This is a genomic window from Microbacterium sp. NPDC060132 (assembly GCF_042729675.1).
Taxonomy (GTDB): domain Bacteria; phylum Actinomycetota; class Actinomycetes; order Actinomycetales; family Microbacteriaceae; genus Microbacterium; species Microbacterium sufflavum.
Window position 1 is genome coordinate 168422 of sequence record NZ_JBHWXU010000001.1, and the last position, 56172, is coordinate 224593.

The 56172-nt window shown below is 70.8% G+C and carries 54 protein-coding genes and 1 tRNA gene (1 of these 55 running past the window's edge); 12 read left to right on the top strand and 43 right to left on the bottom strand.

The features are described 5' to 3' along the window. Both rplK and ACFWCH_RS00860 read right to left on the bottom strand, forming a co-directional pair. Positions 1-317, bottom strand: partial view of a 50S ribosomal protein L11 gene (rplK, locus tag ACFWCH_RS00855; RefSeq protein WP_025102337.1) — the 5' portion only. It extends 115 nt beyond the left edge of the window; only the first 317 of its 432 coding nucleotides appear in the window; its start codon is at positions 315-317; its stop codon lies beyond the left edge, outside the window. A 145-nt stretch (positions 318-462) separates the two neighbouring features. Then, positions 463-1440 carry a helix-turn-helix transcriptional regulator gene (locus tag ACFWCH_RS00860; protein WP_378803832.1) on the bottom strand — a complete coding sequence of 326 codons (978 nt, stop codon included), beginning with the start codon at positions 1438-1440 and terminating at the stop codon, positions 463-465. Positions 1441-1502: 62 nt separating this feature from the next. On the opposite strand from ACFWCH_RS00860, the gene ACFWCH_RS00865 reads away from it, so the two are divergent. Then, a complete protein-coding gene (locus ACFWCH_RS00865; RefSeq protein ID WP_378802700.1) occupies positions 1503-1901 on the top strand; it encodes a VOC family protein in 399 nt (132 codons plus the stop codon). A gap of 81 nt (positions 1902-1982) precedes the next feature. Here the strand turns inward: ACFWCH_RS00865 and nusG are convergent, their stop codons facing one another. The 3 genes from nusG to ACFWCH_RS00880 all read right to left on the bottom strand — a co-directional run bounded on the left by nusG (position 1983) and on the right by ACFWCH_RS00880 (position 3445). Then, positions 1983-3017, bottom strand: coding sequence for a transcription termination/antitermination protein NusG (gene nusG / locus ACFWCH_RS00870; RefSeq protein WP_136037470.1), 1035 nt, complete (start codon positions 3015-3017; stop codon positions 1983-1985). 42 nt (positions 3018-3059) lie between these two features. Beyond that, positions 3060-3332: a preprotein translocase subunit SecE gene (gene secE, locus ACFWCH_RS00875; RefSeq protein WP_136034407.1), complete on the bottom strand. Its 273-nt coding sequence runs from the start codon at positions 3330-3332 to the stop codon at positions 3060-3062. A gap of 40 nt (positions 3333-3372) precedes the next feature. After that, positions 3373-3445 (bottom strand) — tRNA-Trp (locus ACFWCH_RS00880). Positions 3446-3638: 193 nt separating this feature from the next. Between ACFWCH_RS00880 and ACFWCH_RS00885 the strand changes: the two genes are divergently transcribed. Beyond that, a complete protein-coding gene (locus ACFWCH_RS00885) occupies positions 3639-5462 on the top strand; it encodes an HSP90 family protein (protein WP_378802701.1) in 1824 nt (607 codons plus the stop codon). 20 nt (positions 5463-5482) lie between these two features. Further along, positions 5483-8281, top strand: a complete 2799-nt coding sequence (locus ACFWCH_RS00890) for a hypothetical protein (RefSeq protein ID WP_378802702.1) — start codon at positions 5483-5485, stop codon at positions 8279-8281. A 27-nt stretch (positions 8282-8308) separates the two neighbouring features. On the opposite strand, the gene poxB is transcribed toward ACFWCH_RS00890, so the two are convergent. From poxB to gabT, 8 genes are all read right to left on the bottom strand, one after another. Then, entirely contained in the window at positions 8309-10033 is a 1725-nt protein-coding gene (poxB, locus tag ACFWCH_RS00895; RefSeq protein WP_378802703.1) for a ubiquinone-dependent pyruvate dehydrogenase, read from the bottom strand. A gap of 54 nt (positions 10034-10087) precedes the next feature. Further along, positions 10088-10525, bottom strand: a complete 438-nt coding sequence (locus tag ACFWCH_RS00900) for a pyridoxamine 5'-phosphate oxidase family protein (RefSeq protein WP_378802704.1) — start codon at positions 10523-10525, stop codon at positions 10088-10090. A gap of 117 nt (positions 10526-10642) precedes the next feature. Next, the gene (locus tag ACFWCH_RS00905; RefSeq protein WP_136034418.1) at positions 10643-12007 is read right to left on the bottom strand and encodes an NAD-dependent succinate-semialdehyde dehydrogenase; all 1365 of its coding nucleotides are present in this window, start codon (positions 12005-12007) and stop codon (positions 10643-10645) included. 22 nt (positions 12008-12029) lie between these two features. Next, positions 12030-13496, bottom strand: coding sequence for an NAD-dependent succinate-semialdehyde dehydrogenase (locus ACFWCH_RS00910; RefSeq protein WP_378802705.1), 1467 nt, complete (start codon positions 13494-13496; stop codon positions 12030-12032). 24 nt (positions 13497-13520) lie between these two features. Continuing rightward, positions 13521-15068, bottom strand: a complete 1548-nt coding sequence (locus ACFWCH_RS00915; RefSeq protein ID WP_136046030.1) for an APC family permease — start codon at positions 15066-15068, stop codon at positions 13521-13523. Then, positions 15068-15952 (bottom strand): universal stress protein, encoded by an 885-nt coding sequence (locus tag ACFWCH_RS00920; protein ID WP_136036501.1) that lies wholly within the window; start codon positions 15950-15952, stop codon positions 15068-15070. The genes ACFWCH_RS00915 and ACFWCH_RS00920 overlap by 1 nt, the downstream gene beginning before the upstream one ends. Continuing rightward, positions 15952-17334 (bottom strand): NAD(P)/FAD-dependent oxidoreductase, encoded by a 1383-nt coding sequence (locus tag ACFWCH_RS00925; RefSeq protein WP_136029586.1) that lies wholly within the window; start codon positions 17332-17334, stop codon positions 15952-15954. The genes ACFWCH_RS00920 and ACFWCH_RS00925 overlap by 1 nt, the downstream gene beginning before the upstream one ends. Before the next feature lie 92 nt (positions 17335-17426). Continuing rightward, the gene (gene gabT / locus ACFWCH_RS00930) at positions 17427-18788 is read right to left on the bottom strand and encodes a 4-aminobutyrate--2-oxoglutarate transaminase (RefSeq protein ID WP_205814365.1); all 1362 of its coding nucleotides are present in this window, start codon (positions 18786-18788) and stop codon (positions 17427-17429) included. Between the two features lie 93 nt (positions 18789-18881). On the opposite strand from gabT, the gene ACFWCH_RS00935 reads away from it, so the two are divergent. Beyond that, a complete protein-coding gene (locus tag ACFWCH_RS00935; RefSeq protein ID WP_378802706.1) occupies positions 18882-20390 on the top strand; it encodes a PucR family transcriptional regulator in 1509 nt (502 codons plus the stop codon). A gap of 102 nt (positions 20391-20492) precedes the next feature. Here the strand turns inward: ACFWCH_RS00935 and ACFWCH_RS00940 are convergent, their stop codons facing one another. Continuing rightward, the gene (locus ACFWCH_RS00940; RefSeq protein ID WP_378802707.1) at positions 20493-20936 is read right to left on the bottom strand and encodes a riboflavin kinase; all 444 of its coding nucleotides are present in this window, start codon (positions 20934-20936) and stop codon (positions 20493-20495) included. Next, positions 20933-21442, bottom strand: a complete 510-nt coding sequence (locus tag ACFWCH_RS00945) for a flavin reductase family protein (RefSeq protein WP_136036597.1) — start codon at positions 21440-21442, stop codon at positions 20933-20935. Before ACFWCH_RS00945 ends, ACFWCH_RS00940 begins: the two co-directional genes overlap by 4 nt. A gap of 101 nt (positions 21443-21543) precedes the next feature. On the opposite strand from ACFWCH_RS00945, the gene ACFWCH_RS00950 reads away from it, so the two are divergent. Beyond that, on the top strand, positions 21544-22245 hold the full coding sequence (locus ACFWCH_RS00950; protein WP_378802708.1) for a PadR family transcriptional regulator: 702 nt from the start codon (positions 21544-21546) through the stop codon (positions 22243-22245). Between the two features lie 31 nt (positions 22246-22276). Here the strand turns inward: ACFWCH_RS00950 and ACFWCH_RS00955 are convergent, their stop codons facing one another. From ACFWCH_RS00955 to ACFWCH_RS00985, 7 genes are all read right to left on the bottom strand, one after another. Continuing rightward, complete coding sequence (locus tag ACFWCH_RS00955) at positions 22277-23161, bottom strand: ribokinase (protein WP_378802709.1); 885 nt, start codon at positions 23159-23161, stop codon at positions 22277-22279. Then, complete coding sequence (locus ACFWCH_RS00960) at positions 23154-24530, bottom strand: NtaA/DmoA family FMN-dependent monooxygenase (protein ID WP_378802710.1); 1377 nt, start codon at positions 24528-24530, stop codon at positions 23154-23156. The genes ACFWCH_RS00955 and ACFWCH_RS00960 overlap by 8 nt, the downstream gene beginning before the upstream one ends. A 104-nt stretch (positions 24531-24634) precedes the next feature. Continuing rightward, the gene (locus ACFWCH_RS00965; RefSeq protein WP_378802711.1) at positions 24635-25480 is read right to left on the bottom strand and encodes an ABC transporter permease; all 846 of its coding nucleotides are present in this window, start codon (positions 25478-25480) and stop codon (positions 24635-24637) included. Next, positions 25473-26270 carry an ABC transporter ATP-binding protein gene (locus tag ACFWCH_RS00970; protein WP_136029602.1) on the bottom strand — a complete coding sequence of 266 codons (798 nt, stop codon included), beginning with the start codon at positions 26268-26270 and terminating at the stop codon, positions 25473-25475. Before ACFWCH_RS00970 ends, ACFWCH_RS00965 begins: the two co-directional genes overlap by 8 nt. Next, entirely contained in the window at positions 26270-27373 is a 1104-nt protein-coding gene (locus ACFWCH_RS00975; protein WP_378802712.1) for an ABC transporter substrate-binding protein, read from the bottom strand. Before ACFWCH_RS00975 ends, ACFWCH_RS00970 begins: the two co-directional genes overlap by 1 nt. Positions 27374-27565: 192 nt before the next feature. Next, positions 27566-28693, bottom strand: coding sequence for a DUF6226 family protein (locus ACFWCH_RS00980; RefSeq protein WP_378802713.1), 1128 nt, complete (start codon positions 28691-28693; stop codon positions 27566-27568). A gap of 22 nt (positions 28694-28715) precedes the next feature. Then, positions 28716-30167, bottom strand: coding sequence for an XRE family transcriptional regulator (locus ACFWCH_RS00985; RefSeq protein ID WP_206252879.1), 1452 nt, complete (start codon positions 30165-30167; stop codon positions 28716-28718). Positions 30168-30299: 132 nt separating this feature from the next. Between ACFWCH_RS00985 and aceA the strand changes: the two genes are divergently transcribed. The 3 genes from aceA (at position 30300) to ACFWCH_RS01000 (ending at position 33835) form a co-directional block, all read left to right on the top strand. Beyond that, positions 30300-31625, top strand: coding sequence for an isocitrate lyase (aceA, locus tag ACFWCH_RS00990; protein ID WP_136029610.1), 1326 nt, complete (start codon positions 30300-30302; stop codon positions 31623-31625). A 27-nt stretch (positions 31626-31652) separates the two neighbouring features. Next, positions 31653-33308 (top strand): malate synthase A, encoded by a 1656-nt coding sequence (gene aceB / locus ACFWCH_RS00995; RefSeq protein WP_378802714.1) that lies wholly within the window; start codon positions 31653-31655, stop codon positions 33306-33308. Between the two features lie 92 nt (positions 33309-33400). Continuing rightward, positions 33401-33835 (top strand): hypothetical protein, encoded by a 435-nt coding sequence (locus tag ACFWCH_RS01000; protein ID WP_136029614.1) that lies wholly within the window; start codon positions 33401-33403, stop codon positions 33833-33835. Between the two features lie 67 nt (positions 33836-33902). Here the strand turns inward: ACFWCH_RS01000 and ACFWCH_RS01005 are convergent, their stop codons facing one another. Further along, positions 33903-34898 (bottom strand): aldo/keto reductase, encoded by a 996-nt coding sequence (locus tag ACFWCH_RS01005; RefSeq protein ID WP_378802715.1) that lies wholly within the window; start codon positions 34896-34898, stop codon positions 33903-33905. Positions 34899-34966: 68 nt separating this feature from the next. On the opposite strand from ACFWCH_RS01005, the gene ACFWCH_RS01010 reads away from it, so the two are divergent. After that, the gene (locus ACFWCH_RS01010) at positions 34967-36460 is read left to right on the top strand and encodes a PLP-dependent aminotransferase family protein (protein WP_378802716.1); all 1494 of its coding nucleotides are present in this window, start codon (positions 34967-34969) and stop codon (positions 36458-36460) included. A 7-nt stretch (positions 36461-36467) separates the two neighbouring features. Here the strand turns inward: ACFWCH_RS01010 and ACFWCH_RS01015 are convergent, their stop codons facing one another. Then, positions 36468-36986: an Lrp/AsnC family transcriptional regulator gene (locus ACFWCH_RS01015; protein ID WP_136028946.1), complete on the bottom strand. Its 519-nt coding sequence runs from the start codon at positions 36984-36986 to the stop codon at positions 36468-36470. Positions 36987-37093: 107 nt separating this feature from the next. On the opposite strand from ACFWCH_RS01015, the gene ald reads away from it, so the two are divergent. Both ald and ACFWCH_RS01025 read left to right on the top strand, forming a co-directional pair. Continuing rightward, a complete protein-coding gene (gene ald / locus ACFWCH_RS01020) occupies positions 37094-38185 on the top strand; it encodes an alanine dehydrogenase (RefSeq protein WP_378802717.1) in 1092 nt (363 codons plus the stop codon). A gap of 81 nt (positions 38186-38266) precedes the next feature. After that, positions 38267-39466, top strand: coding sequence for a pyridoxal phosphate-dependent aminotransferase (locus ACFWCH_RS01025; RefSeq protein ID WP_136035984.1), 1200 nt, complete (start codon positions 38267-38269; stop codon positions 39464-39466). Between the two features lie 73 nt (positions 39467-39539). On the opposite strand, the gene ACFWCH_RS01030 is transcribed toward ACFWCH_RS01025, so the two are convergent. From ACFWCH_RS01030 to ACFWCH_RS01095, 14 genes are all read right to left on the bottom strand, one after another. Then, entirely contained in the window at positions 39540-39944 is a 405-nt protein-coding gene (locus tag ACFWCH_RS01030; RefSeq protein ID WP_136028939.1) for a VOC family protein, read from the bottom strand. A 30-nt stretch (positions 39945-39974) separates the two neighbouring features. Beyond that, complete coding sequence (locus ACFWCH_RS01035) at positions 39975-41105, bottom strand: UDP-N-acetylmuramate dehydrogenase (RefSeq protein WP_378802718.1); 1131 nt, start codon at positions 41103-41105, stop codon at positions 39975-39977. After that, entirely contained in the window at positions 41102-41503 is a 402-nt protein-coding gene (locus ACFWCH_RS01040; RefSeq protein WP_136045895.1) for a MaoC/PaaZ C-terminal domain-containing protein, read from the bottom strand. Before ACFWCH_RS01040 ends, ACFWCH_RS01035 begins: the two co-directional genes overlap by 4 nt. Continuing rightward, positions 41503-41961 carry a MaoC family dehydratase N-terminal domain-containing protein gene (locus ACFWCH_RS01045; RefSeq protein WP_136028932.1) on the bottom strand — a complete coding sequence of 153 codons (459 nt, stop codon included), beginning with the start codon at positions 41959-41961 and terminating at the stop codon, positions 41503-41505. The genes ACFWCH_RS01040 and ACFWCH_RS01045 overlap by 1 nt, the downstream gene beginning before the upstream one ends. 46 nt (positions 41962-42007) lie before the next feature. Further along, the gene (locus ACFWCH_RS01050) at positions 42008-42745 is read right to left on the bottom strand and encodes a GntR family transcriptional regulator (RefSeq protein ID WP_136028931.1); all 738 of its coding nucleotides are present in this window, start codon (positions 42743-42745) and stop codon (positions 42008-42010) included. Then, the gene (locus ACFWCH_RS01055) at positions 42742-43674 is read right to left on the bottom strand and encodes a PfkB family carbohydrate kinase (protein WP_247637658.1); all 933 of its coding nucleotides are present in this window, start codon (positions 43672-43674) and stop codon (positions 42742-42744) included. The genes ACFWCH_RS01050 and ACFWCH_RS01055 overlap by 4 nt, the downstream gene beginning before the upstream one ends. Then, positions 43671-44513: a carbohydrate ABC transporter permease gene (locus ACFWCH_RS01060; RefSeq protein ID WP_378802719.1), complete on the bottom strand. Its 843-nt coding sequence runs from the start codon at positions 44511-44513 to the stop codon at positions 43671-43673. Before ACFWCH_RS01060 ends, ACFWCH_RS01055 begins: the two co-directional genes overlap by 4 nt. Position 44514: 1 nt before the next feature. After that, positions 44515-45396 (bottom strand): carbohydrate ABC transporter permease, encoded by an 882-nt coding sequence (locus ACFWCH_RS01065; RefSeq protein WP_136028925.1) that lies wholly within the window; start codon positions 45394-45396, stop codon positions 44515-44517. 63 nt (positions 45397-45459) lie between these two features. Continuing rightward, positions 45460-46746, bottom strand: coding sequence for an ABC transporter substrate-binding protein (locus ACFWCH_RS01070; RefSeq protein WP_378802720.1), 1287 nt, complete (start codon positions 46744-46746; stop codon positions 45460-45462). A gap of 16 nt (positions 46747-46762) precedes the next feature. Beyond that, entirely contained in the window at positions 46763-47767 is a 1005-nt protein-coding gene (locus ACFWCH_RS01075) for an SIS domain-containing protein (RefSeq protein WP_136028921.1), read from the bottom strand. Positions 47768-47953: 186 nt separating this feature from the next. Next, complete coding sequence (locus ACFWCH_RS01080; protein ID WP_136028919.1) at positions 47954-48751, bottom strand: sulfite exporter TauE/SafE family protein; 798 nt, start codon at positions 48749-48751, stop codon at positions 47954-47956. Between the two features lie 46 nt (positions 48752-48797). Next, the gene (locus ACFWCH_RS01085; protein WP_247637661.1) at positions 48798-50345 is read right to left on the bottom strand and encodes a tripartite tricarboxylate transporter permease; all 1548 of its coding nucleotides are present in this window, start codon (positions 50343-50345) and stop codon (positions 48798-48800) included. Continuing rightward, positions 50345-50848: a tripartite tricarboxylate transporter TctB family protein gene (locus ACFWCH_RS01090; RefSeq protein WP_240745325.1), complete on the bottom strand. Its 504-nt coding sequence runs from the start codon at positions 50846-50848 to the stop codon at positions 50345-50347. The genes ACFWCH_RS01085 and ACFWCH_RS01090 overlap by 1 nt, the downstream gene beginning before the upstream one ends. A 55-nt stretch (positions 50849-50903) precedes the next feature. Further along, the gene (locus tag ACFWCH_RS01095; protein WP_206252867.1) at positions 50904-51923 is read right to left on the bottom strand and encodes a tripartite tricarboxylate transporter substrate-binding protein; all 1020 of its coding nucleotides are present in this window, start codon (positions 51921-51923) and stop codon (positions 50904-50906) included. Positions 51924-52083: 160 nt separating this feature from the next. On the opposite strand from ACFWCH_RS01095, the gene ACFWCH_RS01100 reads away from it, so the two are divergent. Continuing rightward, positions 52084-53304, top strand: a complete 1221-nt coding sequence (locus tag ACFWCH_RS01100; protein WP_378802721.1) for a PAS domain-containing protein — start codon at positions 52084-52086, stop codon at positions 53302-53304. A 64-nt stretch (positions 53305-53368) separates the two neighbouring features. On the opposite strand, the gene rplQ is transcribed toward ACFWCH_RS01100, so the two are convergent. The 5 genes from rplQ to rpmJ form a co-directional block, all read right to left on the bottom strand. Continuing rightward, entirely contained in the window at positions 53369-53944 is a 576-nt protein-coding gene (gene rplQ, locus ACFWCH_RS01105) for a 50S ribosomal protein L17 (RefSeq protein WP_136045901.1), read from the bottom strand. A gap of 34 nt (positions 53945-53978) precedes the next feature. Beyond that, positions 53979-54968, bottom strand: coding sequence for a DNA-directed RNA polymerase subunit alpha (locus ACFWCH_RS01110; protein ID WP_136028906.1), 990 nt, complete (start codon positions 54966-54968; stop codon positions 53979-53981). Positions 54969-55099: 131 nt separating this feature from the next. Continuing rightward, positions 55100-55498, bottom strand: a complete 399-nt coding sequence (gene rpsK / locus ACFWCH_RS01115; RefSeq protein ID WP_045249905.1) for a 30S ribosomal protein S11 — start codon at positions 55496-55498, stop codon at positions 55100-55102. Positions 55499-55528: 30 nt separating this feature from the next. After that, entirely contained in the window at positions 55529-55903 is a 375-nt protein-coding gene (rpsM, locus tag ACFWCH_RS01120) for a 30S ribosomal protein S13 (protein ID WP_062632862.1), read from the bottom strand. A 149-nt stretch (positions 55904-56052) separates the two neighbouring features. Then, positions 56053-56169: a 50S ribosomal protein L36 gene (gene rpmJ / locus ACFWCH_RS01125; protein ID WP_005050492.1), complete on the bottom strand. Its 117-nt coding sequence runs from the start codon at positions 56167-56169 to the stop codon at positions 56053-56055. Between the last annotated feature and the right edge of the window lie 3 nt (positions 56170-56172).

A 56172-nucleotide genomic window follows, 5' to 3' on the forward strand; every position in this document is an offset into this window, starting at 1 on the left:
TGGTCCTTGGTGATCTTGCCGACCTTAACGGTGTGCGGGGTGGCCGAGGCCTTCTGCACGCCGGCGGCCTTCTTGATGAGCTCCGCCGCGGGCGGGGTCTTCAGGACGAAGGTGAAGCTGCGGTCCTCGTAGACGGTGATCTCGACGGGGATGACGTTGCCGCGCTGCGACTCGGTCGCGGCGTTGTACGCCTTGCAGAACTCCATGATGTTGACGCCATGCTGACCGAGCGCGGGGCCGATCGGCGGCGCCGGGTTGGCGGCACCGGCGTTGATCTGAAGCTTGATCAGGCCGGTCACCTTCTTCTTCGGTGCCATTCTCTTTCCTTTCCTCGAGGCGGATGCGGACACCCGCTTCTCCCACGGACCCGGCATCTCCGGGTCGTGGTCGTCAGCGCGCACGCCGAAGCGGCGCACAAACCATAAGAGTCTACCGCATCCCGCACCCCACTTCCGCGCGGGGTCAGGGGTCGCGGTACTGCTCCGCGATCCGCTGCCCGAGCTCGCGCAGGGCTGCGCGCACCTCGACGGGTTCGAGCACTTCCACGGCGCCCGTCCACCCGGCGAGCTGCTCGGCCAGAGCGTCCGCACGGTGGGCCCGCACCTCGATCAGTCCCTCGTCGGCATCCATCACCGCGGCCTGGCGCCCGAAGCGGTCGAGCACCGCGCGCACGGCCCAGGCCTCCGCGCGGATCACGGCGCGCGCCTCGCCCCGCAGCCCCTCGACCGTCTCGACCATCCGCTCCCACGCGGCAGGCGCGTCGAAGCCATCCGGCCCTTCCCCCCGCTCGTCGGTGAGGGCGAGATCCGCGATCCGGTCGACCCGGTACGTGCGCAGCCGGTCCACGTCGGCCCCGCCGTTCCGCCCCGGCGCCGCGAGCAGATACCACCGCGGACCGCGGCTGCCGACCACGAGCGGCACCACCTCGACCGGCCGCCCGGCGTCGCCGTAGCCGAAGCGCACCCGGCGGCGCGCAGCGATCGCCCGCTGCAGCTCCGACACCGCCGGCCGCTCCGGCGCATCATCGGGTTCACCCCAGGGCGCATCCCGCACGGTCGACTCCGCCACCCGCTGCGCGCCCTCGCGGAACGGTTCCGGCACGGCACGCATGAGCTTGCGCACCGCGGCCGTGTGCTCCGGCGCGGCGGCGCGGCTCTGGCTGAGCGCGACCAGCAACGACGTCACCTCGCTCTCGGTCAGTCCCGTGAGATCGGTCCGGGCCCCTCCGATCAGGCGCCACCCGCCGCCGCGCCCCCGAGACGGATAGAGGGGCACACCCGCCATGGCGAGCGCCTCCAGGTCGCGGCGCGCGGTGGGCACCGAGACCTCCAGCTCGGCGGCCAGTTCCGCGGCGGTGATCCGGGGGCGGCCCTGCAGGAGCAGCAGAGCCTGGATCAGGCGATCGGCACGGATCGGGAACCTCTTTTCCGAAGTGATCAGAAGGTGATCACTTCACGGTCGAGCATAGAAGAGAAGCCGTTCCCACCGAAGGAGAAGATCCCATGTTCCGTGGTCTCGCCAACCTCAACCTCGTCGCCGAGGACATGCCCGCCGCGATCGACTGGTACGCGCGCGTGTTCGACGCCGCGCCGTACTTCACCCGCCCTGAACAGGGGACCCCGCAGTACGCCGAATGGCGCTTCGGCGACGACGACGACGAGTTCGCGCTGATGGACGCCCGCTTCCGCCCCGCCCTGCCGCAGCCGGGAGGCGCACTCGTGAGCCTGCACGTCGACGACATCCGCGCCGAGATGGACCGCCTCGCAGCCCTCGGCGCCACCCCGTTCGACCCCGTTACCCAGCGCGGCGAGGGGTGGTGGTCGGCGTCGGTCAGCGACCCGTTCGGCAATCTCCTCGGCCTGATCCAGAGCCCGCACTGGGCCGCACAGCACGCGGGCTGACCGACGGGTGCGGGGAGCCCCGCGGCCGCACGCAGAACGCCCCGCCGGATGAGCCGGCGGGGCGTTCTGATGACAGCAGTGTCAGATCATCTTGGTGACCTGGTCGAACGACAGCTCGACCGGCGTCTCGCGCTCGAAGAGCGAGACGAGGACCGTGAGCTTGCCGCTCTCCGGCTTGATCTCGCTGATCGAACCGGGAAGACCCGCGAACGAGCCCTCCTTGATCGTGATGGTCTCGCCCACCTCGAAGTCGACCTCGGCCGGCAGCGGACGGGCCACGGCGACGCCGCCCTTCGCCGCGATGTTCTTGGCGGTCGGGACGTCCTTCACCTCGACGAGCGACTTCAGCATGTTGAAGGCCTCTTCGAAGCGCAGCGGCGTCGGGTTGTGGGCGTTGCCCACGAAGCCGGTGACGCCGGGGGTGTGGCGCACGACCGACCAGGTGTCCTCCGTGAGCTCCATGCGCACCAGCACGTAGCCGGGGATGCGCACGCGGGTGACCATCTTGCGCTGGCCGTTCTTGATCTCGACCACGTCTTCCATCGGGACCTCGACCTGGTAGATCTCGTCCTCGACCTCGAGCGTCGACTTGCGCTGCTCGATGTTGGCCTTCACCTTGCGCTCGAAGCCCGCGTACGAGTGGATGACGTACCACTTGCCGGGGAGCATGCGCAGGTCCATGCGGAAGGCCTCGTAGGGGTCCTCCTCGGACTCGGCGTCGTCCTCCTCGGACTCGGCTGCGGGACGGTCGTCCTCGCCGTTCACGTCGGGACCGTCGTACGGGGTGACCTCGTCGGCCGCCTCGGCCTCCTGCTCGGCGGCCTCCTCGGCCACGGAATCGTTGAGGACCTCGGCGGCGGCCTCGGACTCCGCCGCTTCGTCCAGGTTGAGAGCGTCGTTCACGATCGCGTCCGCCTCCGGGTCGTCGATGTCGATGTCGATGTCGTCCGTGTCGTCCTCGCCGTCCTCGTCTTCGACGTGGACCGCGACGTGCTCGGCAGAGGTGACCGAGAACTCCTCAGCGGCGAGCACGTTGCCCTCCTGGGCCTCGTCCTCCTCGCTGGACTGCTCTGCGGCGGTCGCCCAGTCGGCGTCGTCGGAATATCGTTCAGACACGTTGCTTCTTCTCCATAGCTGCGGCTGCCGCCGCGGGGGTCATCAGCCAGGGATACCGAACACGTAGTGGGTCAGGAGCCCGAAGACGTAGTCGAGACCGTAGACGATGCCCATCACGATCACGACGAAGACGAGCACCACACCCGTGAACTTGAACAGCTCCTTGCGGGTCGGGGTGACGACCTTGCGCAGTTCGGCGATGACCTGGCGGATGAACAGGGCGATGCCCCCGAAGAACCGGGAGAAGGGGTTGCCCTTCTTCTGGCGCGTGGCGCCGGCCGCGACGACCTCGCCGCGCGGTTCGTCCTGATCCATCCTGAATGTACCTTTCGTGTGCCAGCGTTGCACTGACGCGCAGGGCGGACAGGAATCGAACCTGCAACCTGCGGTTTTGGAGACCGCTGCTCTGCCAATTGAGCTACCGCCCTAGAGACCCGGAGGCCTCGGGGTGCCCTCCCATCCCCGCGCTGCGCCGAGATCCGAAGACCCGAGGCACGGCGAAAGAATGCAGAGAACAACTGCTCCACAAGCATACGGCATCCGCCCGACGGTGCCGAACCGGGCTCGATATACGGGTTGTTGCTAGGCTCGGCGAGCGGATGCCGGCGAGAAGGGGCGCGTGTGGGTGGGGATGTGCAGCAGTTCCAGGTGGACCTGCGCGGAGTCGTCGATCTGCTGAGCAGGCACATCTACTCGAGCCCCCGCGTCTACCTGCGCGAGCTGCTGCAGAACGCCCGCGACGCGATCACCGCCCGTCACGAGGTCGACGGCGGCGGCGGGCGCATCCGCATCACGCCGCTCACCGCGCAGACCGGCGAGTTCGTGCTCCGCGACGACGGCGTCGGCCTGACCGCCGCCGAGGTCGCCGACCTGCTCGCCACGGTCGGCCGCAGCTCGAAGCGCGACATCTTCGACCTCCCCCGCAGCGACTACCTCGGGCAGTTCGGCATCGGACTCCTCAGCTGCTTCATGGTCGCCGACACCATCGTCATCCGCTCGCGCAGCGCCCGAGGCGGCGCGGCCGTGGAGTGGACGGGCAGCGCCGACGGCACGTTCCAGGTGGTCCAGCTCGACGACGACCTCCCGGTCGGCACCAGCGTGCACCTCGTACCGCGGTTCGACGCCGACGAGCTGCTCCGGCCCGCCGCCGTGCACGAGCTCGCCACCACGTTCGGCGAGTTCCTCCCCGTGCGGGTCACGATCGACACCGGCGCCGGAGACGTCGACATCACGCGCGAGCCGCCGTTCCTCTCCCCCGCCAACGACCCCGAGGCGGCCGTCGCCTACGGGCGGGACCTGCTCGGCGCGAACCCCCTCGACGTGATCGAGCTCGGCGAACCGGGGACCGGCACGCGCGGTCTCGCCTACGTGCTCCCCTACGCACCCCCGCCCGGCGCGCGCCAGGCCACCCGCATGTACCTCGGCCGCATGCTGCTGTCCGAGCGCGTGGACGACGTGCTGCCCGACTGGGCGTTCTTCGTGCGGGCGGTCGTCGACTCCACCGGCCTCGCCCCCACCGCGAGCCGGGAGTCCCTCGTGGAGGACACGGCCCTGGAGCACGTGCGCGAGCAGCTCGGCGCGGGGATCCGCCGCTGGGTGCTCGAGCTCGGACTGCGCGAGCCGCACCGCCTCGCACAGTTCGTGGCGGTGCACGAGGTCGGCCTCAAGTCGCTCGTGCGCCACGACGAGGAGCTGGCGCGGTTCATCACCCGGTGGCTCACCGTCGAGACCACGCACGGCACGCTGCGCATCGGCGACCTGGTCGAGCGCTACCCGCACATCCGCTACGCGCAGACCGTCGACGAGTTCCGCCAGGTCGCCGGGATCTCGCCCGGCGATGAGGTGCTGGTCAACGGCGGCTACCTGTACGACGCGGACCTCGTGCGCCTGCTGCCCGAGCTGTACCCCGCCGTCACCGTGGAGAAGGTGGACGTCGCCGGCGAGCTCGACCGTCTCGATCCCCCGCCCCTGGACGACCGCGACGCCGCCGTGGCGCTCGAGACCCGCGCGGGGGCCGTGCTCGCCGCCTCCGACTGCGCCGTCGTCGTGCGCTCGATCGACCAGCCCGCACTCACCGGGCTGTACGTCGCCGACCCCGAGGTGCTGCGCGCGATCGACCGCGGCCGCACCAGAGGGGTCGCCGGGGCACTGTGGGGCGGCGTGCTCGACCGCATCGACCAGACGCTGTCCGCCGCCCGCGACGACGACCTCACCGCACGGCTGTGCCTGAACTGGTCCAACCGCGTGGTGCGCGCCCTGGTGCGCGTCGAGGACGACGCCGTGTTCGCCCGCACCGTGCAGCTGCTCTACATCCAGGCGCTCCTCGCCGGCCACCATCCGCTCCGTGACGCCGACCGGGCGCTCATGACCAGCGCGCTGGCCGACCTCGTCTCGCTCTCCGCCGGCATCGAGGGGGACTCCCTCCCCTTCGGCGACGCCCGCTGACACTCCACCGAAAGGCTCCCATGGCACGTCCGAAGAAGCGCTTCCAGCAGCTCATCGAGGAGATCGACCGCACCCCGTGGGGTCCGGAGGAGCAGGCCCTCGTCGCGGAGGCCGTGGCCCTCGCCGTCGAGCTCGGCGACGAGCGCCTGGAGTACGAGGCCCGCATGCGGCAGACCGCCTCGGCCAACATGGTCGGCGCCACCGACGTGATGCTCAACTCCTTCGCGTGGTGCCTCGCCCACCACGACGCCGACCCGCAGCGCTTCCCCGCCGACCTCGACAACGGCGGTGCCGACCTCATGTGGCAGTTCAAGTGGATGGCCTCGTCGCTGCGGTCGTCCCCCGCGTTCTCGCAGGAGCAGATCGCCGCCGTGCTCGACGACATGGAGGCCCACTACCGCGCCGCGGGCCTCGGCCTCAGCGGCGTGCTCACCGCCCGGTTCGAGGACGCGTGGGACGCCGGCCGGATGGACGACGCCGAGGCGCTGCGCGTGCAGCTGGAGGCCACACCCCGCGACGACCACAGCCACTGCGACGCCTGCGGCCGCAGCCAGTTCGCGGGCTTCTTCGCGGACACCGACCGCGACGCCGACGCCATCCGCCTGGTCGAGGAGATGATCGAGGGCGGCTTCTCGTGCGGCGAGGAGCCCGAGCACGCGCTCTCCCGCGTCCTCCTCCCCTACCTCCGCGCCGGACGCCTGGAGGACGCGAAGACCGCCCACCTGCGCAGCTACCGCCTCGCGAAGGACAACCCCGACAACCTCCGCATCGTCGCCAACAACATCGTGTTCGCGGCCGTCACCGGCAACGAGGCGCGTGCCCTCGCCCTGATCGAGCGGCACATCGGATGGCTCGCGCACGACGGCCTGAACGTCGACGCGCACTTCGCGGCCCTCACCGCCTTCGCCGTCGCACTGGACAGGGTCGTGGCGACCGGGCACGGCGACACCCCCGTCCGCGGTGCGGACGCCCCCGCCCTCGTCGGGCTCTTCGGAGAGCACGACGGCGCGTGGACCGCGGCCGAGCTCGCCACCGCCGCCTGGACGGCCGCCGAGCGCATCGGCGCGCAGTTCGACGAGCGCGACGGAACGGACGGGCACGCGCGGAGCCTCGCCCGCTCGCGCCGCCTGGCCGACGAGAGCTGGGACGTGCCGATCCGCTCCGACGCCTTCGTCGCCACCGCACCGGCCACGACCCCGACGGACGCGGACGGCTGGTTCGACCGCGCGATGCAGCTCGCCCAGTTCGGCGCCGAGCATGAGACGCTCGACGCCCTCCCCCGTGCGCTCGAGGTGACCGACCCCGGCAAACGCGCACAGCTGCTGTCGATGCGCCTGGGGATCCTCGTGGCGCTCGACCGCATCGAGGAGGCGGAGCAGGTGCTGCCCGAGCGCATCGCCGCGCTGCGCGACGCCGGCCGCGACGTGCAGGCCGAGCTGGAGCTGCGCCTCGGCCTCGCCACGTTCGGGCTCGACACCGACGACACCAGGGCCGCCCTGGAGGAGGAACTGGCCACCGCCGAGCGCCTTCCGGCGTGGTCGCGCGGAGACCTCGCCATCAGCCGCGCCTCGCTGCACCTGCACGCCGACGAGCCCGACGCCGCGCTCGACCTCGCCGAGCACGCCGCCCGCGCGTTCGCCGAGGCCGAGGACACCCGGCTGTCGAACACCACCACGCTCGTCGCCATCGGGGCCGTGCTCTCCAAGGGCGACCTGGAGGCCGCGACCGCTCTGCTCGACCGATTCCTCGCGCAGGACGACCTCTCCGCCGGGCATCGCGCCCAGGCGCTGCAGACCAGGGCCCGGGTGCGCGGAGGCACGGGCGAGCACCTCGACGGCGCTGCGGACGCCGACGAGGTCTGCCGCCTCCTCGCCGAGCTGGGCGCCACACGGGCTCTCGCCGACGCGCACGTGCTCGCCGGGGCACTGTGGGAGGACGCCGACCACCCCGACCGCGCCGTTTCGCGCTACCGCCTCGCCTCGCGCCTGCGCGCCGAGGCCGGAGGCGACGCGACCGGCGTCGACTTCCGGCTCGCCCGCGCCATGCTGCGCTCCGGCGACGCCCAGGAGGCGGCCGAGCTGTTCGGCGACGTGCTGCAGCGCGAGGAGCAGGCCGACGTGGCCCCCGCCTCCCGCGGCATGACCGCCACCCTGCTCGCGCGCGCTCTGGCCGAGTCGGGCGAGTTCGGACAGGCGGTGGGCGTGCACGGCTACGCCGCCGAACTGTTCGGCGAGGGCGCGGAGCACGCCGACCAGGCGATGGCGATGACCGAGCAGGCGAAGATCCTCGCCCGCTTCGAGGAGCACGACGACGCGATCCGCCTCCTGGAGGGCGCGGCCGAGATCGTCCGGGGCGCGCCGGAAGCGGTCGGCGCCCTCAGCGAGGTGCTCCACAGCCTGGGTCAGGCCTACGGCGGACGCGGCGACGAGCGGGCGTTCGCCCTGTTCGACGAGGTCGCCGCCCTCGCGCAGCAGCACGAGGCCGGATGGCTGCACGCCGACGTGACGGACTCCCGCGCCCGCGCGCTCGCGCAGCTCGGACGGATCGACGAGGCCGTGGCCGCCGCGCTCACCGCCGCGGACGCGTTCGCCGAGCTGGGCGACCCGGGCTCCGCCGGAGGCTCCGAGCTGTTCGCCGCCCGGGTGCTCGCGGGGAACGAGCGCGCCGCCGACGCGGTCGCGGTCTACCGCAGCGCCCTGGAGCACGCCGAAGGCTTCCCGCCGCTGCGTCAGGTCACCGCGCTCGAGCTCGGCGACGTGCTCGAAGGGCTCGGCCGCCACGGCGAGGCGGCCGAGGTGCGGGCCCTGCTGGAGAGCTGAGCCCGCACCCCGGCGCGGCCGGAGCCGTCAGAACAGCTGGCGCCAGTTCGCCCGCGCCAGATCGAGGAGCTCGTCGCCGCGGCCCGACATGACCGTGCGGATCGCGTACAGCGCGAACCCCTTCACCTGCGCCGCCTCGATCGCGGGCGGCATCGAGAGCTCCTGACGCTCGGTGACCACGTCGAGCAGGGCGGGACCGTCGTGCGCCAGCACCTCGCGGACGGCGTCGGGCAGCTCGTCGCTGCGCTCCACCCGGCGGGCGAAGATCCCCATGGCTTCGGCGATGGCGGCGAAGCTCGGGTTGTCCAGTCCGGTGCCGTACGTGACGAACCCGGCGGCCTTCATCTCCAGCTCCACGAAGTTCAGCGAGGAGTTGTTCACCACGATGGTCTTCACGGGCAGACGGTTCTGCGTGAGCGTGAGCAGCTCGCCCAGCATCATCGACAGCCCGCCGTCGCCCGCGAGGGCCACGACCTGGCGCTGCGGGTGGGCGACCTGCGCGCCGATGCCGTGCAGCAGCGCGTTCGCCATCGAGCCGTGCGTGAACGAGCCGATCAGTCGACGGTGCTCGGTCATCGTCAGGTAACGCGCCGCCCACACCGTCGGCGACCCCACGTCGGCCGTGAAGATCGCGTCGTCCGCGGCGTGCTCGTCGAGCAGCCGCGCGAGGTACTGCGGGTGGATCGGGCGGTCGCCCTTCGCCGCGACCGCGAGCTCGTCGAGCTTCTTGCGCGTCTTGCGGTAGTGCGCCGTCGCATCGCCGAGGTGCGTGCGGTCGTCCTTGCGGGCGAGGCGCGGCAGCAGGGCCTCCGCGGTGGCGCCGACGTCGCCCACGAGTCCGAGGTCGAGCGGGTGGCGCTTGCCGAGCTGCGAGCCGCGGATGTCCACCTGGATCGTGGTCGCGTGGTCGGGGTAGAACTGCTCGTACGGGAAGTCGCTGCCGAGCACGAGCAGCGTGTCGGCGGCCTCCATCGCCCGGTAGCCGGACGCGAACCCGAGCAGACCGGTCATGCCGACGTCGAACGGGTTGTCGTACTCGATGAACTCCTTGCCGCGCAGCGCGTGCACGATCGGCGCGCCCAGACGGTCGGCCAGCGCGATCACCTCGTCGTGCGCGCCCTCGACGCCGGCGCCGGCGAGGATCGTGACGCGCTTCGCGGCATTCAGCAGCGTGGCGGCCTGCTCCAGCTCCGCCCCGCTCGGTGCCACCACCGGCCGGGCGCGGCGGACCACGACCGCGCGGTCATCCTCGATCTCCGCCAGCGCCACGTCGCCAGGGATCACCAGCACCGCGACACCGCGCTCCTCGATCGCCGCCCGCATCGCGATCTCCATCAGCCGCGGCATCTGCTTCGGGTCCGCCACGTACTCGACGTACACGCTGCACTCGCGGAACAGCTCCTGCGGGTGCGTCTCCTGGAAGTAGCCGGTGCCGATCTCGGTCGTCGGGATGTGCGCCGCGATCGCCAGGACGGGCACGCGGGAACGCTGGGCGTCGTACAGCCCGTTGATGAGGTGCAGGTTGCCCGGCCCGCACGAGCCGGCGACGACGGCGAGCTCACCCGTGGTGCCCGCGTCCGCGGCGGCCGCGAACGCCGCGGACTCCTCGTGGCGCACGTGCACCCAGCGGATGCGGCCGTCCTTGCGCAGCGCGTCCGTGAATCCGTTGAGCGAATCCCCGGGGATGCCGTAGACCCGATCGATCCCGTTGGCGTGCAGAGTCTTGACGATGTTCTCAGCGACGTTGGCCATACTCCGACCCTACGCCCGCCCCTCCGCCCTGGTGCCGGGGTTGACGCGGGACGGTCAGTACTCCTGGGGGCCGTCGCGCTCCGGCTCGGGATCACGGTGGAACGCGCGTCCCGACACCGAGGCGGGTGCGATGCGGACGAACACCCGCTTGACGGTCGGGATCCACGGGCGCAGCCCCGCGGCCTCGGCCCGCGCGACATCGGCATCGGTCTCCAGCGCCGCGGCGTGCCCGCGCACGACCACGCTCCACGCGTCGACGTCGGTGTGGTCGTCGACCTCGAACAGCACATCGGCGTTCGCGGTCAGTTCGAACAGCTTGCTCCCCGGAGCGGTGCGGAACACGATGCCGTCCCCGGCGACCGCGTAGTTGATCGGGAAGATGTCGATCGTGTCGCCGATGTGGGTCACGAGGCGTCCGAGCTCCTGTCCGCGCAGGCGCTCCCAGCTCTCGGCATCGGTCAGGGTCCGGACGGGGTCGCTGTGCACACTCATGCCGACATTGTCACCCACGGACCCGCCGGCTGGACAGCACCCGTCCGAACGTCACAGGCCCGGACGCGACAGTGCCCGGGGGCCGATCGACCCCCGGGCACCGTCACCGCGTCGGACTCAGCCGATGCGGATGAGCTTCTTGTTGACGAACTCGTCGGCGGCGAGGTGTCCGAGCTCACGCGCGGTGCCGCTGCGCTTGATGCCACCGAACGGCAGCTCCGGGCTGTCGGCGAGAACCAGGTTGACGTACACCATGCCGGCCTCGATCTTGTCGGCCACCCGCTCCGCCTGGGCCTCATCGGTCGTGAAGACGTACGACCCGAGCCCGAACGTGGTGTCGTTGGCCAGCTGCACCGCGGCGTCCTCGTCGGCCACGCGGTACACGACGGCGGCGGGGCCGAACAGCTCCTCCCGGTACACGTCCATCTCCGGCGTGACGTCGGCGAGCACGGTCGGCGCGAAGAACGCCCCGTCGCGCGTGCCCCCGGTCAGCAGCGTGGCGCCCTGGGCGACCGCGGTGTCGATCTGCTTCTGCAGGTTCTCCGCCGCCGCCTCCGACGACACCGGTCCGAGCACGGTGTCGTCCTGCGTGGGGTCGGTCGCCTCGACGGCCGCCATCGCCGCCGTGAACTTCTCCACGAACGCGTCGTACAGCTCGTCGACGATGATGAAGCGCTTGGCGCCGTTGCACGCCTGACCGTTGTTGTCGAGCCGCGCGTCCACGCCGGCCTGGACCGTCGCGTCGAGGTCGTCGGTCGAGAGTACGAGGAACGGGTCGGAGCCGCCGAGCTCCAGCGCGACCTTCTTGAGGTGCCGTCCGGCGACCTCGGCCACCGCCGCCCCCGCACGCTCCGAGCCGGTGAGCGAGACGCCCTGCACGCGCGGGTCGGCGATCATGTCGGCGATCTGCTCGTTCGTGGCGAGCACGTTCTGGTACGCGCCCTTCGGGAACCCGGCGTCGTGGTAGATCGCCTCGATCGCGCTCGACGACTCCGGGCACTGCGGCGCGGGCTTCAGCAGGATCGTGTTGCCGACGATCAGGTTCGGCGCCGCGAAGCGCACGATCTGGTAGGCCGGGAAGTTCCACGGCATGATGCCCACGAGCGGCCCCAGCGACGACCGGCGGATGATCGCCGAGCCGTCGCCGAGGATCGTGATGGGCTGGTCGGCCATGATGTCCTCGGCCTGATCCGCGTAGTACTCGGCGATGTCGGCGGCGAAGTCGACCTCGCCGAGCGCGGCCTCGCGCGGCTTGCCCATCTCGCGCACGAACACGTCGGCCAGCTCCTCGCGGCGCTCGCGATGCAGCTCGGCGGCGCGGCGCAGCAGCTGTGCGCGCTCCGCGACCGTGGTCGAGCGCGACCACTCGCGGTGCGCCTCGTCGGCGGCCGCGACCGCCTCTTCGATCTGCGCATCGGTGAACGTGTCGTACGTGGCCAGGGTCTCGCCGGTGGCGGGATTGACGACGGCGTAGTCGGTCATGTCTCCTCCTCTTGCCGTCCGGTCAGGAGACCGGGATCAGCGTGTACTTGGTGGACAGGTACTCGTGGATGCCCTCGAAGCCGCCCTCGCGGCCGACACCGGACTGCTTGACGCCGCCGAACGGAGCCGCCGCGTTGGAGACCACGCCCACATTGAGTCCCATCATGCCGGTCTCGAGCGCGTCGATCATGCGCTGACCGCGCTGCAGGTTCTCGGTGAACACGTACGACACCAGGCCGTACTCGGTGTCGTTCGCGAGGCGCACGGCCTCATCCTCGGTCTCGAACGTGGCGATCGCCAGCACTGGGCCGAAGATCTCCTCGCGCAGGATCGCGCTGCCGGCCACGACATCGGTGAGGACCGTGGGCTCGTAGAACGTGCCGGTGCCCTCGAGCGCCTTGCCGCCCGCGAGCAGCGTCGCGCCGCGCTCCACCGCGTCGTCGACGAGCTCGCCCGCCTTGGCCACCGCGTCCTCGTCGATGAGCGGGCCGATCGCCACGCCCTCCTCGGTGCCGCGGCCGATCTTCATCGCTTTCACGCGCTCGGTCACCCGCTTGGCGAACTCGCCGGCCACGTCACGGTGCACGATGAAGCGGTTGGCCGCCGTGCACGCCTGGCCGATGTTGCGGAACTTCGCGGCGAGCGCGCCCTCCACGGCCTTGTCGAGGTCGGCGTCGTCGAACACCACGAACGGTGCATTGCCGCCGAGCTCCATCGACACGCGCAGCACGCCCTCGGCCGCCTGCGCGATGAGCTTGCGGCCCACCTCGGTCGACCCCGTGAACGACAGCTTGCGCAGCCGGGGGTCCGCGATGATCGGCGCTGACAGAGCGCTGGACTTCGAGGTCTGCACCACGTTGACGACGCCGGCGGGGAGCCCCGCCTCCTCCAGCAGCGTCGTGAAGAAGATGGTCGTGAGCGGCGTGAGTGCCGGGGGCTTGATGACCACCGTGCACCCGGCGGCGAGCGCCGGCGCGATCTTGCGGGTGGCCATCGCGAACGGGAAGTTCCACGGGGTGACGAAGAACGACGGCCCGACGGGGCGCTGCGACACGATCATGTGCCCGGTGCCCTCCGGGTTCAGACCGTAGCGACCGCTGATGCGCACGGCCTCCTCGCTGAACCAGCGGAGGAACTCGCCGCCGTACGCGACCTCGCCGCGCGCCTCGGCGAGCGGCTTGCCCATCTCCAGGGTCATCAGCAGCGCCAGGTCTTCCTTGTGCGCCTGCACCAGGTCGAACGCGCGGCGCAGGATCTCGCTCCGCACGCGCGGAGCGGTGGCGGCCCACTCGTCCTGAGCGGCCACCGCGGCGTCGAGCGCACGGATGCCGTCGGCGGGCGTGGCGTCGGCGATCGTGCGGATCACCTGGTTCGTGGCCGGGTCCTTGACGTCGAACGTGGCGCCGGTCTCGCCGTCGATCCACTGTCCGCCGATGAAGAGTCCAGTGGGGATGCTGTCGAGCAGCGCCTGCTCGGTCTGAGTGCTCATGGGTTCTCTTTCTGTGAGTGGGGGCTAGGGGCGACGACGCCGGCTCGGCGGCGCGTCGATGCTCAGCGTCTGTCCGCGGAAGAACGCCGGGCGACGGATCGCGTTCCAGATCATCACCGCGATGCCCACGACGATGATCAGCATCCCGAGGATGAACACGATCCCGACGCCGCCGATCTCCGACCCCGAGCCGTAAGCCGGGTCCATCGAGTCGATCAGCGTGGTGAAGAACAGGATCGCGAGGATGATGCCACCCACCAGCGGGAACAGGAACGTGAAGAAGACGTTGCGCGTGGAGTCGAACCACTGCTTGCGGAAGTACCAGACGCACGCGAACGCGGTGATGCCGTAGTAGAAGCAGATCATCATGCCGAGCGTGAGGATCGTGTCCCACAGGGTGTCCTCGCTGACCACGCGCATGACCGCGTAGAACGCCGAGGCGACGATGGCCGAGACGATCGTGGCGTAGCCGGGGGTGAAGAACCGCGGGCTGACCTTCGCGAACGACTTCGGCAGGGCGCCGTAGTGGCCCATCGCGAGCAGGGTGCGCGCCGGACCGACGAACGTCGACTGCAGCGACGACGCCGAGCTGGTGAGCACCGCCAGCGACACGAGGAACGCGAGCGGCCCGAGGATCGGTCCGGAGAGGTGGAAGAACACGTTCTCCTGGATGTCGCCGTTGCCGAGGCCGAGCTCGCCCGTGCCCACGCCCGCGAACATGATCATCGCGACGGCGAGGAGCAGGTACAGCGAGACGATCGTGAGCACGGTGACCGTGGCCGCGCGGCCCGGCGTCTTCTCCGGGTCCTTCGTCTCCTCGTTCATGGTGAGCGTGACGTCCCAGCCCCAGAAGATGAAGATCGACAGGGAGAGACCGGCCGCCACGGCGCTGAACGACGAGATCGCGAACGGGTTGAACCAGTTGAGGTCGAACGGCTGGTAGTCGAAGCCGTTGCCGCTCACGGCCTGGACGATCGCGGCGACCGCGAAGAACACCAGCACCAGGATCTGGAAGCCCACCAGCCAGTACTGCAGCTTCTGGGTCGTCTGCATGTCGCGGTACGACACCCAGGTCGCCCCCAGCATGAACAGCAGGCACACGCCGATGTTGATCCACGTCACCCCGGCCAGGTCGGCGATCCCGGCGTTGCCCGTGATCTGCGACAGCAGCAGGAACAGGAAGTCGACGGCGACCCCGGCGAGGTTCGACAGCACCAGGATCGTCGCGACGACCAGGCCCCAGCCGGCCATCCAGCCCACCCAGGGTCCGAACGCGCGGGCGGCCCAGGTGAAGGACGTGCCGGAGTCGGGCATGCGGTTGTTGAGCTCGCGGTAGCCGAAGGCCACCAGGAGCATCGGGATGAAGCCGACGAGGATGATCGCCGGGATCTGCGCGCCCACCTCGGACGCGGTGGGGCCGACGGCGGCCGTGAACGTGTAGGCGGGGGCGATGCACGAGATGCCGATCACGACGGCGCCGATGAGGCCGACGGTGCCGGCACTCAGGCCCTTCGTGGAGATGCCGGTCGTGACGCCGGATGCGGGCTCCGTCGCCCGGTTGGTGCTGCTCATCAGCGGTCTCCTGCTTCGTTGCGGGTGCGCGGGACGACGATCATGGGAACGGGCAGCTCGTGCAGCATCTTCGCCGCCGTGGAGCCCAGGAACAGACGGCGCGGCTGTGCCAGGCGGCTCGAGCCGACCAGCACCACCTCACCCGGGAGCCAGGAGAGCCCGGCGACGGCGTCTTCGACCGTCTCGCCCGGTGCCTCCTCGACGACGGCGCCCAGGCCGTCCGGCAGCTGCTCGGCAGCGACCGCGAGCACCCGGTGGGCGTGCTCGCTGCCGGCCAGGCGGATCGCGCCGGTGTCGAGGCCCGGCGGCACGTCGAACGGCACGAGCGACACCAGCCGCAGGGAGACCTCGGCCGCCCCGGCGAGGGCGACGGCCTGGTCGAGCACGCCCTCCGCACCCGGACGCGTGCCGACCGCGACCGTGACGCGCGGGAGCACGTGGTCGTCCTGCTGCGCGAGCCCCGACGGCGCGAGGGCGACCGGGATCGGCGAGGAGTGCAGCAGCTCGGATGCGACGCTGCCGAGGCGGTGACGGCCGAAGAGGCCGCCGCCCGCGGTGCCGATCACGATCACGCTCGCGTCGAACTCCTCGCCCGCCGCGATGAGCCCCTCCGCGAACGACTCGGAGAAGCGCACGTGGCCGCTGCGCACCAGCTCCTGCGGGAGCCGCACGACCGCGTCCTGCAGCCACTTCCGTGCCTGCGTGCGGATCACGTCCTCATACGCGCGCTCCGGCGGGACGGCCGCGCTGCGGGTGCCCTCGGTGGGGAGCACGATCACCAGGTGCAGCGTCGCGCCGATGCTGCGGGCCAGCCGGGCGCCCAGCGCCGCGGCGTCCGCCCCCGCGTCCGTCGCCGTGTAGCCGACGACGACCGAGCCGGTCATCAGCCGATGCTCTCGGGAGCGCCGGCCTCGCGGCGGGCGTCGACGATGTTCGCCGCGACGAGGTGGCCCATGCGGATCGCCCCGTCGACGTGCTGGTAACCCGCTCCGGCCATGTCGCTGCAGGCGAAGTGGATCGGTCCGACCGGCGTGCGCAGGTCGGCGCCGTAGCGGTGCAGCCCGCCGAGGTCGAAGCTCGCGGCGTACGCGCCCCGCGTCCACTCCTCGCTGCCCCAGTCGCTCTCGTAGTACACGACCGGGTTCTTGGCCTCCGGGCCGTAGTAGTGCGAGAGCGACTCGAGGATGCGCTCCTTGCGCTCCTCGGCCGACAGCTCGAACACGCCGTCGGCGTTGGCGTCGGAGACGAAGCCGACCAGGGTGCCGCGCTCGTCGCCGTGGTTGGTGTTGTCGTACGCCTCGTGCGAGAGCTCGTACGGGCTGAACGCCGTGCCGCTCAGGCCCTGCTCGCGCCAGAACGGCCGGTCGTAGACGGCGTGCACCTTGATGACGAAGCCCATCGACAGGTGCTGGTGCAGCTGGTGCTGGCGACGCGGCAGCGGCGGGACGAAGGAGATGCGGTTGTAGAGGATGGGGGCGTGCGCGAGGATCGCGTACCGTGCGCGGACCGTGAGGTCGTCGGTGGTCGCCACGACCCCGTCATCCGACCACTCCAGGCTGCGGACGGGCTGGTTCAGCAGCACGTCCTCCCCCAGGCGCTCGGCGAGACGCAGCGGCACCTGCTGCAGGCCTCCGACCACGCGCTTGTCGAGGATGAAGTCGGCGTCGACGAGGTTCGAGTAGGAGCCGGCCGAGGCCGCCATGAGCAGCGACTGCAGCAGCGAGAAGGAGTGCGTCGGCTTGGTCAGCATCGCCGAGCCGGTGGCGAAGGCGAGGTTGCGTACGGCCTCGTCGTCGTCGGTCTGCGAGCGCAGCCAGGCGTCCCACGAGATGGAGTCCCACTCCGCCGCGTTCGGGTGCTCCCACGGCTTGTCCGGGTCGATCTCGGCCACGAGGGCGTCGAGGATGCCGGTGATGCGGGCGATCACGGCCTCGGTCTCCGGCGACACCGGGAACATCTCGCCCGTGAAGCGGTGCGCCTGACCGTCGGGGCCGACGTAGACGCTGTCCCCCTCGCGGTAGCGGCTGTAGGTCTCGAGCCCGAGCTCCTCGATCGCGTCCTTCAGGGCGTCCTGGTCGGGCGACACCCACTGGCCGCCGATCTCGAGCATGGCGCCGTCGATCACGTCGGTCCACAGCCGGCCGCCCACGCGGTCGCGGGCCTCCAGCACGGCGACCGACAGGCCGGCCTTGCGCAGATCGTTGGCGGCCGTGAGCCCTGCGGCTCCGGCGCCGACGATCAGCACGTCGCGAGTGATCTCAGCCATCTGCAACTCCTTCGTCGTCGGGGGATGTGGGGGATGAAGTACCGGCCGCGTCCCGAAATCCCCCGATCCGGGGACGCGGCCGGACAGCGGGGTCAGGCCGAGGCGAGCGCCTGCGCGACGACGTCGAGGCCCTCGTTCAGCAGCTCGTCGCCGATCGACAGCGGCGGCAGGAAGCGGATGACGTTGCCGTAGGTGCCGCACGTGAGCACGATCACGCCCTGCGCGATGCAGGCCTTCGCGACCGCGGCGGTGAGCGCGGCGTCGGGGGCCTTGGTCTCGGGGTCGACGAACTCGGCCGCGACCATCGCGCCGTGTCCGCGCACGTCGCCGATGCGGGCGTCGTCGGACTGCAGCGCGGTGAGGCGGCCGATGAGGATCTCGCCGATCTCGCGGGCGCGCTCGATCACGCCGTCGTTCTCGAACACGTCGATCGCGGCGAGGGCCGCGGCGCACGCGATCGGGTTGCCGCCGTAGGTGCCGCCGAGGCCGCCCGAGTGCGAGGCGTCCATGATCTCGGCGCGACCGGTGACCGCGGCCAGCGGCAGGCCGCCCGCGATGCCCTTGGCCGTGGTGATGAGGTCGGGCTCGATGCCGAAGATCTCGCTGGCGAACATGTGGCCCGTGCGGGCGAAGCCGGTCTGCACCTCGTCGGCGATGAAGACCACGCCGTTCGCGCGGCACCACTCGACGATCGCGGGGAGGAAGCCCTCGGCGGGGACGATGAAGCCGCCCTCGCCCTGGATCGGCTCGATGATGACGGCGGCGAGGTTGTCGGCGCCGATCTGCTTCTCGAGCTGCAGGATCACGCGGGCCGCGGCCTCCGCGCCCTCGAGGCCGTCGCGGAACGGGTACGACATCGGGGCGCGGTACACCTCGGGGGCGAACGGGCCGAAGCCGCTCTTGTACGGCATCGACTTGGCGGTCAGCGCCATCGTGAGGTTGGTGCGGCCGTGGTAACCGTGGTCGAACGCCACGACGGCCTGGCGTCCGGTGTGCTTGCGGGCGATCTTGATCGCGTTCTCGACCGCCTCGGCGCCCGAGTTGAACAGCGCGCTCTTCTTGGCGAAGTCGCCGGGGGTGACCCGGTTCAGCGCCTCGGCCACCCCGACGTACGACTCGTAGGGCGAGATCATGAAGCACGTGTGGGTGAACTGCGCGGCCTGCGCGGCGACGGCCGCGGCGACCTTGGGGTGCGCGTTGCCGACCGTGGTGACGGCGATGCCGGAGCCGAGGTCGATGAGCGAGTTGCCGTCGGCGTCGACGACCACTCCGCCGCCCGCGGCGACGGCGGCGACCGGCACGGTGTGGCCGACACCGGCGGCGACGGCGTCGGCCTTGCGGGCGAGGACCTCGGCCGAGCGCGGGCCCGGGAGTTCCGTGACGAGGCGACGCTCCTGCGGGAGGTCGGGGCCGCCGAGGGGGGTTGCGGGTGCTGCGGTGTCGAGGAGTGCCATGTCGCGAGCGTACGACCGCCGCCGGGAGGGTCGCATTCGCCGGCCTGTACAATCTGAGCAGCGGATTCGCCACCTCGTACAAACCGGAAGCCCATGGCCCCCACCGACGCCCCCACGCTGCGGTCCCTGCTCCAGCGCAGGGACCTCGGCCTGACGCTCGTGTCCGACGAGCACGCCCTGCCCGACGGCGCCCTCGACCGGCCGCTGCGGTGGGTGCACGGCTCCGACCTCGCAGACCCGACGCCCTTCCTGTCCGAGGATCTGGCGCTGCTCACCACGGGCACGCAGTTCGACGGCGCCGCGGACATCCCCTCCTACGTCGGGCGGCTGGCCGATCGCGGCGTGCTCGGGCTCGGCTTCGGCACCGAGGTGCACCGCTCCGGGATCCCGGACGAGCTCATCGCCGCCTGCGCCGCACACGGCATCCCCCTGTTCGAGGTGCCCTACCGCACGCCGTTCATCGCCGTCGCCCGCGCACACTCCGAGGCCATCGCGGCCCAGGCGTACGCCCGCCGTTCCTGGGCGCTGGACACGCAGCGCGCGCTCGCCCTGGCCGCCCTCCGCCCGCGCGGCCTCGACGCGATCGTCGCGGAGCTCGGCCGCCGGCTCGACGTCTGGGCGGGCATGTACGACGCGGCAGGGGCGCTGCTGTTCGCCCATCCGCGTGATGCGGTCGACACCGCCACGCTCGATCTGCTCGCCGACCGCGTGCTGGAGATCCTGGGCCGTGGACTGGAGGCGGGGCAGTCTCTCACGATCGACGCACACACCTTCATGCTCTTCACCGTCGGGCGCGGAGGGCACCTGCGCGGGGTGATCGCGGTCGCCGCCGAGACGCTGGACGCGGAGGCCCGGTCGGTCGTGACCTCGGTGATCGCGATGGCCGGACTGGCGCTGGAGCAGAGCGAGCAGCTCGCCAGGAGCCGTCGCCGCCTGCACACCCAGCTGCTGCAGTCGCTGCTGGCCGACGACCCCGCGCTCGCCCGCCGCGTGCTCGGCGCCCTCCCTCCGGCACCGATCGTGGTGGCGGTCGCCGCCGACGCCCCGGCCGGACCGCTGGTCGACTGGTGGGAGCGGCGGCGGGCGGACCACGGCACGGTGTCGTTCCTCGCGGAGTCGCCCGAGGGCCTGACGATGTGCGTGTCCTCGGGCGACGAGGGACTGTTGGACGAGGTCGCCGAGCGCTTCGGCATCCGCATCGGGGTCTCCGGCCCCGAGGGCTACGCGGTCTTCTCCCGTGCGCACGCCCAGGCGCTGACGGCCCTGCGGCAACCCGCGTCTGCGGCCGTCGTGCGCTACGCGGACACGGTGGGTGCGAACATCCTCACGGCGCTGGCGACCGACGAGGCGCGGCTGGTGGCGGAGTCGCGCCTGGCGCCGCTGCGCGAGCAGGACGCGGCGGTCGGCACCGGACTCGAGCACACGCTGCGGGTCTGGCTGGAGCACGACGCACGCGCGGAGCCGGCCGCCGCGGCGCTGGGCATCCACCGGCACACCCTGCGCTCGCGGGTCGCGCAGGCCGGCGCCATGCTGGGCGTGGATCTGGCGTCGTTCCCCGCCCGCGCCGAGCTGTGGGCGCTGTTGCAGACCGCGCGCGACTGATCCGCGCCCCGCCCCTGCACCGGCTCAGGCCCGCGCAGCCTCATCCCGCGCGGCTCCATCCCCTCGCCGAGTGCGCGGCCTGCTGCCGACCACCCCGCCTGTTCACGCGGAGAAACCGTGCCCTCGGCGCGAGGCCGGGCGTCCGGTGCGCGCCCGCGGCACCGTCGCGAGGAGGGCCCCGGCACGCTCGATGTCGGCGGCGGTCTGGGATACGAGGGCCGCGACGGTGTCGAAGCAGAGCGTCGGGCGCAGCAGCGAGAGCAGCTCGACCCGGAGGCGGTGCCCGTACAGGTCGAGGTCCGTGTCGTGCAGGTGCACCTCCACCCGGCGCTCCCGGCTGCCGTGGAAGGTCGGGTTGGCACCCACGCTCGCGGTCGCGGGCATCCCCTCCTGCTCGTCGTCGATCCAGGCCAGCGCGGCGTAGATGCCGTCGGCGGGGAGGCCGGGGCCGTCGAGGGCGAGGTTGGCGGTCGGGAACCCGAGGTCGCGTCCTCGACCGTCGCCGGGGACGACCACTCCGGCGATCTCGCGGACGGGTGCGCTCACACGTCTGCGGCGGGAGAGATCGCGCGGTAGCGGCTCTGGTGGAACACGAGCGGCTCGACGTCGTCGAAGAGCGTCACGTCCTGGATCTCGTACAGAGCGATCTCGTGATCGCCACCGTCGAACGTGCTGTGCAGACGGCAGGTGAGCCAGAGCGCGGCGTCGGCCACCAGCACGGCCCCGCCGTCGGTGCGGTGCCAGGCGTGCCCCCCGAACCGGTCCCCCTCCCGCGCGGACAGGGAGCGGCTGAGCGGTTCGTGGTGTGCCGCGAGGACGCTCATCCCGAGTTCCGGGACGGCGCGCAGCACCGGCCAGGTCTTCGAGGTGCGCGCGGCGCTGACCGCGACGAGGGCGGGCTCCAGGGAGATCGAGGTGAAGGAGTTGACCGCCATCCCGACGGCGCGGTCGTCCACGACGGCCGCGAGGGCGACCACCCCCGTGGGATAGACCGAGAAGGCACGACGGAGCGCACGGTCGCGCGGCAGGGCATCGGTCACGGCAGTGGTCATCACGAGTCCTTTCGATAGTCAACTTTGACTAAGGCGACTATAGACAAATTTGACCACTCAAACAACCGGGAACGCGCATCCCAGCCGTTAGCATGAACGACATGTCGACCACCCGTCTCGTCGTCCTCGGCGCCGTGAAGCAGTTCCAGCCGGTACACGGCTACTTTCTCCGGCGAGAACTGATGACCTGGCACGTCGACGAGTGGGCGCACATCCAGCCCGGCTCGATCTACAACGCCCTCCGGGCCCTGGAGGTCGACGGGTACATCGCGGAGAGCGGCACCGAGGCCGAGGGCAAGCGCCCCGCCCGCACCACGTACCGCATCACCCCCTCGGGCGAGGTCGAGCTGCAGCGGATGCTGCGCGAGAACCTCTGGAACGTGGCGGCCTTCGACACCCAGGCGATCATGACCGTCGCCTCGTTCATGTTCGTGCTGAGCCGCCAGGAGGTCATCGCGGGCCTGGAGCACCGCCTCATCAAGAGCGACGCGATCATCACGCAGAACGGCTTCGATGTGCAGGACACCCTGCGCTCCGAGACCACGCCGAAGTACGTGCGCGAGATCTTCGACCTCTCCACCGCCCGGCTCACCGCCGAGAAGCAGTGGCTGCTCGACCTGCTGGAACGGCTGCGGGCCGGCGAGTACGCCTTCGCGGGCGAGACGGCCGAGGACACGACGCCGGAGCGGGGGGCGGCGGCCGCCACGACGAAGAACTCCGCAACGACGGCGAAGAAGAGCCCCGCGACGACGGCGACGAAGAGCCCCGCGAAGACGGCGACGAAGAGCACCGCGAAGGACTGACCGCACCCCGCGCCGTCCCTCCGGACCGGCCTCAGCGCGTCGCCGTCAGCTCCGCCAGCGCCTCGGGCGTGAGCGCCGGAGTGGTCGCTCCCCGGTGCAGCGCCACGATCGCCCCCGCGGCGCACGCGAGGACGAGGGCGTTTTCCACCGGCACTCGACGGGCGAGCGCACCGGCGAGCGCGCCGCAGAACGCGTCGCCCGCGCCCGTCGTGTCGACCGGATCGATACGGAACGCCTCGACGTGCACAACCGGGCGACCGGTGCGGTGCAGGTCCACTCCCCCGGCGCCGCGCGTGAGCACCACGGTCGCGGCTCCGGCCCGGTGCAGGAGGTCGATCCCGCCGAGCTCCGCGCACTCCGTCTCGTTCACCACGAGCACGTCCACGCACTCCAGCAGCCCGAGCGTCGCCGCGTGGGCGGGGGCGGCGTTCAGCACGGTCGTGGCGCCGGCGTCGCGCGCCGCCCGCAGTGCCGCCGACACCGCGGGCACCGGCACCTCGAGCTGCGCCAGCACGACGGCGGCGCCGGAGACCGCGGCGACCGCATCCTCCGGCGACAGCTCCGCGTTCGCGCCGGCCGCGACGATGATGCTGTTGTCGCCGCCCTCCAGCGCCAGCACGTGCGCGACCCCGGTCGGGGCGGTATCCGAGCGGCGCAGGGCCGAGGTGACCCCGGCGTCGGCGAGCGTGTGCTCCAGCAGTGCGGCGCCCTCGTCCGTCCCGACCACACCGCAGAACCGCGTCGGCGCGCCGCTGCGGGCCGCGGCGACCGCCTGGTTCAGGCCCTTGCCGCCCGCGAAACGGCCGCCGGCGCGGCCCAGCAGTGTCTCGCCGATGCGCGGGGGGCGCGACACCTCGACCACCAGATCGAGGTTCGCGCTCCCCACGACAGCGACGCCGGACAGCTCGTCAGACACGCGCCATCGACCGGCGGTACGTCGAACCCACGTGCGACTCGGCCAGCGCGGGCGTCGGGGTTCCCATCAGCCGCTCGCGCAGCGACTGCGGCTCGTCGGACGGCTCGGCGATCGCGCCGCGCTCCTTCAGGATCGGCAGCACATGCTCGATGAAGTCCTTCGTGGACGCCGGCGGGATGACCGGGGCGAACAGGAAGCCGTCGAGGTCGGCGCCGTCGGCGAGCGCGATCATCCGGTCGGCCACCTGCTCCGGGGTGCCGACGAGCGGGCGGGCGCCGACGCCGTGCGCGTGCCAGTCGCCCAGCACGTCGCCCACGGTCTTGTCGGCGAAGCGCGCGACCTGGGTCTGCGACAGCTCCGTGCTCAGCTCCGACATGGGCGTGCCCGGGTCGTACGACGACAGGTCGAGGCCGGTGAACCAGGCGTAGGAGGCGACCGTGACCTCGGGGTTCTGGGCGTCGGCGACCTCGGCGTACGTGCGACGAGCCTCCTCCTCGGTGCTGCCGACGACGGCGGCGAACGCGGACATGATCTTGACCTCGTGCGCGGCGCGGCCGTTCTTCACGGCCTCTTCGCGGATCGCGGTCGCGTGGCCGCGGAGCTGCTCGACCGAGCCGCTGCCGACGAAGATCGCCTCGCCGTGCTTGCCGCCGAACTCGCGGCCGGCCGGAGACGCGCCCGCCTGGAACAGCACCGGGGTGCCCTGCGGCGAGCGCTGCGTGTTGCCGTAGCCGTGCGAGCGGAAGTACGGGCCGTCGTGCGCGATGCGGTGCACCTTGGCCGGGTCGGCGAAGCGGCCGGACTTGTCGCGCTCGAGCGCCCCCTCCTCCCACGCCTGCTCCCACAGCTTGTACACGACCTGCATGAAGTCGTCGGCCATCAGGTAGCGCTCGTCGTGCCCGACCATCGGCACCCCGAAGCCCTGCACGGCGGTGTCGGCGGTGCCGGTCGTGACGACGTTCCAGCCGATGCGGCCGCCGGACAGGATGTCGAGGCTGGCCATGCGCCGCGCGAACGCGTAGGGCGGCTCCAGCAGCGTCGACCCGGTGGCGACGAGTCCGAGGCGCGTGGTCTGCGGGATGAGCGCCGCGAGGAGCACGGCGGGGTCGAGTCGCGGCAGGTCGAGGCCTTCGATCGAGCAGATGTCGGGACGCTCGCCCGCGACGTCGGCCCACCCCCACGCGTCGGCGAGGAACAGGAAGTCGAAGCCCGCGTCCTCCGCCATGCGCGCGGTGTCGCGCCAGTAGTCGAGTCGGTCGAAGAGGTAGCGCCCGTTGTCGGGGTGGCGCCAGGTCGCGGTGCCGGAGTCGTTCGCCTGCGCGTTCTCGAAGAGGCCGAGGCGCAGCTGCTTCACGGGGTGATCGGTCATGGCGGGTGCCTTCCTTGTGGGTGGGTGGTGTCGTCGTGGGGTGTCCGGGCACGCCGGGGGAACCCCGGGGGCGGGGGCGCACCCCCGGGGCGGGTGGGGCCGGGTCAGCCCTTGGCGGTGACCTCGCCGTCGCTCCACCACAGGACGCGCTTGCGCACGACCGCGAGGAGCACGATCAGGAGCACACCGAGCAGGCAGAGCAGCGCGATGCTGGCCCAGGTGACGGGGAGGTTCGCCTGTGCGGCGGAGGTGGTGACGAGCGAGCCGAGGCCGGCCTGCTGCCCGGCGGCGACGAACTCCGCGACCGCGGCTCCGACCACGGCCAGCGGCAGGGCGATCCGCAGCCCGGCGAAGACGTAGGGCATGCTGCCAGGGAATCGCAGTTCGCGGAAGATCTCCCACCGCGAGGCATGCAGGGTCTTGAACACGTCGAGCGCCTTCTGGTCGACGTCGCGGAGTCCGGCGAGCGAGTTGACCAGCATCGGGAAGAACACCACCAGCCCGGTCACGATGAACTTCGGCACCATGCCGAAGCCGAACGCGACGACCAGCGCGGGGGCGATCGCGACGATCGGCGTGACCATCACGATGATCACGAGCGGCATGACGGCCCGTTCGATGATCTGGAACTCTGCCATCACCACCGCCAGCAGGAACCCGGCGAGGATGCCGGCCGAGGCGCCGACCACCACTTCGAGCAGCGTCACCAGGAAGTTCGACCAGTACATACCCGCGTCGTCGACGAGGCTTCCTCCGATCGCCTCCAGCGTGGGCAGCACATAGGGGTTGGTCCATGCGACGATCTGCCACAGCAGCGCCGCGATCACGAAGGTGATGAGGGTGGGCAGCCACGATCCCCAGCGCAGCCACGACGGGACGCCGCGGGGGGTCTCGCGCAGGCGCGCGGTGGCGAGGGTGGCGGTGGTGTCTCTCATGGTCAGCTCAGACATGGGCCTTCTCCGTCTGCGCGCGCAGCGCACCGCGCACGACTGCTTCCAGGTCGCGGAACTCGTCGGTGGCGTACGCCTCCTCGGTGCGGGGCCGCGGCAGGTTCACGTCGATCACCTCGGCGATGCGCCCGGGGTGGGCGGCCATCACCACGATCCGGTCCGAGAGCATGATGGCCTCGGGCACGGAGTGCGTGACGAACATGACGGCCTTGCGGTTGGACTGCCAGAAGTCCAGCAGGGCGATGCGCTGCAGGTCGCGGTTCATCTCGTCGAGGGCCGAGAACGGTTCGTCCATCAGCATGATCGCCGGGTCGAACACGAAGGCCCTGGCGATCGCGGCGCGCTGCTGCATGCCGCCGGACAGCTGCCCGGGGTACTTCTTCAGGGCATGCCCGAGGCCGAAGGTCGACAGCAGCTCCGCGGGATCGCGGAGGGCGCGGTCGCCGTTCGCCCCGCGGTTGATCCGCACGGGGAGCTCGACGTTCTCGCGCACGGTCTTCCACGGAAGCAGGGCGGGCGACTGCGGCACGAGGCCGATCTTCTTGTCGCGGGATGCCGCGGTGACGCTCTCGCCGTCGATGGTCACGGTGCCCGAGTCGGCGTCGAGGAGCCCGGCGACGACCTTGAGCAGCGTCGACTTGCCGCAGCCGCTCGGGCCGATCACCGACACGAACTCGCCCATGCCGATCGTGAGGCTCACGTCGTCGAGCACGGTGACCCTGGCTCCGTCGACCCCGAACGACTTCGAGACGTTGCGCACCTCGACGCCGGCGCCCGTGGCCGCGGTCATCACTTCGCCGTCCAGATGAGCTCGTCGCCGTCGTAGAGGTCGGCCACCAGGTCGGGGTCCATCATGTCGGCGATCGCGGGCAGGTTCTTCACGTCGCCGTACTCCTGCACGATCTCGTACTCGGGCTCCCACATGGCCTCGGTCTGCACGCCGGGGTTGCCGCCCGCGCTCTCGCGCACCCAGGCCGACTCGACCTCCCACGTGCGGGCGAGCTGGTCGCGCGGGAACGCGGCGCCCTGGCCGTTCTCCTCCGCCAGCTCGGCGAGCATGTCGATGCACTCGTCGGACTCGTCGAGGCAGAACTGCAGTGCCTTGAGGCTCGCGCGCAGGAAGTCGGCGGCGACCTCGCGGTGCTCGGCGAGGAAACGCGAGTTCACCTCCATCACGTTGTAGGTGCCCTCGACGCCGAGGTCGGACGGCAGGAACTCGCTGAACGGGAGGCCCTGCGCCTTGAGGGTCTGCGGCTGGTTGGAGGCGTAGCCGACGATCGCGTCGACCTGCTCGCGCACGACCACGGTGGGGTCGTAGTTGGTCATCTTCACCATCTCGACCTTCGACACGTCGACGCCGGCCTCGTCGAGCATGGCCGAGGCGATGGGCGTGAGGTTGATGAAGTAGCCGAGCGAGCCGCCCTCGAGGTCGGTGAGGTCCTCGAGCTTCTCGTTGCCGAAGATCGAGAACGGCGGGGTCGTGCCGTAGGTCGCGACGGCCGTGAGGTTCTTGCTGTTGGCGGCGGCGAGCATCACGTCGGACGCGGAGCCGAGGGCGGTGAACTGCGCCTGACCGGAGGCGACGAGCTGCTGTCCGTTCGCGCCGGAGGCGTTGATCTCGACATCGAGGCAGAGGTCGTCGAAGTAGCCGAGCTCCTTCGCGAGGAACACGTCGAGCTGCCCGGCGCTGGCGGAGTAGCCGTAGCCGGAGATGTAGGTGATGGTGCCGGCGTCCTGGTTGCGCTGGCAGGCGTCGGATCCGTCTGCGCTCGTGGGGGCGGTATCGCCGCCCGGCGTCTGCGCGGAGCATGCTCCGAGCGTCAGCGTGGCGGCGAGAACGCACGTCAGGGTGGCAGTGGTGCGGAATCGGGTTTCCGCAGAGGAAGTAGCCATGAGGGTCCCTTCTCGGCCGTTCGTCATTGATGGCTCGATGAAAGTAACATAGTCAATCTTGACTAAGCAAGATCAAACTAAGTTCATCCGGCACGATCGGGCGACGGGCGCACGACTCCCCCGACCGTCGGGTCGTGCACGCGGAACACCGTCGTGCATGCGGGGCACGACGGGGCGGAGGTGGGGGCGGGGTCAGGCGGGGATGGAGCGGAGCGGCCAGGCGGGCCACCAGCCGTCGTCGAGCCCGCGCAGCAGGGCGGCCGCGCGCTCTCGCGCCTCGGCGGGCATCTCCGGCCCAGGACCGGAGCTGCTCTCCCGCCGCTCGCCGTCCGGCGACCGGATCTCCGTGTACAGCCACGCACGGCGACCCACGGGGTACTTCTCCCGGAAGCCCCCGGCGGCGACCGACAGCACGATCCACTCCAGCTCGTCCGCCGCGGTCTCGGCGGTCTCGTCGCAGGCATCGCAGATGCACGAGGGCACGATCGCGTGGAAGTGGGCACCCGCATCGATGCGGACGGAGGGAACGCCCGGCGTGATCGTGATCTGCGCACCGCGCGCCGGTTCGAGCACGACGTGCTCGGTTCCGCCCTCCCCCCTCTCTCGCCGCACCTCGACCTCGTACTCGCGACGGAGGTGCTCGATGAGCGCGTCGACCACGAGGGACAGCGGTGCGAAGCGCTCCAGGTGGGATTCCCGGGAGTACGACTCCTCCGGCGCGATGCCGTCGGGCCAGCGGTGCCCGTAGGGGATCCCCTCGCCGCGGTCGTCGTGGAAGGTCAGGATCGGGAGAGCAGGCCGGACATACGCGCGCGCCGGGACGACGACGACCGCGGGAGCCGAATCCTCCGCGGACAGCGCCCTCATCTCCGCATCATCGATGTCGTCCTGCTCCCACGGAGCGAGCATCTGCAGGAACGCATCCCGCTGGCCGGGCTGCTGCACCATCCCCTGCACGAGACCGGCGACCGGGATCGAGAGGGTGTTGGTCCCGATCTCCGGCTCACTCGTCATCCGCCATGTCGCGGCCGGGTGCACGACCGCGATGACGTTTCCCACGAACCGCGCCGCCCCCGCGGCCAGCGTCTCGCTCTCGAGGACCTCAGGATGACCGGCGACGAAGTCCCACGTCACCCCGAGATCGACGGCGAGCAGCGCGGGGTCGACCTCGTGGCCCCGCGCGAACTCGGCGAAAGGCTCGAAGCCGTCGACGAACCGGACCGGCCCCGGAGCATCCGCCTGCGGGGGCATCCACACGACCGCGGCGGCACCCGCCTCGGGCATCGGGCCGAGGGGACCGGGGAACACCGCACTGCTCATCGACCGAGCGTACCGAGCGGGGTCACCGCGGCGCGTGGGCCTCCAGGAACTCGTACACGTCGGTGGTGTCCACGCCGGGGAAGGCGCCGGTGGGCAGGGTCGCCAGCAGCGTGCGCGGGGTCTTCACGTTGGGCCACGACTGTTCGCGCCACCGCTCCTCCAGCTCCGCGGGGGCACGGCGGCAGCACACCTCGACCGAGTGCTTCGAGACGCCGCGGTGCGGGGTGTCGCGGCCCACGAACCACTTCGTGTCGTCGAACCGCACCCCCACGCTGACGGAGTGCAGCCCCTCGCTCGACGCCTCGACCCGGGCCGTGCACCAATAGGTCCCGTTGCCCGTGTCCGTGTACTGGTAGTACGGGTTGAAGCGGTCGTCCTCGTCGAACACGACCCGCGAGGTCCACCGGCGACAGCACATCTGTCCCTCGATCGCGCCCAGCCGATCGGTCGGGAAGTTCACGTCGTCGTTCTCGTACGCCTTGGTGATGGTGCCCGACTCGTGCACCTTGAGGAAGTGCACCGGGATGTCGAGGTGCCGTGTCGCGAGGTTGGTGAAGCGGTGCGCGGCCGTCTCGTACGACACGGAGTAGGCGTCGCGGAGGTCCTCGATCGAGATCGCACGCCGCTGCTTCGCGTCCTTGAGCGTCGGCACGACGTGGGCCTCCGGGATGAGGAGGGCGCCCGTGAGGTAGTTCGTCTCGACGCGCTGCCGCAGGAACTCGGCGTAGCTGCGCGGCTCGGCGTGCCCGAGGATCCGGCTCGAGAGCGCCTGCAGCACCGCCGTCCGCGCATCACCCTTGGCCGGGACGCTGCTCGACAGGTAGAGCCGTCCGTGGGCGAGATCGGCGACGCTGCGGGTGGTCTGCGGCAGGTCGGCGGCGTAGTGCAGCGTGAAGCCGAGGTAGGCGGCGATCTCCGAGGCCGTCCGCTGCGTGAGGGGTCCGCCCGGGTGCCCGACCGCGGCGAGGATCTCCGACGCCTTGGCCTCCAGGTCGGCGAAGTGGTTGTCCTGCCTCCGCATCAGGTGCCGCAGCTCCACGTTCGCCCGCCGCGCCTCCTCCGGCGTGGCCGCCCGCTCGTCCCGCAGCCGGTCGATCTCGCCGTGGAGGGCGAGCATCGCCTTCAGCGCATCGGTCGGCACGGTCTTCGCGATGCGGAACGGATCGATGCCGAGCGCCCGGAACGTCTGGCCCTTCATCGCCCGCTCCAGCGCGACCTCCAGGCTGCTGCGCTCGTCGAGCGGCTCGCCCTCCAGCAGCGCGTCGATCGTGACCCCGAGCACTCGCGCGATCGCCTGGAGCTGCGTGAGCTTGGGCTCGCGCTTGCCGGTCTCGATCATCGACAGCTGGCTGGGAGCGCGGTCCACCGCCGTCGCGAGCTCTTCGAGGGTCATCCCCTGAGCGGTGCGCAGCTGACGGATCCGTCGCCCGATCGTGAGGGCGTCGGTGTCTTCTGCGGCCTCGGTGCTGGTCATGGCGGGGATTCTGTCACGAAAACAGAAAGAAGGGCAAACTTCTCCTTCGATCCGGCCGAGAAGAGCGCCGAAGTTCACACAGAGTGGGACCACGCCACCGGCACCGACGCCGGTTCCATCCGAGGAGACACCATGACGAACACCGCATCGAACCCCACCCCGCGCCCCGCCGGCCTGCGCGCCGGCGACCAGGTTCAGACGGCGGCGGAGCTCCAGGAGATCTGGGACACCGACCCCCGCTGGGACGGCGTCGAGCGCACCTACTCCGCCGACGACGTCATCCGCATCCGCGGCTCGGTCCGCGAGGACGCCACCCTCGCGCACCGCGGCGCCGAGAACCTGTGGAACCTCCTGCACACCGAGGACTACGTCCGCGCGCTCGGCGCCTACACCGGCGGGCAGGCCGTGCAGCAGGTGCGGGCCGGGCTCAAGGCCATCTACCTCTCCGGGTGGCAGGTCGCCGCCGACGGCAACCTCGCCGGGCAGACCTACCCCGACCAGTCGCTCTACCCCGCGAACTCGGTGCCCGCCGTGGTCCGCCGCATCAACAACGCGCTGCTCCGGCAGGACCAGCTCGAGCACGCCGAGGGCGAGATCACGCAGGACTGGCTCGCCCCGATCGTCGCCGACGCGGAGGCCGGATTCGGTGGGCCTCTCAACGCCTACGAGCTCGCGCAGTCGCTCATCCAGGCCGGCGCCGCCGCGATCCACTGGGAGGACCAGCTCGCGAGCGAGAAGAAGTGCGGTCACCTGGGCGGCAAGGTGCTCGTCCCCACGCAGCAGCACATCCGCACGCTGAACGCCGCGCGACTCGCGGCCGACGTCGCCGGGGTGCCGACCGTGATCATCGCCCGCACCGACGCCCTGGCCGCCGACCTGCTCACGAGCGACGTCGACGAGCGCGACCGGGAGTTCACCACCGGCGAGCGCACGACCGAGGGGTTCTACCGCATCCGTCCCGGCATCGAATCGGTCATCAGCCGTGGGCTCGCCTTCGCGCCCTACGCCGACCTGCTGTGGGTCGAGACCGGGGAGCCCGACATCGAGCTCGCCCGGGAGTTCGCCGCGGCGATCCACGCCGAGTTCCCCGGCAAGCTCCTGGCCTACAACTGCTCCCCGAGCTTCAACTGGAAGCGCCACCTGTCGGACGCCGAGATCGCGACGTTCCAGCAGGAGCTCGCCGACCTGGGCTACAAGTTCCAGTTCATCACGCTGGCGGGCTTCCACGCCCTGAACCACTCCATGTTCGACCTCGCCCGCGGCTACGCCGAGCGCGCCATGAGCGCCTACGTCGAGCTGCAGGAGGCCGAGTTCGCCGCCGAGGCCGACGGCTACACCGCCACCAAGCACCAGCGCGAGGCGGGCACCGGCTACTTCGACGTGATCTCCACCGCGCTCAACCCCGACAGCGCGACCCTGGCCCTCGCCGGCTCCACCGAGGCCGCCCAGTTCCACTGATCCCCACCTCTGCAAAGGATCCGCATCATGACCACTCCCACCGCTCCCCCGACCACCGCCCCGATCCCGACGACCCGGCAGGGACCTGCGATCGAGGTCACCGGACCGATCCGCGACCGCTACGACGAGATCCTCACCCCCGCGGCGATCGCCTTCCTCACCGAGCTGCACCACCGCTTCGCCTCTCGCCGCCACGACCGCCTGGCCGACCGCCTGCGCCGCCGCTTCGAGATCGGCAACGGCCACGACCCGCGCTTCCGTGACGACACCGCGCACATCCGCGCCGACGCCGACTGGCGCGTCGCGGGTGCCGGGCCCGGGCTGGAGGACCGCCGCGTCGAGATCACCGGGCCCACCGACCCGAAGATGACCATCAACGCCCTCAACTCGGGCGCCCGCGTCTGGCTCGCCGACCAGGAGGACGCCACGAGCCCCACCTGGAAGAACGTGCTCGAGGGGCAGCTGTCGCTGCGCGACGCCATCCGCGGCGAGCTGTCCTTCACCTCCCCCGAGGGCAAGGAGTACCGCGTCACCGCCGAGCGCACGCCCACGATCGTGATGCGCCCGCGCGGCTGGCACCTGCCCGAGAAGCACATCGGGTTCATCGACCGCGCCGGCCGCCGCACCTCGGCCTCCGGCTCGCTGGTCGACTTCGGCCTCTACTTCCTGCACAACGCGCAGGCGCTGATCGACGGCGGCCGCGGGCCGTACTTCTACCTCGCCAAGCTCGAGTCCAGCGAGGAGGCGAAGCTGTGGGACGACGTGTTCTCCTTCAGTGAGGAGTACGTCGGGATCCCGCACGGCACCATCCGCGCGACCGTGCTGATCGAGACGCTGCCCGCCGCGTTCGAGATGGACGAGATCCTGTACGAGCTGCGCGACCACTGCGCGGGCCTCAACGCCGGTCGCTGGGACTACATCTTCTCCATCATCAAGAACTACCGCGGGCGCGGAGCCCGGTTCGTGCTGCCGGACCGCAGCGAGGTGACGATGACGGTCCCGTTCATGCGGGCGTACACCGAGCTGCTGGTGCAGACGTGTCACAAGCGCGGGGCCTTCGCGATCGGCGGCATGAGCGCCTTCATCCCCAACCGCCGCGATCCCGAGGTCACGGCGCGCGCGGTGGAGAAGGTGTCGGCCGACAAGAAGCGCGAGGCCGGTGACGGCTTCGACGGCACCTGGGTCGCCCACCCCGACCTCATCCCCACGGCGCAGGCCGAGTTCGACGCGGTGCTCGGCGACCGTCCGAACCAGGTCGACCGGCAGCGCCCCGAGGTGCACGTCACCCCCGAGGACCTGCTCGACCTGCACATCGGGCGGCCGATCACCGCACAGGGCGTGCGCGACAACGCGTCGGTCGCGATCCGCTACCTGGAGGCGTGGCTGCGCGGGCTCGGAGCGGTGGCGATCGACAACCTCATGGAAGACGCGGCGACCGCCGAGATCAGCCGGTCGCAGGTGTGGCAGTGGATCCACCAGGACCGCACGACGCAGGACGGCACCCCGATCACGGTCGAGTACGTGGAGGGGCTGATCGCGGAGGTGCTGGACGGGGTGGACTGCCGCGACGGGGACCGCTTCGACGACGCGGCCGAGATCTTCCGCGAGGTCGCCCTGCAGGAGGAGTTCCCCGCGTTCCTCACCCTCGGCGCGTACAGCCGCTTCCTGATCGACGAGGACTGAGCGCGGAACACGGGTGCCGCGGGTCGAGAGGCCCGCGGCACCGGTGCGTCCGGTGCGGCCCCGGTCGTCCGGTGCGGGCGTAGCCTGGACCCATGAGCGACGTGTGGACCGGCATCGCCGAGGAGTTCCTGCACCTGTATCCGCGCGGCCGCCGGCTGTTCGCGGTCGCGGGAGCCGATGCCGAGCGGTCGCGCCTCGCCGCCGATGCGCTCGCCACCGCGCTCACCGCCGCGGACCAGACGGTGGAGCGCGTGCACCTCACCGCGGTGGACGAGACGGCGCTGCGTGCCCTCATCATCACACCGTTCCGCACCGGCAGCGCGGACGGCACCATCCTGCTCGTCTCCGGTCCCGCCGCGGTGGTGTCGCCCACGGCGCGTGGCCTGTGGAACTCCGTGCTCTGGCAGCTCGCCGGGGAGGAGCCGCCGCACACGGCCGCGAACGCCCTCGTCGACCTCACGGATCCCGCGCACCCCGCCCGCCGCTTCGCGGACTACTGCGCGGTGCCGTCATCCTTCGAGACCTGAGCCCCCGGTTCGCGCGCACGAGGGCCCGACACCGCACGGTGTCGGGCCCTCGGCCGTGCGGCGGGGATCACTCCTCTCCGGGTTCCGCGTCGAGACGGGCGCGCACCTCCGCGTCGAGCACGAGGTCGGCGGCACCGAGAGCCTCGTCGAGCTGCGCGACGCTGGAGACGCCGACCACGGGGATGACGGGCACCTCGGCGCCGAGCAGCCACGCGAGGGCGACCTGGTTCGCGGTCGCTCCGAGCTCCGCGGCGACCTCGTGCAGCAGCGCGCGGCGGACGTGACTGGAGGGGTGGTCGACGCCGCCCCACAGCGGCTTGTCCACCCGGGCGATGGCGCCCTGGTGCAGCGGTGAGTACACGGTGATCGCGAGCGGGGGTCGCTCGTCCGTGCCGGTCGAGGCCGCATAGCTCAGCAGCTCGGGCGTCACGAAGTTGTTCCGGCCGAGCCGGGGCGCCGGATACAGATAGCTGTACTGCTGCTGCACGACGCCGTACGGCGCGACGCCCTGGCGCTGGGCCTCCTCCCGTGCCTCCACCACGCGCCAGGTGGGCACGTTGGAGATGCCAGCGATGCCGACGAGCCCCGCGCGCTGCAGTTCCCCGAACGCACCGACGGTCTCGGCGAGCGGCACCTCGGTGTCGTCCACGTGACCGTAGAGCACGTCGATGCGGTCGATGCCGAGCTGGCGCGCGCTCTCGGGGCCCTGCCGCCGGATGACCTCGGCCGACAGCCCCTCGAAGTTCGTCGGAGGGGTGTTGGACAGCGGCTTCGCCGGATCCTTCTGGGCGGCGCCGATCTTGGTCGCGATGCGGACGTCGTCGCGGTTGCCTCGGTCGTGCAGCCAGCGGCCGAGGAGCTGCTCGCTCTCGCGCCCGTGACCTCCCGCCCAGAGGCTGTAGTTGTTCGCGGTGTCGATGAACGTGCCACCGGCCTCGACGAAGCGGTCGAGGATGGCGCGCGAGGTCTCTTCGTCGGTGCGGGTGCCGAAGTTCATGGCACCGAGGCAGAGCGTGGAGACGTCGACAGACGTGCGGCCGTCGGAGAGGGTGCGGTACTGCATGAGGGTTCCTTTCTCGGGGACGGCTCCACGCTAGAGAGCTATCGGTCCGGCGCTACACTCCAATCACGATGCAGAACACCAGACCGATTCTCGCGTGGGAGACCCTGATCGATCTCGGCTCCGACGTCGAGGGCGGCCTGCTGCGCGATCGCGTGGAGTCGGCCCTGCGCCGCGCGATCGATGACGGACGCCTCACCCCCGGCGCCGCGCTGCCGCCGAGCCGGACCCTCGCCGAGACGCTCGGGGTCTCGCGCTGGGTCGTGACCGAGGCGTACGGGCAGCTCGTCGCCGAGGGAGTGCTGGAGGCACGGACCGGTTCGGCGACGCGCGTCGCGGAGAGCCTCGGAACTCCTCCTCCCCCGCAACCCGCGGGTGCACGGCGACCCGGCCACCCCGGGCGCACGGGTACCACGGGTGCGCGCGAACTCGCGCCCGCGGCCGACACCGCGACCGAGTCCCACACCGCGACGCGGGCACCGGCGCGCTACGACCTGCGGCCGGGCATCCCCGACCTGCGCGCGGTGCCGCGTGCCCGCTGGTCGTCCGCGCTGCGGGCGGCCCTGACCGCGCTGCCCGACCGGGAGCTCGCCGCCGCACCGACATCGGGGCATCCGTCCGCGAGGGCGGCCGTCGCGTCGTACCTGGCCCGCTCGCGGCACGCGGTGGCCGACCCCGACCACGTCATCATCACCCACGGGGCGACCGACGCGATGGACCTCCTCACGCGCGAGCTGCACCGGCGCGGCCACCGCACGATCCTGGTGGAGGACCCGAGCTGGTCGCGGTTGCGCGTGCAGGCGGAGCAGAACGGACTGCGGCCCATCCCGGTCCCGGTCGACGCGGAGGGCATCGACACCGACAGCCTGGTCGAGCTCGCCGCGCAGACCGGTGCCCGCGCGGCGCTCGTGACGCCCGCCCACCAGTTCCCGCTCGGCGCCGCCCTGTCGCCGGCGCGGCGCGAGCGCCTGGTGCGCTGGGCCCGCGCCGCCGATGCGCTGCTGATCGAAGACGACTACGACGCGGAGTTCCGCTACGACCGGCGCCCCGTCCCCGCCCTGCAGCGCCTCGCTCCAGATCGGGTCGCCCTGATCGGGTCGCTGTCGAAGTCGGTCTCCCCGGCCCTCGGCGTCGGGTGGATGCTCCTGCCGTCCGACCTCGCCCCCGCCCCCGCCGCAGGACCCCCGTCGCTCGTCGACCAGGCGGCCCTTGCGCACTTCCTCACGCGCGGCGACTTCGAGCGGCATCTGCGATCCTCGCGCTCGCGGTTCCGCCGTCGACGGCAGCGCCTGCTCGACGCGCTCGACCGGGAGCTGCCGGGCCTCGAGGTCTCCGGGATCGCCGCGGGGATGCACCTCGTGCTGCGGCTCCCCCCGCGGTGCACGGCGGCAGAGGTCGTGTCGGCGGCGGCGGGCCTCGGCATCGCGCTCACGCCGCTGCAGCGGTACGCCGTCGCCGTCACACCGTTCGAGGCACTCCTGCTGGGCTACGGCAACCTCGACGACGCACTGGTGGAGGAGGCCGCAGCACGGCTCGCCCTGGTCCTCCGCTCCGTGCGCTCCTGACCCCCGCTCAGTGGAACGGCGCGGCCACGGAGTTGCGGTGGTAGTCGAACACGATGCTCGTGCGGGTCGAGGCGACGCTGCTCTGCGCCGACAGGTGCTCCAGGACGAACTCGCGCATCTCCGACGAGTCCGCGACCGCGATGTGCAGCAGGAAGTCGTCGTCGCCGCCCAGGAAGAACACCTGGATCACCTGCGGCAGGGCGCGCACCCGGTCGGCGAACTCCACGATGCTCTCGCGCCGGGCGCTCGGGCGCAGGCTCACGCCGATGATCGCCTGGAGTCCCGCGCCCAGCTGCCGCTCGTCGACGCTGGCGTGGAAGCCGGTGATCACGCCGCGGTCGACGAGGGCGCGCAACCGGGCGTGCGCGGTGGAGGGCGCGACGCCGAGGCGCGCCGCGAGCTCGGCGTTGGTCATGCGGCCGTCGACGGTGAGCAGCTGCACGATGCGGGCATCGGTCTGGTCGAGCGCCGGTGCCCGAACGCTGTTCGGCTCGGGGGCGGAAGACGTGGTGGCCATACGAAGCATTATTCAGGATTCTCGCGATGGCCGAATTGCCTTCATCAAATCTGTCCCTTCCTCGACGTTTCTGCGATTCTGGTCTGCGCCTACGCACCCCGAGACCAGGAGGATCGATGAAGATCGGCGTCCCGACCGAGATCAAGAACAACGAGAACCGCGTCGCCCTCACTCCCGCGGGCGCGGATCGCCTGGTGCACGAGGGCCACCGCGTGCTCGTGCAGTCGGGAGCCGGCATCGGCTCCAGCATCGCCGACGACGACTACCGCGCGGCGGGCGCCGAGATCGTCGACTCCGCCGAAGAGGCCTGGGGCGAGGCCGACCTGCTCATCAAGGTCAAGGAACCCGTCGCCGCGGAGTACGGCTTCCTGCGCGACGATCTCACCCTGTTCACCTACCTGCACCTGGCCGCCGACCGCCCGCTCACCGACGCCCTCGTGGCCGCGGGGACCACGGCCGTCGCGTACGAGACGGTGCAGCTGCCCGACCGATCGCTTCCCCTCCTCGTCCCCATGAGCGAGATCGCCGGACGCCTCTCGGTCACCATGGGCTCGTACTCGCTGCTGCGGTCGCAGGGCGGCCGCGGCATGCTGCTGGGCGGGATCGCCGGGACACCGCGCGCCAAGACGGTCGTCATCGGCGGCGGCGTGGCCGGAGAGCACGCGGCAGCGAACGCGCTCGGCCTCGGCTCGAAGGTCACGGTGGTCGACATCTCCCTGCCGCGCCTGCGCGAGCTCGAGCACCGGTACGGCGGCGCGCTCGAGACCCGCGCGTCGAGCCGCTACGACATCGCCGAGGAGCTCGCCACGGCCGACCTCGTGATCGGCTCGGTGCTGATCCCCGGGGCCGCCGCGCCGAAGCTCGTGACCGACGACATGGTCGCGGGGATGAAGAAGGGCTCGGTGCTGGTCGACATCGCGATCGACCAGGGCGGCTGCTTCGAGGGCTCGCGGCCCACCACGCACGACGACCCCACCTTCGCGGTGCACGACTCCATCTACTACTGCGTCGCGAACATGCCGGGAGCGGTTCCCACGACGGCGACCCGCTCCCTCACCAACGCCACGCTGCCCTACGTGTCCGCGATCGCGGGCAAGGGCTGGGAGCGCGCGGCCGCCGAGGACGCGGCGCTGGCGAAGGGGCTCAACGTCCAGGGCGGACGCATCACGCTCGAGGCCGTCGCCCGCGCCCACGGCCTCGTGGACTGACCTTCCCGACCCGAAAGAACCGCGGATCTTGGCCGGTCCCCACATGTCGACCGCCGTGGCGACGCGAGTACGCTCGTAACCGTGACCGAACGCGCTCCTCTCTCCCGCAAACTGTCCGCCATCGCCGAGTCCGCGACGCTCAAGGTCGATGCCAAGGCGAAGGCCCTCAAGGCCGAGGGCAAGCCCGTCATCTCGTATGCGGCGGGCGAGCCCGACTTCGCGACGCCGCAGTTCATCGTCGACGCCGCCGCCGAGGCCCTCGCCGACCCGGCCAGCTACCGCTACACCCCGGCTCCCGGACTGCCCGCGCTGCGCGAGGCCATCGCCGCCAAGACGCTCCGCGACTCGGGACTAGAGGTGTCGCCCAGCCAGGTCATCGTCACCAACGGCGGCAAGCAGTCGGTGTACCAGGCCTTCCAGGCGGTCGTGAACCCGGGCGACGAGGTGCTGCTGCCCGCCCCGTACTGGACCACGTACCCCGAGGCCATCCGACTCGCCGACGGCACGCCGGTCGAGGTGTTCGCGGGCGCCGACCAGGAGTACAAGGTCACGGTCGAGCAGCTGGAGGCGGCGCGCACCGAGCGCACCACCGTGCTCGTGTTCGTGTCGCCGTCGAACCCCACCGGCTCGGTGTACACGGCCGAGGAGACGAAGGCCATCGGCGAGTGGGCCGTCGAGCACGGCATCTGGATCATCAGCGACGAGATCTACCAGAACCTCACCTACGAGGGCGTGAAGGCCACGTCGATCGTGGAGGCCGTGCCCGCGGCCGCGAACCAGACGATCCTCGTCAACGGCGTCGCCAAGACGTACGCCATGACCGGGTGGCGGGTCGGCTGGATGGTGGGCCCGGCCGACGCGATCAAGATCGCCGGCAACCTGCAGTCGCACCTCACCAGCAACGTGAACAACGTGGCGCAGAAGGCGGCGATCGCGGCGCTCAACGGCCCGCAGACCGAGGCCGAGCAGTTCCGCGAGGCGTTCGACCGGCGTCGTCGCCTCATCGTGTCGGAGCTGTCGAAGATCGACGGCCTCGTGGTGCCCAACCCGCTCGGCGCGTTCTACGTGTACCCCGATGTGCAGGGCCTGCTCGGTCGCACGTGGGGCGGGGTGACCCCGACCACGTCGCTGGAGCTCGCCGACCTCATCCTCGACCAGGCCGAGGTCGCCGTGGTGCCCGGCGAGGCGTTCGGCCCGTCCGGCTACATCCGCATGTCGTACGCGCTCGGCGACGAGCAGCTCCTCGAGGGCGTGCAGCGCCTGCAGCGACTGTTCTCCTGACCGACACCCCGAGACCCGCCTCGCCGCTCCCGGCCGGGCGGGTCTCGTCGTCTGTCCCGGTGCTGCGCGCGGGTCAGTCCTCGGGGTGGAAGCCGATGAGCCAACGGATGCCGTAGCGGTCGACGAGCGTTCCGTCGTGGTCGCCCCACGGCCGCCGCTGCAGCGCATCGATCACGCGCCCGCCGGCGGCGAGCTCACCGAACCAGCGCGTCAGTGTCGCCGCATCCGCCGTTCCGAGGAGCGACAGGAACATGCCGCTCATCTGCACCGCGTCGTCGTCGGCGCCCGCATCCGCTCCGGCGAGCTCGACCGGGCCGCCGCTGAGCTGCCCGTGCGCGACGGCGTCGCCAGGACCGTCGTGGCGACCGGCCTGCGCGTAGTCCATCAGCTGCAACTCACCCCCGAACACGTCGCGGTAGTGGCCGAGGGCTTCGGCGGCGGTGCCGGGGAACAGCAGGTACGGGATCAGTCCACTCATGCGGCGAGTGTACGACGCGGGTCGGACGCCCTAGAGGTCGACGCCGAGCAGCACGGGCTCCGGCTGCAGCACCAGCCCGAACTCGGCGTGCACGCGGCTCTGGATGAACCGCGCCAGCTCCGCGACCTCCGCCGCCGTCGCCCCACCGCGGTTGGTGAGGGCGAGGGCGTGCTTGGTGGAGACCGAGGCGCGCGACCGCGGGAGCTTGAAGCCCTTACGGATACCCGCGTGTTCGATCAGCCAGGCCGCGCTCACCTTCACGTCGGGCGCCTCGGCCCTGGTCGGCGGCACGTACCCGTCGTACGACGCGAGCGGGATGACCGTCACGGCGTCGAGGTCGGGGGCCACCGGCCAGCGCGGGCACTCCGGGGGCAGCGTGCGCGCCTGCGCAGCCGTCACGATCGCGTTCTGGAAGAAGGAGCCGACGCCGTGCGTATCGGGGTCGTGCTCGTCGAGCAGCATGCCCTTCGACCCGCGGGTCGCCAGGATGCGCTCCCGCACCCAGGTCAGCGGCACCGGCGCGTCGTCGGTCAGCCCGAGCGCGCGACGGAGCTGCTCACCGCGCACCACCCGCTCCCCCGCGACCAGCAGGTCGACCGTCACCGACAGGATCACGGCGCGGCGCTTCGGCTCGCTGCCGTGGTGATGCTTGAGCACCGAGGTGCGGAAGCCCAGCCCGAGGTCCGCCGCGGGCACGGTCGAGATCTCACCCGTGGACTCGTCGATCAGCTCGACCTCGACCAGCGTCTCCTGGATCTCCTGGCCGTAGGCGCCGATGTTCTGCACGGGAGACGCACCGACGGTCCCCGGGATGCCGCTCATGGCCTCCAGGCCGGCGTACCCGTGCTCGACCGCGTAGGCGACGAGGTCATCCCAGCCGTGGCCCGCCTGCACGCGCAGCCGGATACGACCCGCATGCGGCGAGGGGAGCTCCTCGATCCCGGTCGTGCGGACGCGGATGACGGTGCCGTCGAACGGCTCGTCCCCCACGAAGAGGTTGGAGCCGCCGCCCAGCACCAGCCACGGGTCGCCCCGCTCCCAGGTCTCGCGGAGCGCCTCGACGAGACCCTCGGTCGTGGTGGCGTCGAACATGCGCTCGGGGGCGCCGCCGGTGCGCAGCGTCGTGAGCTCGGCCAGCCGCAGGGGTTCGACCTCTCTCATCGGACGGCGACGCGCAGCTGCGCCTTGACGAGCACGCTCGTGTCGTCGAACGTGACCTTCAGGTCGATCCGCGCGGTGTCGTCGTCGACCGCGCCGACCGTCGCCGCCACATGGATGTCGGCACCGTCCACCGGGTCGACCACGACGGGCTTGGTGAAGCGCACGCCGTAGTCGACGATGCGGGTGGCGGGGTCGAGCGCGGCCACGACCACCGACGAGGCGATGCCCATCGTGAGCATACCGTGCGCGAGCACGCCGGGGAGCCCGACCGATGCGGCCACGTCGTCGCGGTAGTGGATGGGGTTGAAGTCTCCAGAGGCACCGGCGTAGCGCACCAGGGACTCGCGGGTGAGGTGCACGGTGCGCTCGGCGACCACGTCTCCGACGGTGAAGCCCATCAGGCGTCCTCTCCCTCTTCCGCGCCGACGAGCAGCACGGTGGTGGCGGTGACCACGTGCGCACCCTCGTCGTCGACGATCTCGGTCTCGCTCGTGATCATGGCGTTGCCGCCCATCATGCGGATGCCGGTGACCCGCAGCTGTGCGGTGAGCTCGTCGCCCGCCACGATCGGCCGCGAGTAGCGGAACCGCTGCTCCGCGTGGACCGTGCGCGACAGCTCGATCCCGGCGTTCTCGTCGCCCAGCAGCTGCTGGAGCGTGAGGTCCTGGATCACCATCGCGAAGGTCGGCGGGGCGACCACGTCGGCGTAGCCGGCTGCGCGGGCCGCCTCGACGTCGGTGTGCTGCGGGGCGTCGGCGAAGACGGCGCGCGCGAACTCGCGCACCTTCTCCCTGCCGACCAGATAGGGGGCGGTCGGCGGGAACTCCCGGCCGATCAGATCTTGGTTGACTGCCACCCCTCGATCCTACCGAGGGGGTGGACACCGGACGCCCTCGCGACCGTCAGTCCTTCGATCGCGCCACCATGTTCAACGTCATCCGGCTGGGGACGACCTTCACCCGGGAGGTGTGCACGATCTCGCCGGAGCGGTCGAGAGCACGCTTGCGGATGACGATGAGCGGATCGTGCTCGGGGCGCGCGAGCCACTCCGCTGTCTGCGCGTTCGTGAACCCCACGTCGATCTCGCGGTACATCTCCGAGAACTCCACGCCGTATACGTCGCGGAGCACCTGGTAGGTGGAGGTGTCGTCGCGGATGTGCCGGTCGAATTCGGGGAAGCGGGTGAGGGAGTACCGGCTGTCGTCGATGGACAGCGGGATGTCGTCGAGGGCGAAGACGCGCACGAGACGGAACACCGGGTCACCCACCTGCACGCCGAGACGGCGCGCGCGCTTCTCGTCGGCGGGGACGGTCTCGGCGCGCATGATGCGACGGGACTTGACGCCGTCGGCGACGACCGTGTCGGCGAATCCGCCCAGCGTCATGGCTCCGATCACTTCGCGGCGCGGCGCCACGAACGTGCCGCGGCCCTGCTGCCGTCGCACGATGCCGAGGCTCTCCAGATCGGCGACCGCGCGACGCACCGTGATGCGACTGACGCCGAAGCGTTCGCACAGCTCCGGCTCGGACGGCAACCGCTCCCCTTCGCCGTAGGTGCCCGCGTCGATCTCGCGCAGGAGCAGCCCGCGGACCTGCTCGTGCAGCGGCGTCGATCCCACCCCCGGCGACAGCTGAGTCACGTCGAAGCCCTCCTCTCCGGCGCCGGATAGTGGCGCAGCATCTGCGCTCGCGCGTCGTCCCCGGCATGCACAGGGTATCCGAAGGCACCGCGCAGGGTGCAGGCGAGCGCCCCGCTCGTCGCGGCGACGTCGAGGCAGTCGCCGAGGTCGGCGCCGGCCGCCCGCGCCGCGAGGAACCCGGTGAGGAACGCGTCGCCCGCGCCGAGGGCGTCGACCGCGGTGACCGGGCGGATGCCGGTGCGATGCACGGACTGCGCGTCGAAGGCGAGGGATCCGCGGGCGCCCAGGGTGACCACGGCCGACCCGATGCCGCAGCGCACGGCGTAGCGGCCCAGTTCCTCGACCTCGGCATCGGAGAGTCCGCCCCCGGAGAAGAAGCCGACGTCGACGTGCGGTGCCGTGCTGCGGATCACCTCGGGTGACGCGTCGTCGGAGTAGTCGAACGACACCCGCGTCCCGCGCTCGGCGATGGCGGGCAGCTCGGGCTCCAGCGACGAGTACACCGACGTGTGCACGCGGGCGAAGCGGGCGAGATACTCGTGGTCGACCTCGCTCAGCCGCAGCCGCAGCTCGGATTGCACCCCGCCGCGGTTGGAGGCCACGAAGCGCCGGTCGCCGTCGTCGTCGAGGGCGACGAACGCCATCCCGTTGGCGCCGTGCACACGACGGACCCGGGCGGCGTCGACGCCGATCTCGTCGAGCACGCCGCGCACGTGGTCGGCGAACCGGTCGTCGCCCATGATGCCCATGAACGCGGCACTCCCCCCGAAGAACAGCCGGCTGTAGGCGGCGACGTTCAGGGCGTTGCCCCCGGGATAGGCGAGGTCCTCGTGCAGGTAGCAGTCGAGAACGTTGTCACCCACGCCGACGAGCGAGGGCGGGGGCACCGCGGCGAGCGCGGCGCGGAGGTCATCCACGTCCATGGTCATCCCTTCACGCTCCCCGCCGCGACGCCCGCCACGAAGTAGCGCTGCAGTGCGAGGAACACCACCACGATCGGGAGGGCGGCGATCGTCAATCCTGCCAGCAGCACCCCCCATTCGGTCGACAGCGAGTCCCGGAACGACATCAGCCCGGCGGGAATGGTGCGCAGCGCATCGGCGTCGATGTAGACGATCGCGAAGAGGAACTCGTTCCAGGCGAAGTAGCCGGTCAGCACGGCGGCCGTGGTGAGCACCGAGGCGCTCAGCGGGAGGTAGACGTGGCGGAAGACGCCGAACGAGCGGCAGCCGTCGATGGTCGCGGCGTCCTCCAGCTCGCGCGGGATCCCGAGGAACACCGACCGGATGAGGAGGATCGCCATCGGCAGCCGGAACGCCACGTAGGGCAGGATCATCGCCCAGGAGGTGTTCAGCAGGCCCATCGCGTCCAGCAGCCGGTACAGCGGGATCAGGCTCACCTGCGGTGCGACGACCAGGCCGCCCATGGTGATGATCAGGACGATGTTCGCGATGCGGCTCGACAGTCGCACCATGCCGTACGCGCACAGTGCCGCGATCGCCACCGTGGCCACCGTCGAGACGATCGTGACGACGACCGAGTTCACGAAGTAGTCGGAGATGCCGCGGTCCCAGGCGGCCGCGTAGTTCTGCACGAGCCAGACCGACGGCAGTCCCCAGGGGTCGGTGAAGATCTCGGACGACGACTTGAACGACGAGATGACCATCCACAGCAGCGGGTAGGCGATCACGACGGCGTAGATCACGAGGACGAGGTGGACGGGAACCTGGCGGAGACGTTCCGCCGGACGGAGCCGGGTGCCGCTCATCTCAGTCCCTCCCGCTTCGGAACGACACCATCTGCACGACCGACAGCACGAGGGTGATCACGAAGATCAGGCTGGCGATGGCCGAGGCGTAGCCCATCTGGTTCTGGAAGAAGCCCTGGTTGTACATGTAGGTCGCCAGCACCTGGGTGGTGTTGCCCGGGCCTCCCTTGGTGAGGATGTAGGGCTCGTTGAAGACCGTGAAGGCCCCAGAGACGGTGAGGATCATGGCGACGAAGATCATCTCCTTGGCCTGCGGCACGGTGATGCTGAAGAACTGGCGGATGCGGCCGGCGCCGTCGAGCGACGCCGCCTCGTAGTACTCCTCGGGGATCTGCTGCAGCGCCACGACGTAGAGCATGCAGACGTAGCCGATGCTCTGCCACTGCGAGACGCCGATGACCGCCCCCATGGCCGTGTCGACGTCGGCGAGCCACGCGGTCTGCAGGCCGCCGAGCCCGACGGCTTCCAGCAGGGCGTTGAGCAGTCCGCCACGGGCGTTGTAGACGAACGTGAACAGCAGCGCGATCACCGTCATGGAGATGACGGCGGGGAGGAAGTAGACGCTCCGCAGGAACGCGCCCATGCGCGGTCCCAGCAGCCGGGTGAGCCAGGCCGCGATCACGAGAGCGCCCAGCACCTGGCACACGATCGACACGACCGCGTACAGGATGTTGTTGCCCAGCGCGGTCGCGATCACGGGGTCCGACAGCAGGCGGGCGAAGTTGTCGAGGCCGACGAAGCGCATCTCACCGGCGCCGGCGCTGAAGGAGAAGAAGCCGAAGGCCGCGTTGGCGACCAGCGGGTAGTACACGAACACCCCGATCAGGATGATCGCGGGAAGCACGTAGAGCAGGTTCGACCAGGCTCGGGATCGTGTTCTCATCACGGTGTCTCTTCCGAAGTGGGAGGGGCCGCCGACGGCGGGCGACGGCGGCCCCGAGGCGGATCAGGAGGCGTCGCGCACCCGCGTCGCCGCCTCCTGCACGGCGGCCATGACACCCTCCGGGGTCTGCTGGCCGCTGAGCATCAGCTGCGTCTCGGACAGGTACGCCTGCACGATCTGCGGATCGTAGGCGTTGTCGAGCCAGGTGGTCATCGCCGAGGCGTCGACGATCCCCTGCGCGAGCTCCTGGGAGATCTCGGGCACGTCCGCCTCCTCCACGGCACCCTTCACCGGGCTCAGCTCCCCCGCCCGCTCGGCGTAGGCGATGCCGCTCTGCTTGCTGAGCAGGAACTCCAGGAAGCGCTGCGCCTCCTCCGGGTGCTTCGTGGTCTTCGAGATCGCGAAGCCCTCCGGTGCCCCCGTCAACTCCTCCGGGTCGCCCTTGCCTCCCTCGACGGCCGGGAAGTTGAACGTGCCGTACTCGAACTGCGCGTCGCCGAAGTACCCCACCTCGGCGCTCTGCATGTACATGATGGGCGCCTCCCCCGCGATCCACGCGTTGCGCGCGGTCTCGTGCCCGACGGCGGTGAGGTCGTCGTTCATGTACTCCGCCAGCTCCTGGAACCTCTCCAGAGCGGTCACGTACCCGGGGTCGGTGAACTCGCCGGTGGCGGGATCCTGATCCGCGGCGAAGACCTCCGGGTCGACCACGCGCTGGTTGAGCGTGCCCACGTAGTGCGCGATCGTCCACTGCTCCTGCGCGCCGTACTCGATGGGGGTCATCCCCGCGTCCTGGATCTCCTCCAGCACGTCGAAGAACTCGTCCCATGTCGTCGGCGGCTCGAGCCCCAGCTCCTCGAAGACGTCCTTATTGTAGAAGAACAGCTTCGACTGCATCCCCACAGGCAGACCGTAGGAGGTGCCGTCGACCTCGAAGGCCTCGAGCTGGCTCGGGTAGAAGCTGTCACGGAACGCGGTGTCCTCTTCGAGCCACGGCCCCAGGTCGAGCAGCGCGTCGTTGGCGACGAGCTCATCGACGAACGATCCGCTCCACGTGAAGAGCACGTCCGGGGCGTTCGCGGAGCCGGCGACGACCTTGACCTTGTCCTTGTAGGCGTCGTTGAGCACGCTCTCGACGGAGACGGTGATGTCGGGGTTTTCCTTCTCGAACTCCGCCACCATGTCGCTGTAGTACGAGTTCTTCGGCTCGTTCGGCCAGCGGTGGAAGAAGCTGATCTCCACCTGGCCGTCCGCGGCCTCGCTCTCGCCTCCGGCGCACGAGGCCAGGGGGACGACGAGGGCGACGGCGGCCGCAGCCGCCACGCCGATCCGGGTTGACGTTCGCATCATTGCGATCCTTTCGTTCCTAGTACTCCATGCGCCACATGTAGCGGCGCACGCTGAGGGGGTGACCACGGTGGTCGGCGAGCGCGTCCGCGTAGGCGCGCAGCACGATGTTGAAGAGCAGGTGGGCGAAGACGCCACGGACCTCGGGGGCGACGACGTCCAGGCCGAACTCCTGCGCGTCGAGCACCAGCACCCGCTTCGAGTGCTTCGTGACGAAGTCGACGGCGCGCTGCTCCACGGCGCGGGTCTCGTCGAGGCCGAGCAGCGCGATGAAGGGCACGTCCTCCTCGGTGATCTCGAACGGGCCGTGGAAGTACTCGCCGGCGTGGATCGCGGCGGAGTGCACCCACTGCATCTCCTGCAGCAGGCAGATGGCGAAGGAGTAGGCCGAGCCGAAGTTAGATCCCGCGGCCATGGTGTAGATCAGCGGCTCGCGGCGGGAGGCGTAGCCCCAGGCATCGGCGGCGGCGGCGTGCGCCTCGCGGGCTGCGGGAACGAGCGAGGGCAACTGGGCCACGGCGTCGTCGACGGCGGTCGCGATACCCGCCTGCTCGCGGTCGTCGAGGATGCCGGCGGCGAGGCGCAGGAGGAGCGCCGGCCCGACGTGGGCCTCGCTCTTGCCCTCGCCGTGCTGGTAGGCCACGACATGCTCCGCGGCCTCGGCCAACGGGGAGGCGGGGTCGAACGTGAAGGCGACGGTGAGGGCGCCGCGCTCGCGGGCGTGACGGGCGGCTTCGACCGTCTCCGGGGTGGTGCCCGAGTGCGAGCAGAGGAGGACGAGGGTGTCCGCGTCGACGCGGGACGAGGCGCGCGAGGTGAACTCGGCGGCGTTCAGGGCGGTCGCCTCGAGCCGGACGGCCTTCGTTCCGAAGAGGTACTCGATGGGCTGCATGACGGCGTAGGAGCCGCCGCAGGCGGTGAGCACGACGCGCGAGATGGTGTCCCGGGTCGCGATCGCCTGGCGAGCCGCAGCGAGCTGGTTCTCGATGGCGGCGGAGTCGACGAACAGAGCGGTGGCAGACAAGATGGTCCCTTCTGATGACCGGTAGCAAACATCATGACTTGTTATATGACGTCATGTGATGACTGACGTTAGCGAGAGACCGGTCGGCTTGTAAAGAGGTCTGCGGAAAATGGGTCGCAGAAAACCTCCCGGCGACGAAGGACCCTGTCGGCGCGGGTTAGGAGCCGGCGAGCGGAAAGCGCGGAATCAGGCGCGACGACGGCCGCGGACGGCCTTGATCGCCATCTGCACCGCGATCACCACGAGGTACGCGGCGAACAGGATGTTGCCCACGGAGGGGTTGACGATCGTCGCGAGCCACGCGCCGAGCGCGGTCGTCGTGCACGCCGAGACACCGATGAGCGCGGCGGCGAGCAGGTCGACGTTCCGGTTGCGGAGGTTGCCGACGGTGCCGGAGATCGCGGTCGGGATCATCATCAGCAGCGACGTGCCCTTGGCGACCAGGTCGCTGGTGCCGAACGCGAGCATGAGCACCGGCACCACGATCACACCGCCGCCGACGCCGATGAGTCCGGCGAGGATGCCGGTGCCCACGCCGACGCCGACCAGGGCGATACCGGTGAGCCAGGTCAGCTCGAACACGGCGTCCCGCGAGGGGATCACCAGGAACAGGCTCACGATCACCACGACCAGGAAGCCCACGAAGCCCCAGCGCAGCGCGGTCTGCGAGATGCGCGGGAGCAGGCGCGTGCCGATCTGCGCGCCCACCACGGCGCCCGCGGCGAGGATCAGGGCCGGGATCCATGCCACCGATCCGGTGGTGGCGTACGAGATGACACCGACGCTGGCGGTCGGCACGATCGCGGCCAGCGAGGTGCCGGCCGCGAGCCGCTGGTCGAAGTGCAGCAGGAGCACCAGGAGCGGGACGATGACCGTGCCGCCGCCGACGCCGAACAGGCCGGAGAGGAGACCGGCGAGCAGGCCGATGCCGATGAATGCCGTGTAGGCGCGAGGCCCGCGTCTCAGGGCCTGCGCGTCAGTCACCGGACCAGCCTACTCCCGGCTCCTCCCCTGCTCGACCCCGCGGCTCTCACACCTCGGAGTCGGCCTTCACCGGCACCGCGATCGACGCCGTGAGCGCCTGCTCGTACCGCCACTGCCGACGCCGCAGCCACAGCCCGCCCGCGATCAGCAGCGCGAGCACGGCGTAGGCGACGGCCGCGAACGGCTGCGCGACGAGCGTCGTCAGGTCGCCCTGGCTCAACTGAAGTGCGCGACGCAGCTGCTCCTCGCCCATCGGCCCGAGGATCATGCCCACCACGAGCGGTGCCACGGGGAACCCGTACCGGCGGAGGAAGTACCCCAGCACACCGATGATGAGCAGGATCAGGATGTCGACGACCGCGAAGTTCAGCGCATAGGCACCGAACGCGGCGAAGAGCAGGATGCCCGCGTAGAGGTACGGCCGAGGGATCTGCAGCAGCTTCACCCACATGCCCACGAGCGGCAGGTTGAGCACGAGCAGGATGACGTTGCCGATGTACAGGCTCGCCACCAGCGCCCACACCAGGTCGGACTGTCCCGTGAACAGCAGCGGGCCCGGCTGCAGGCCGTACGTCTGGAACGCGGTCAGGATGATCGCCGCGGTCGCGGTGGTCGGCAGGCCGAGCGTCAGCAGCGGCACGAGCACTCCGGCCGCTGCCGCGTTGTTCGCCGACTCCGGCCCGGCCACCCCCTCGATGGCGCCACGCCCGAACTCGTCCTTGCGGCGGGAGAGCTTCCGCTCCGTCGCGTACGACAGGAAGGTCGCGACATCGGCACCGCCCGCCGGGATCGTCCCGATCGGGAACCCGATGGCGGTGCCGCGCAGCCACGGCTTCCACGACCTCCGCCAGTCGTCCTTCGTCATCCAGCTCCGCCACCCGCGCGCCACCGGGATCACGTCGACCGCACCGTGGCGCAGACGGGCGGCGACGTAGAGCGTCTCCCCCACGGCGAACAGGCCCACCGCCACCAGCACCACGTCGATGCCGTCCGCGAGCGGCAGCAGGCCGAGCGTGTAGCGCTGCTGCCCGGACAGCCAGTCGGTGCCGACCAGCCCGAGGAACAGCCCGACGCCGAGCGACAGCAGGCCCCGCGGCACCGAGGAGCCCATGAGCGCGCCGACCGTGACGAACGCGACGACGATCAGCGCCACGTAGTCCGCCGGTCCGAGGTTCACGGCGAACTGCGCCAGCACCGGCGCCAGCAGCGTGAGGCCGATCGTCGCGAGCGTGCCGGCGACGAACGAGCCGATCGCCGCGGTCGCGAGGGCCGCGGCGCCCCGGCCGAGCTTGGCCATCCTGTTGCCCTCGATCGCGGTGACGATCGAGGCCGACTCCCCGGGAGTGTTGAGGAGGATGCTCGTGGTCGATCCGCCGTACATGCCGCCGTAGTAGATGCCGGCGAAGGTGATCAGGGCCGCGGCCGGCTCCAGCGTGTAGGTGAGCGGCAGGAGGAGGGCCACCGTCATGGCGGGGCCGATACCCGGGAGCACGCCCACTGCCGTGCCGATCAGCACGCCGAAGAACGCGAACACGAGGTACTGGGGCTGCAGCGCGGTCGCGAAGCCCTCCAGGAGCAGGGTCCAGCTGTCCATCAGAGCATCCTCCCCAGCCAGCCGAGCGCCGGCCCCCACGGGAGCGACAGCCCGAGCAGTCCGCCGAACACGATCTGCACCACGAGCGCGATGGCCGCACCGACCAGCAGGGCCACCCACCATCGGCGTGCTCCGAGCGCCCAGGCGACACCGCCGAACAGCAGCGCCGCGGCGGGCGCCCACCCGAGCGGCTCGATCAGCAGCAGGTGCGCCACCACGAGCGCCACGATCTTCACGAGCGCGAGCCAGTCCGTCGGAAGCGCCTGGTCGATGTCCTCGCCGTCCTCCGGGACGCCGCGGTGACCGCGGAGGATGCTCACGACCACGGCCACCGCCGACCCGAGCAGCAGCACCGACACGAACAGAGGGAACACGGTCGGACCCACCTGGGCCCCGGCAGGGACGTGGATGGAGAACACGCCGACGAGGGCGAACACACCGAGCGCGACCATGAGGAGGGCGAAGACGAGCTCGCCCCGCGGCAGAGACCCGAGCGAGCCCACAGACCGGCGTGTGCCGGTCTGCAGGCCCGAGGGCCCGGGAGACCCGGTCGACATGTCAGCCGACCAGCCCGATGTTCTGCAGCGTCGTGGTGACCTCGCCGATGTTGCCGGTGAGGAACTCGTCGAACTCCGCACCGGTGAGGAACGCGTCGGCCCACCCGCGGGTCTCCAGCTCGTCCTTCCAGGCGTCCGACTCCTCCAGCTCGGTCACGATGCGCTCCAGCTCCGCGCGCTCGGCGTCGTCGATGCCACCGGGGGCGATCACGCCGCGCCAGTTGGTGAGCACCACGTCGTAGCCGGCGTCGGTGATGGTGTCCACGTCGGGCAGCTGCGCGACGGGCTCGTCGGACGACACCGCGAGCGCCTTCATCGTCCCCGCCTCGATGTGCTGCAGGAACTCGCCGACGCCCGAGATGCCCGCGGCGACCTTGCCGCCGAGGATCAGCGACGTCGCCTCGCCGCCACCGGAGTTGGGCGTGTAGTTAAGCTTCTCCGCAATCTCCCCGCCGTCCAGGCCCGCCTCCTCCAGCAGGAGCCCGGCCAGGATGTGGTCGGCCCCGCCCGCCGAACCGCCGGTGATGGTCACGGCCTGTCCGCGGTCGACGACGTCCTCCACCAGGTCCTCGAGCGTGTCGTACTCCGACTCCGCGGGCACGACCACCACGAGCGGCTCGTCGGTGAGGCGGGCGATCGGTGTCATGTCCTCGATGCGGACCGCGGACGCGTTGGTCTCGACCGCTCCGACCATGACCAGTCCCATCACCATGAGCGTCGCCGGGTCCTTCTCGTTGGCGAGCTGCGCGAGGCCGACGGTCCCCCCGGCGCCTCCGACGTTCGTGACCGGGGCGGAGCCGACGATCCCCTCCTCGGTGAGCAGCTGCGACATCGCGCGGCCGGTCTGGTCCCACCCGCCGCCAGGGTCGGCGGGGACCACGATGTTCAGGTCGGTGATGGCGACGGCTTCGCCGTCTCCGTCCGAGCCTCCGGCGTCTCCGCCTCCCGACGAGCACGCGGTGAGAGCGAGGGCGGTGGCGGCGACCGCGGCGGTCAGGGTGGCGATGCGGACGTACTTCATGGCGCTCCTCCTTGAGCGTTCGAGTGCAATCCGTCCACCATCGAGGTGTGGATGCGGCCGCTCAAGCTTCCGAAACCATTGGTCGCGTTCCGTAAGTATTGGTCGCGAACGCCGGTCCGCGCGGCTCGCGCCCTGGTTCGACAGCCGGGAGAATGAGCGGGTGGCCTCGAAGATGACGCTCCGGATGCAGCTGCTCGCACTGCAGGCGCTGATCGTGTTCCTGGTGACCCTCGCCACGGGGATCGCCGCCGGGGCGTTCCAGGAGAACGCACTCCGCGAGGCCTACAAGGATCGCATGCAGGCGGTCGCGCAGTCCGTGGCCGCGCTGCCCGTGGTGCTCGACGCGTTCGACGACGACGATCCCTCCGCGGCGATCCAGCCGGTCGCGGAGGTGATCAGGGAGGCGTCCGACCTCGCTTACGTGGTGGTCGCCAACGACGACGGCATCCGGTACTCGCACCCGAACCCGGAGCGCATCGGCGAACGGGTCTCGACCGATCCGTCGATCCCGCTCGGCGGCGATATCTACGTGGGAACGCAGACCGGCACGCTGGGCACCTCCTGGCGCGTGAAGGTGCCGATCCGGGATGAGGATGGCGTCGTGATCGGCACCGCATCGGTGGGCATCCTGGAGTCGGAGCTCAGTGAGGAGTTCACCGCCAACCTGGTGTGGCTGATCTCCGCCATGCTCGCCGCTGCCGTGCTGGGCGTGTTCGGAGCGGCATGGGTGACCTCGGTGATCCGGCGCCGCATCTACCGCTTGGAGCCCCATCAGATCGCGGCACTCGTGAAGAACCAGGAGACGACGCTGCACGGGCTGAGCGAGGGCGTGGTCACGGTCGACGGTTCCGGGCGCATCACGCTCGCGAACGACGCGGCCGCCCGTTTCCTCGGTCGTGATGCGGGCGACCTCGACGGTGCCGTGGCGGCCGACGTCCTGGGCGAGGAGCTCACGACGGTGCTGCGTGAGGGCGAGGCCGCGGGCCGCCCGGTGATCGTAGGGTCGCACGTGCTCGTCGCCCGCAGCACCGCGAGCCGCGACGACGACGCCGACCGTGGCGCGACCCTGCTGCTGCGCGACCACACCGAGTTGCACGACGTGGTGCAGCGTGTCGAGGCGGCAGACGCCATCATCGCGTTCCGCGAGCGGTTCGGCCTGCCGAAGGGACTGAGCGCGGAGACGCTCCACCGCGTGTCCACGGCACTCGCCGCCCGTCCGGACGCCTCAGCGGCGGAGCTGGGCGCCGACCTCGACATCTCCCGCGTGAGCGCCCGCCGCTACCTGGAGCATCTGGCCGCCACCGGGCAGGCGGTGCGCTCGCTCGACTACAGCACGAAGGGCCGACCGGGGGCGCGGTACCGCAGCACCGACGGCCGCTGATGACCCCCGGTGACGACGAAGCCCGCCACCCCAGTGGGGCGGCGGGCTTCGTGGCGTTCGAGTGTTACTCGGACTTCTTCTCGACAGCGTCCTCGGCGGCGGCCTCAGCGGCCTCGCCCTCGGCCTGCGACTCGGCGCCGGCCTCGGCAGCGGTGTCCTCGGCCGGGGTCTCCTCGGCCGGAGCCTCGGTGGTCTCCTCGGCGGCGGGGGTCTCCTCGGCGGCGGGCTTCTCGGCCTTCGGCGCGGCAGCAGCCTTCTTGGTCGACTTCGCCTTCGGGGTGACGGGCTCGAGGACGAGCTCGATCACGGCCATCGGAGCGTTGTCGCCCTTACGGTTGCCGACCTTGGTGATGCGCGTGTAGCCACCCTCGCGGTCCGCGACGAGCGGAGCGATCTCGTTGAACAGGACGTGCACGACTTCCTTGTCACCGATGACCGACAGCACGCGACGGCGTGCGTGCAGGTCTCCGCGCTTGGCGAAGGTGATCAGGCGCTCGGCGAGCGGACGCAGGCGCTTGGCCTTGGTCTCGGTCGTCTTGATCGACTTGTGGGTGTACAGCGCGGCAGCCAGGTTGGCAAGCAGCAGGCGCTCGTGGGCGGGGCCGCCTCCGAGGCGGGGACCCTTCGTGGGCTTGGGCATAATCGTCTAACTCCTGGTCAGGAAAGGTCGGGTATCAGAAGGACTCGTCTTCGCTGCCGCCGTAGAAGTGGGCGCCGTCGAAACCGGGCACCGAATCCTTGAGCGACAGACCGAGCGAGATGAGCTTGTCGCGCACCTCGTCGACCGACTTCTGGCCGAAATTGCGGATGTTCATGAGCTGCGTCTCCGAGAGGGCGACGAGCTCCGAAACGGTGTTGATGCCCTCACGCTTCAGGCAGTTGTACGAGCGGACCGACAGGTCGAGGTCCTCGATCGGCATCGACAGCTCGTTGGAGTTCACAGCCTCCACGGGCGCCGGGCCGATCTCGATGCCCTCGGCCTCGACGTTCAGCTCGCGGGCGAGACCGAACAGCTCGGTGAGCGTCTTGGCGGCCGAGGCGACGGCGTCGCGCGGGCTGATCGCCGACTTGGTCTCGACGTCGAGGACGAGCTTGTCGAAGTCGGTGCGCTCACCGGCACGGGTGGCGTCGACGCGGTAGCTGACCTTGAGGACCGGAGAGTAGATCGAGTCGATCGGGATCTGGCCCGCCTCGGCGTACTCGTTGCGGTTCTGCGTCGCCGAGACGTAGCCACGACCGCGCTCGATCGTCAGCTCGAGCTCGAACTTGGCGGTGTCGTTGAGCGTGGCGATGACGAGCTCGGGGTTGTGCACCTCGACACCGGCCGGAGCCGAGATGTCGGCGGCGGTCACTTCACCGGCACCGGTCTTGCGCAGGTAGGCCGTGATGGGCTCGTCGCGCTCGCTGGAGACGACCAGCTGCTTGATGTTGAGGATGATCTCGGTGACATCCTCCTTCACGCCGGGGATGGTGCTGAACTCGTGCAGCACGCCGTCGATACGGACGCTGGTGACAGCGGCGCCGGGGATCGACGACAGCAGGCTGCGGCGCAGCGCGTTGCCGATCGTGTAGCCGAAGCCGGGCTCCAGAGGCTCGATGATGAACCGGCTCCGGTTCTCGACGATCTTTTCCTCGGTCAGTGTGGGACGCTGTGCAATAAGCACTCTGTGTTCCTTTCGATCACATGCCCGCTATATGACATGTGGTGGGGTGAGGTCTTGAGTTGTGGAAGTCGATGCCCGCGCGGGGCGCCGAGCCGCTCGGCTCCGGAGAGACGAGCGGCTCGGTGCACGCATCAGACGCGGCGACGCTTCGGCGGGCGGCAGCCGTTGTGCGCCTGCGGGGTGACGTCCTGGATCGAGCCCACCTCGAGGCCGGCGGCCTGCAGCGAGCGGATCGCGGTCTCGCGGCCGGAGCCCGGACCCTTCACGAAGACGTCGACCTTCTTGACGCCGTGCTCCTGCGCCTGGCGGGCGGCCGACTCGGCGGCCATGCCTGCGGCGTACGGGGTCGACTTGCGGGAGCCCTTGAAGCCCACGCCACCCGACGACGCCCAGCTGATGACAGCGCCGGACGGGTCGGTGATCGAAACGATGGTGTTGTTGAACGTCGACTTGATGTGGGCCTGGCCCAGCGCGATGTTCTTCTTCTCCTTGCGGCGCGGCTTGCGCGCGGCGGCCTTGGGTGCAGCCATGAAAGTGTTCTCCTAGTCCCTGGCCGCTGCTTAGCGGGCCTTCTTCTTGCCGGCGACGGTGCGCTTCGGGCCCTTGCGGGTACGGGCGTTGGTCTTGGTGCGCTGGCCGCGGACCGGGAGGCCACGACGGTGGCGCAGGCCCTCGTAGGAGCCGATCTCGACCTTGCGGCGGATGTCTGCGGCGACCTCGCGGCGAAGGTCACCCTCCACCTTGTAGTTGCCTTCGATGTAGTCGCGGAGGGCGACGAGCTGGTCGTCGCTGAGGTCCTTCACGCGGATGCTCTCGTCGATGTCGGTCGCCTTGAGGATCTCGACCGAGCGGGTACGGCCGACGCCGTAGATGTAGGTAAGGGCGATCACCACGCGCTTGTCGCGCGGGATGTCAACGCCGGCAAGACGTGCCATGCGGTTCTCCTGGGTGTTGTGGAGGTGTGGAGCAGGATCGGTGCCCGGGCCTCCGCCCCGAGGTGTCCCCCGCTGTCGCGGGTTCTGATCCTGCCGTGTCGTATTGAGTTATGAGATTGCGAGAGCGGTGCTCACGCAGCGGTGGGCACTCAGCCCTGGCGCTGCTTGTGACGCGGGTTGCTCTTGCAGATCACCATGACGCGGCCGTGGCGACGGATCACCTTGCAGTGGTCGCAGATCGGCTTGACGCTGGGGTTGACCTTCATGTT

Coding starts and splice junctions, on each gene's coding strand:
- ACFWCH_RS00865 (WP_378802700.1), top strand. CDS start 1,503: ATGTTCCGTGGTCTCGCCAACCTCAACCTCGTCGCCGAGGACATGCCC.
- secE (WP_136034407.1), bottom strand. CDS start 3,332: ATGGATCAGGACGAACCGCGCGGCGAGGTCGTCGCGGCCGGCGCCACG.
- ACFWCH_RS00890 (WP_378802702.1), top strand. CDS start 5,483: ATGGCACGTCCGAAGAAGCGCTTCCAGCAGCTCATCGAGGAGATCGAC.
- poxB (WP_378802703.1), bottom strand. CDS start 10,033: ATGGCCAACGTCGCTGAGAACATCGTCAAGACTCTGCACGCCAACGGG.
- ACFWCH_RS00900 (WP_378802704.1), bottom strand. CDS start 10,525: ATGAGTGTGCACAGCGACCCCGTCCGGACCCTGACCGATGCCGAGAGC.
- ACFWCH_RS00905 (WP_136034418.1), bottom strand. CDS start 12,007: ATGACCGACTACGCCGTCGTCAATCCCGCCACCGGCGAGACCCTGGCC.
- ACFWCH_RS00910 (WP_378802705.1), bottom strand. CDS start 13,496: ATGAGCACTCAGACCGAGCAGGCGCTGCTCGACAGCATCCCCACTGGA.
- ACFWCH_RS00915 (WP_136046030.1), bottom strand. CDS start 15,068: ATGAGCAGCACCAACCGGGCGACGGAGCCCGCATCCGGCGTCACGACC.
- ACFWCH_RS00920 (WP_136036501.1), bottom strand. CDS start 15,952: ATGACCGGCTCGGTCGTCGTCGGCTACACGGCGACGGACGCGGGGGCG.
- ACFWCH_RS00925 (WP_136029586.1), bottom strand. CDS start 17,334: ATGGCTGAGATCACTCGCGACGTGCTGATCGTCGGCGCCGGAGCCGCA.
- gabT (WP_205814365.1), bottom strand. CDS start 18,788: ATGGCACTCCTCGACACCGCAGCACCCGCAACCCCCCTCGGCGGCCCC.
- ACFWCH_RS00935 (WP_378802706.1), top strand. CDS start 18,882: ATGGCCCCCACCGACGCCCCCACGCTGCGGTCCCTGCTCCAGCGCAGG.
- ACFWCH_RS00945 (WP_136036597.1), bottom strand. CDS start 21,442: ATGACCACTGCCGTGACCGATGCCCTGCCGCGCGACCGTGCGCTCCGT.
- ACFWCH_RS00950 (WP_378802708.1), top strand. CDS start 21,544: ATGTCGACCACCCGTCTCGTCGTCCTCGGCGCCGTGAAGCAGTTCCAG.
- ACFWCH_RS00960 (WP_378802710.1), bottom strand. CDS start 24,530: ATGACCGATCACCCCGTGAAGCAGCTGCGCCTCGGCCTCTTCGAGAAC.
- ACFWCH_RS00965 (WP_378802711.1), bottom strand. CDS start 25,480: ATGTCTGAGCTGACCATGAGAGACACCACCGCCACCCTCGCCACCGCG.
- ACFWCH_RS00970 (WP_136029602.1), bottom strand. CDS start 26,270: ATGACCGCGGCCACGGGCGCCGGCGTCGAGGTGCGCAACGTCTCGAAG.
- ACFWCH_RS00975 (WP_378802712.1), bottom strand. CDS start 27,373: ATGGCTACTTCCTCTGCGGAAACCCGATTCCGCACCACTGCCACCCTG.
- ACFWCH_RS00980 (WP_378802713.1), bottom strand. CDS start 28,693: ATGAGCAGTGCGGTGTTCCCCGGTCCCCTCGGCCCGATGCCCGAGGCG.
- ACFWCH_RS00985 (WP_206252879.1), bottom strand. CDS start 30,167: ATGACCAGCACCGAGGCCGCAGAAGACACCGACGCCCTCACGATCGGG.
- aceA (WP_136029610.1), top strand. CDS start 30,300: ATGACGAACACCGCATCGAACCCCACCCCGCGCCCCGCCGGCCTGCGC.
- aceB (WP_378802714.1), top strand. CDS start 31,653: ATGACCACTCCCACCGCTCCCCCGACCACCGCCCCGATCCCGACGACC.
- ACFWCH_RS01000 (WP_136029614.1), top strand. CDS start 33,401: ATGAGCGACGTGTGGACCGGCATCGCCGAGGAGTTCCTGCACCTGTAT.
- ACFWCH_RS01005 (WP_378802715.1), bottom strand. CDS start 34,898: ATGCAGTACCGCACCCTCTCCGACGGCCGCACGTCTGTCGACGTCTCC.
- ACFWCH_RS01010 (WP_378802716.1), top strand. CDS start 34,967: ATGCAGAACACCAGACCGATTCTCGCGTGGGAGACCCTGATCGATCTC.
- ACFWCH_RS01015 (WP_136028946.1), bottom strand. CDS start 36,986: ATGCTTCGTATGGCCACCACGTCTTCCGCCCCCGAGCCGAACAGCGTT.
- ald (WP_378802717.1), top strand. CDS start 37,094: ATGAAGATCGGCGTCCCGACCGAGATCAAGAACAACGAGAACCGCGTC.
- ACFWCH_RS01030 (WP_136028939.1), bottom strand. CDS start 39,944: ATGAGTGGACTGATCCCGTACCTGCTGTTCCCCGGCACCGCCGCCGAA.
- ACFWCH_RS01035 (WP_378802718.1), bottom strand. CDS start 41,105: ATGAGAGAGGTCGAACCCCTGCGGCTGGCCGAGCTCACGACGCTGCGC.
- ACFWCH_RS01040 (WP_136045895.1), bottom strand. CDS start 41,503: ATGGGCTTCACCGTCGGAGACGTGGTCGCCGAGCGCACCGTGCACCTC.
- ACFWCH_RS01055 (WP_247637658.1), bottom strand. CDS start 43,674: ATGACCATGGACGTGGATGACCTCCGCGCCGCGCTCGCCGCGGTGCCC.
- ACFWCH_RS01060 (WP_378802719.1), bottom strand. CDS start 44,513: ATGAGCGGCACCCGGCTCCGTCCGGCGGAACGTCTCCGCCAGGTTCCC.
- ACFWCH_RS01065 (WP_136028925.1), bottom strand. CDS start 45,396: ATGAGAACACGATCCCGAGCCTGGTCGAACCTGCTCTACGTGCTTCCC.
- ACFWCH_RS01070 (WP_378802720.1), bottom strand. CDS start 46,746: ATGATGCGAACGTCAACCCGGATCGGCGTGGCGGCTGCGGCCGCCGTC.
- ACFWCH_RS01085 (WP_247637661.1), bottom strand. CDS start 50,345: ATGGACAGCTGGACCCTGCTCCTGGAGGGCTTCGCGACCGCGCTGCAG.
- ACFWCH_RS01095 (WP_206252867.1), bottom strand. CDS start 51,923: ATGAAGTACGTCCGCATCGCCACCCTGACCGCCGCGGTCGCCGCCACC.
- rplQ (WP_136045901.1), bottom strand. CDS start 53,944: ATGCCCAAGCCCACGAAGGGTCCCCGCCTCGGAGGCGGCCCCGCCCAC.
- rpsK (WP_045249905.1), bottom strand. CDS start 55,498: ATGGCTGCACCCAAGGCCGCCGCGCGCAAGCCGCGCCGCAAGGAGAAG.
- rpsM (WP_062632862.1), bottom strand. CDS start 55,903: ATGGCACGTCTTGCCGGCGTTGACATCCCGCGCGACAAGCGCGTGGTG.
- rpmJ (WP_005050492.1), bottom strand. CDS start 56,169: ATGAAGGTCAACCCCAGCGTCAAGCCGATCTGCGACCACTGCAAGGTG.